Annotated in this window: 56 protein-coding genes and 2 tRNA genes (2 of these 58 only partly in view); 37 read left to right on the top strand and 21 right to left on the bottom strand. The window is 47.6% G+C overall.

What is annotated here, in order from left to right; genetic code table 11:
* Both ACFQ45_RS08775 and ACFQ45_RS08770 read right to left on the bottom strand, forming a co-directional pair.
* Positions 1-222, bottom strand: the beginning of a protein-coding gene (locus tag ACFQ45_RS08775; protein WP_377366745.1) for an SPOR domain-containing protein. It extends 408 nt beyond the left edge of the window; only the first 222 of its 630 coding nucleotides appear in the window; the start codon lies at positions 220-222; the stop codon falls past the left edge of the window.
* A gap of 44 nt (positions 223-266) precedes the next feature.
* Entirely contained in the window at positions 267-2,507 is a 2,241-nt protein-coding gene (locus tag ACFQ45_RS08770; RefSeq protein ID WP_377366743.1) for a primosomal protein N', read from the bottom strand.
* A 265-nt stretch (positions 2,508-2,772) separates the two neighbouring features.
* On the opposite strand from ACFQ45_RS08770, the gene rpmE reads away from it, so the two are divergent.
* The 3 genes from rpmE (at position 2,773) to ACFQ45_RS08755 (ending at position 5,178) form a co-directional block, all read left to right on the top strand.
* Positions 2,773-2,988, top strand: coding sequence for a 50S ribosomal protein L31 (gene rpmE, locus ACFQ45_RS08765; protein WP_377366741.1), 216 nt, complete (start codon positions 2,773-2,775; stop codon positions 2,986-2,988).
* Between the two features lie 16 nt (positions 2,989-3,004).
* Entirely contained in the window at positions 3,005-3,787 is a 783-nt protein-coding gene (locus ACFQ45_RS08760; RefSeq protein ID WP_377366739.1) for a thermonuclease family protein, read from the top strand.
* Positions 3,788-3,909: 122 nt separating this feature from the next.
* Positions 3,910-5,178, top strand: coding sequence for a malic enzyme-like NAD(P)-binding protein (locus tag ACFQ45_RS08755; RefSeq protein ID WP_377366737.1), 1,269 nt, complete (start codon positions 3,910-3,912; stop codon positions 5,176-5,178).
* Between the two features lie 69 nt (positions 5,179-5,247).
* Here the strand turns inward: ACFQ45_RS08755 and ACFQ45_RS08750 are convergent, their stop codons facing one another.
* The 3 genes from ACFQ45_RS08750 to ACFQ45_RS08740 all read right to left on the bottom strand — a co-directional run bounded on the left by ACFQ45_RS08750 (position 5,248) and on the right by ACFQ45_RS08740 (position 8,247).
* Positions 5,248-5,481: a hypothetical protein gene (locus ACFQ45_RS08750; RefSeq protein WP_377366735.1), complete on the bottom strand. Its 234-nt coding sequence runs from the start codon at positions 5,479-5,481 to the stop codon at positions 5,248-5,250.
* 202 nt (positions 5,482-5,683) lie between these two features.
* On the bottom strand, positions 5,684-6,739 hold the full coding sequence (locus tag ACFQ45_RS08745) for an OmpA family protein (protein ID WP_377366734.1): 1,056 nt from the start codon (positions 6,737-6,739) through the stop codon (positions 5,684-5,686).
* Between the two features lie 431 nt (positions 6,740-7,170).
* Complete coding sequence (locus ACFQ45_RS08740; RefSeq protein WP_377366732.1) at positions 7,171-8,247, bottom strand: hypothetical protein; 1,077 nt, start codon at positions 8,245-8,247, stop codon at positions 7,171-7,173.
* A gap of 269 nt (positions 8,248-8,516) precedes the next feature.
* Here ACFQ45_RS08740 and ACFQ45_RS08735 point away from each other — a divergent pair, with 269 nt between their 5' ends.
* Both ACFQ45_RS08735 and ACFQ45_RS08730 read left to right on the top strand, forming a co-directional pair.
* Positions 8,517-9,887 (top strand): DUF4856 domain-containing protein, encoded by a 1,371-nt coding sequence (locus tag ACFQ45_RS08735; RefSeq protein ID WP_377366730.1) that lies wholly within the window; start codon positions 8,517-8,519, stop codon positions 9,885-9,887.
* An 8-nt stretch (positions 9,888-9,895) separates the two neighbouring features.
* On the top strand, positions 9,896-10,894 hold the full coding sequence (locus tag ACFQ45_RS08730; RefSeq protein WP_377366728.1) for a sterol desaturase family protein: 999 nt from the start codon (positions 9,896-9,898) through the stop codon (positions 10,892-10,894).
* A gap of 46 nt (positions 10,895-10,940) precedes the next feature.
* Here the strand turns inward: ACFQ45_RS08730 and eat are convergent, their stop codons facing one another.
* The 3 genes from eat to ACFQ45_RS08715 are packed head-to-tail and all read right to left on the bottom strand — an operon-like array spanning position 10,941 to position 14,616.
* Complete coding sequence (gene eat / locus ACFQ45_RS08725) at positions 10,941-12,335, bottom strand: ethanolamine permease (protein ID WP_377366726.1); 1,395 nt, start codon at positions 12,333-12,335, stop codon at positions 10,941-10,943.
* 30 nt (positions 12,336-12,365) lie between these two features.
* Positions 12,366-13,205 carry an ethanolamine ammonia-lyase subunit EutC gene (gene eutC, locus ACFQ45_RS08720; RefSeq protein ID WP_377366724.1) on the bottom strand — a complete coding sequence of 280 codons (840 nt, stop codon included), beginning with the start codon at positions 13,203-13,205 and terminating at the stop codon, positions 12,366-12,368.
* A 1-nt stretch (position 13,206) separates the two neighbouring features.
* A complete protein-coding gene (locus tag ACFQ45_RS08715) occupies positions 13,207-14,616 on the bottom strand; it encodes an ethanolamine ammonia-lyase subunit EutB (protein WP_377366722.1) in 1,410 nt (469 codons plus the stop codon).
* A gap of 218 nt (positions 14,617-14,834) precedes the next feature.
* Between ACFQ45_RS08715 and ACFQ45_RS08710 the strand changes: the two genes are divergently transcribed.
* Both ACFQ45_RS08710 and ACFQ45_RS08705 read left to right on the top strand, forming a co-directional pair.
* Positions 14,835-15,824 carry a helix-turn-helix domain-containing protein gene (locus ACFQ45_RS08710; protein ID WP_377366720.1) on the top strand — a complete coding sequence of 330 codons (990 nt, stop codon included), beginning with the start codon at positions 14,835-14,837 and terminating at the stop codon, positions 15,822-15,824.
* 127 nt (positions 15,825-15,951) lie between these two features.
* A complete protein-coding gene (locus ACFQ45_RS08705; protein ID WP_377366719.1) occupies positions 15,952-16,518 on the top strand; it encodes an MSMEG_1061 family FMN-dependent PPOX-type flavoprotein in 567 nt (188 codons plus the stop codon).
* A gap of 85 nt (positions 16,519-16,603) precedes the next feature.
* On the opposite strand, the gene ACFQ45_RS08700 is transcribed toward ACFQ45_RS08705, so the two are convergent.
* Complete coding sequence (locus ACFQ45_RS08700; RefSeq protein WP_377366717.1) at positions 16,604-18,106, bottom strand: alanine/glycine:cation symporter family protein; 1,503 nt, start codon at positions 18,104-18,106, stop codon at positions 16,604-16,606.
* Positions 18,107-18,547: 441 nt separating this feature from the next.
* Here ACFQ45_RS08700 and ACFQ45_RS08695 point away from each other — a divergent pair, with 441 nt between their 5' ends.
* Together ACFQ45_RS08695 and ACFQ45_RS08690 are read left to right on the top strand one after the other, a co-directional pair.
* On the top strand, positions 18,548-19,336 hold the full coding sequence (locus tag ACFQ45_RS08695; RefSeq protein ID WP_377366715.1) for a DODA-type extradiol aromatic ring-opening family dioxygenase: 789 nt from the start codon (positions 18,548-18,550) through the stop codon (positions 19,334-19,336).
* Between the two features lie 118 nt (positions 19,337-19,454).
* Positions 19,455-19,874 (top strand): GNAT family N-acetyltransferase, encoded by a 420-nt coding sequence (locus tag ACFQ45_RS08690; RefSeq protein WP_377366713.1) that lies wholly within the window; start codon positions 19,455-19,457, stop codon positions 19,872-19,874.
* 23 nt (positions 19,875-19,897) lie between these two features.
* Here the strand turns inward: ACFQ45_RS08690 and ACFQ45_RS08685 are convergent, their stop codons facing one another.
* From ACFQ45_RS08685 to ACFQ45_RS08675, 3 genes are all read right to left on the bottom strand, one after another.
* The gene (locus ACFQ45_RS08685) at positions 19,898-21,937 is read right to left on the bottom strand and encodes a putative bifunctional diguanylate cyclase/phosphodiesterase (protein WP_377366711.1); all 2,040 of its coding nucleotides are present in this window, start codon (positions 21,935-21,937) and stop codon (positions 19,898-19,900) included.
* Between the two features lie 30 nt (positions 21,938-21,967).
* Entirely contained in the window at positions 21,968-22,723 is a 756-nt protein-coding gene (locus ACFQ45_RS08680; protein ID WP_377366709.1) for a substrate-binding periplasmic protein, read from the bottom strand.
* A gap of 179 nt (positions 22,724-22,902) precedes the next feature.
* A complete protein-coding gene (locus tag ACFQ45_RS08675; RefSeq protein ID WP_377366707.1) occupies positions 22,903-23,550 on the bottom strand; it encodes a DsbA family oxidoreductase in 648 nt (215 codons plus the stop codon).
* Between the two features lie 116 nt (positions 23,551-23,666).
* On the opposite strand from ACFQ45_RS08675, the gene ACFQ45_RS08670 reads away from it, so the two are divergent.
* Positions 23,667-24,425: a TSUP family transporter gene (locus ACFQ45_RS08670; protein ID WP_377366705.1), complete on the top strand. Its 759-nt coding sequence runs from the start codon at positions 23,667-23,669 to the stop codon at positions 24,423-24,425.
* A 52-nt stretch (positions 24,426-24,477) separates the two neighbouring features.
* On the opposite strand, the gene ACFQ45_RS08665 is transcribed toward ACFQ45_RS08670, so the two are convergent.
* Positions 24,478-25,317: a 2OG-Fe(II) oxygenase family protein gene (locus ACFQ45_RS08665; RefSeq protein ID WP_377366703.1), complete on the bottom strand. Its 840-nt coding sequence runs from the start codon at positions 25,315-25,317 to the stop codon at positions 24,478-24,480.
* A 461-nt stretch (positions 25,318-25,778) separates the two neighbouring features.
* Here ACFQ45_RS08665 and ACFQ45_RS08660 point away from each other — a divergent pair, with 461 nt between their 5' ends.
* The 11 genes from ACFQ45_RS08660 to ACFQ45_RS08610 all read left to right on the top strand — a co-directional run bounded on the left by ACFQ45_RS08660 (position 25,779) and on the right by ACFQ45_RS08610 (position 34,072).
* Positions 25,779-26,345: a YqgE/AlgH family protein gene (locus tag ACFQ45_RS08660; RefSeq protein WP_377366702.1), complete on the top strand. Its 567-nt coding sequence runs from the start codon at positions 25,779-25,781 to the stop codon at positions 26,343-26,345.
* Positions 26,346-26,347: 2 nt separating this feature from the next.
* Complete coding sequence (gene ruvX, locus ACFQ45_RS08655) at positions 26,348-26,812, top strand: Holliday junction resolvase RuvX (RefSeq protein WP_377366700.1); 465 nt, start codon at positions 26,348-26,350, stop codon at positions 26,810-26,812.
* A gap of 28 nt (positions 26,813-26,840) precedes the next feature.
* Positions 26,841-27,338, top strand: coding sequence for a bifunctional pyr operon transcriptional regulator/uracil phosphoribosyltransferase PyrR (gene pyrR / locus ACFQ45_RS08650; protein WP_377366698.1), 498 nt, complete (start codon positions 26,841-26,843; stop codon positions 27,336-27,338).
* Positions 27,339-27,532: 194 nt separating this feature from the next.
* A complete protein-coding gene (locus ACFQ45_RS08645; protein ID WP_452600453.1) occupies positions 27,533-28,528 on the top strand; it encodes an aspartate carbamoyltransferase catalytic subunit in 996 nt (331 codons plus the stop codon).
* 1 nt (position 28,529) lies between these two features.
* On the top strand, positions 28,530-29,807 hold the full coding sequence (locus tag ACFQ45_RS08640) for a dihydroorotase (RefSeq protein WP_377366694.1): 1,278 nt from the start codon (positions 28,530-28,532) through the stop codon (positions 29,805-29,807).
* 121 nt (positions 29,808-29,928) lie between these two features.
* The gene (locus ACFQ45_RS08635; RefSeq protein WP_377366692.1) at positions 29,929-31,035 is read left to right on the top strand and encodes a diguanylate cyclase domain-containing protein; all 1,107 of its coding nucleotides are present in this window, start codon (positions 29,929-29,931) and stop codon (positions 31,033-31,035) included.
* A 15-nt stretch (positions 31,036-31,050) separates the two neighbouring features.
* Complete coding sequence (locus tag ACFQ45_RS08630) at positions 31,051-31,740, top strand: YggS family pyridoxal phosphate-dependent enzyme (protein ID WP_377366690.1); 690 nt, start codon at positions 31,051-31,053, stop codon at positions 31,738-31,740.
* 39 nt (positions 31,741-31,779) lie between these two features.
* Positions 31,780-32,598, top strand: a complete 819-nt coding sequence (proC, locus tag ACFQ45_RS08625) for a pyrroline-5-carboxylate reductase (RefSeq protein ID WP_377366688.1) — start codon at positions 31,780-31,782, stop codon at positions 32,596-32,598.
* A gap of 2 nt (positions 32,599-32,600) precedes the next feature.
* On the top strand, positions 32,601-33,140 hold the full coding sequence (locus ACFQ45_RS08620; protein ID WP_377366686.1) for a YggT family protein: 540 nt from the start codon (positions 32,601-32,603) through the stop codon (positions 33,138-33,140).
* A 131-nt stretch (positions 33,141-33,271) separates the two neighbouring features.
* The gene (gene coaD / locus ACFQ45_RS08615; protein ID WP_377366684.1) at positions 33,272-33,775 is read left to right on the top strand and encodes a pantetheine-phosphate adenylyltransferase; all 504 of its coding nucleotides are present in this window, start codon (positions 33,272-33,274) and stop codon (positions 33,773-33,775) included.
* Positions 33,776-33,820: 45 nt separating this feature from the next.
* Entirely contained in the window at positions 33,821-34,072 is a 252-nt protein-coding gene (locus tag ACFQ45_RS08610; protein ID WP_377366682.1) for a YfhL family 4Fe-4S dicluster ferredoxin, read from the top strand.
* A gap of 58 nt (positions 34,073-34,130) precedes the next feature.
* Here the strand turns inward: ACFQ45_RS08610 and ACFQ45_RS08605 are convergent, their stop codons facing one another.
* A complete protein-coding gene (locus tag ACFQ45_RS08605) occupies positions 34,131-35,231 on the bottom strand; it encodes an ion channel (RefSeq protein WP_377366680.1) in 1,101 nt (366 codons plus the stop codon).
* Between the two features lie 12 nt (positions 35,232-35,243).
* Complete coding sequence (gene trmL, locus ACFQ45_RS08600; protein ID WP_377366678.1) at positions 35,244-35,720, bottom strand: tRNA (uridine(34)/cytosine(34)/5-carboxymethylaminomethyluridine(34)-2'-O)-methyltransferase TrmL; 477 nt, start codon at positions 35,718-35,720, stop codon at positions 35,244-35,246.
* A 119-nt stretch (positions 35,721-35,839) separates the two neighbouring features.
* On the opposite strand from trmL, the gene ACFQ45_RS08595 reads away from it, so the two are divergent.
* From ACFQ45_RS08595 to ACFQ45_RS08565, 7 genes are all read left to right on the top strand, one after another.
* A tRNA-Phe gene (locus tag ACFQ45_RS08595) sits at positions 35,840-35,915 on the top strand.
* Positions 35,916-35,990: 75 nt separating this feature from the next.
* Positions 35,991-36,066: transfer RNA gene (locus ACFQ45_RS08590), tRNA-Phe, on the top strand.
* A gap of 156 nt (positions 36,067-36,222) precedes the next feature.
* Positions 36,223-39,372, top strand: coding sequence for an ATP-binding protein (locus ACFQ45_RS08585; protein WP_377366676.1), 3,150 nt, complete (start codon positions 36,223-36,225; stop codon positions 39,370-39,372).
* Between the two features lie 3 nt (positions 39,373-39,375).
* Positions 39,376-39,723 carry an Hpt domain-containing protein gene (locus tag ACFQ45_RS08580; protein WP_377366675.1) on the top strand — a complete coding sequence of 116 codons (348 nt, stop codon included), beginning with the start codon at positions 39,376-39,378 and terminating at the stop codon, positions 39,721-39,723.
* Positions 39,724-39,760: 37 nt separating this feature from the next.
* Positions 39,761-40,939 (top strand): GAK system CofD-like protein, encoded by a 1,179-nt coding sequence (locus tag ACFQ45_RS08575; RefSeq protein WP_377366673.1) that lies wholly within the window; start codon positions 39,761-39,763, stop codon positions 40,937-40,939.
* A 103-nt stretch (positions 40,940-41,042) separates the two neighbouring features.
* Entirely contained in the window at positions 41,043-42,053 is a 1,011-nt protein-coding gene (locus tag ACFQ45_RS08570) for a response regulator (RefSeq protein WP_377366671.1), read from the top strand.
* A gap of 1 nt (position 42,054) precedes the next feature.
* Positions 42,055-43,014 (top strand): sensor domain-containing diguanylate cyclase, encoded by a 960-nt coding sequence (locus ACFQ45_RS08565; protein WP_377366670.1) that lies wholly within the window; start codon positions 42,055-42,057, stop codon positions 43,012-43,014.
* A gap of 59 nt (positions 43,015-43,073) precedes the next feature.
* Here ACFQ45_RS08565 and rimK read toward each other — a convergent pair whose 3' ends face one another.
* Complete coding sequence (gene rimK / locus ACFQ45_RS08560) at positions 43,074-44,459, bottom strand: 30S ribosomal protein S6--L-glutamate ligase (RefSeq protein WP_452600451.1); 1,386 nt, start codon at positions 44,457-44,459, stop codon at positions 43,074-43,076.
* Between the two features lie 249 nt (positions 44,460-44,708).
* On the opposite strand from rimK, the gene ACFQ45_RS08550 reads away from it, so the two are divergent.
* Positions 44,709-45,623, top strand: coding sequence for a D-hexose-6-phosphate mutarotase (locus tag ACFQ45_RS08550; protein ID WP_377366668.1), 915 nt, complete (start codon positions 44,709-44,711; stop codon positions 45,621-45,623).
* 59 nt (positions 45,624-45,682) lie between these two features.
* Here ACFQ45_RS08550 and ACFQ45_RS08545 read toward each other — a convergent pair whose 3' ends face one another.
* A complete protein-coding gene (locus tag ACFQ45_RS08545) occupies positions 45,683-46,459 on the bottom strand; it encodes an exodeoxyribonuclease III (RefSeq protein ID WP_377366666.1) in 777 nt (258 codons plus the stop codon).
* A 117-nt stretch (positions 46,460-46,576) separates the two neighbouring features.
* On the opposite strand from ACFQ45_RS08545, the gene pyrE reads away from it, so the two are divergent.
* Entirely contained in the window at positions 46,577-47,224 is a 648-nt protein-coding gene (gene pyrE / locus ACFQ45_RS08540; protein WP_377366664.1) for an orotate phosphoribosyltransferase, read from the top strand.
* 21 nt (positions 47,225-47,245) lie between these two features.
* On the opposite strand, the gene slmA is transcribed toward pyrE, so the two are convergent.
* The 4 genes from slmA to coaBC all read right to left on the bottom strand — a co-directional run bounded on the left by slmA (position 47,246) and on the right by coaBC (position 50,796).
* On the bottom strand, positions 47,246-47,842 hold the full coding sequence (gene slmA, locus ACFQ45_RS08535) for a nucleoid occlusion factor SlmA (protein WP_377366662.1): 597 nt from the start codon (positions 47,840-47,842) through the stop codon (positions 47,246-47,248).
* 43 nt (positions 47,843-47,885) lie between these two features.
* Positions 47,886-48,794, bottom strand: coding sequence for an acetylglutamate kinase (gene argB / locus ACFQ45_RS08530; protein WP_377366660.1), 909 nt, complete (start codon positions 48,792-48,794; stop codon positions 47,886-47,888).
* 320 nt (positions 48,795-49,114) lie between these two features.
* Positions 49,115-49,573 carry a dUTP diphosphatase gene (gene dut, locus ACFQ45_RS08525; RefSeq protein ID WP_377366658.1) on the bottom strand — a complete coding sequence of 153 codons (459 nt, stop codon included), beginning with the start codon at positions 49,571-49,573 and terminating at the stop codon, positions 49,115-49,117.
* Positions 49,570-50,796: a bifunctional phosphopantothenoylcysteine decarboxylase/phosphopantothenate--cysteine ligase CoaBC gene (gene coaBC / locus ACFQ45_RS08520; RefSeq protein ID WP_377366656.1), complete on the bottom strand. Its 1,227-nt coding sequence runs from the start codon at positions 50,794-50,796 to the stop codon at positions 49,570-49,572. The genes dut and coaBC overlap by 4 nt, the downstream gene beginning before the upstream one ends.
* A gap of 110 nt (positions 50,797-50,906) precedes the next feature.
* Between coaBC and radC the strand changes: the two genes are divergently transcribed.
* From radC to ACFQ45_RS08485, 7 genes are all read left to right on the top strand, one after another.
* Positions 50,907-51,581 carry a RadC family protein gene (gene radC, locus ACFQ45_RS08515; protein ID WP_377366654.1) on the top strand — a complete coding sequence of 225 codons (675 nt, stop codon included), beginning with the start codon at positions 50,907-50,909 and terminating at the stop codon, positions 51,579-51,581.
* 213 nt (positions 51,582-51,794) lie between these two features.
* On the top strand, positions 51,795-52,031 hold the full coding sequence (rpmB, locus tag ACFQ45_RS08510; protein WP_055463997.1) for a 50S ribosomal protein L28: 237 nt from the start codon (positions 51,795-51,797) through the stop codon (positions 52,029-52,031).
* Between the two features lie 12 nt (positions 52,032-52,043).
* Positions 52,044-52,214: a 50S ribosomal protein L33 gene (gene rpmG, locus ACFQ45_RS08505; RefSeq protein ID WP_111637483.1), complete on the top strand. Its 171-nt coding sequence runs from the start codon at positions 52,044-52,046 to the stop codon at positions 52,212-52,214.
* A 166-nt stretch (positions 52,215-52,380) separates the two neighbouring features.
* Positions 52,381-54,030: a leucine-rich repeat domain-containing protein gene (locus ACFQ45_RS08500; protein WP_377366652.1), complete on the top strand. Its 1,650-nt coding sequence runs from the start codon at positions 52,381-52,383 to the stop codon at positions 54,028-54,030.
* Between the two features lie 78 nt (positions 54,031-54,108).
* Positions 54,109-54,927, top strand: a complete 819-nt coding sequence (gene mutM / locus ACFQ45_RS08495) for a bifunctional DNA-formamidopyrimidine glycosylase/DNA-(apurinic or apyrimidinic site) lyase (RefSeq protein ID WP_377366650.1) — start codon at positions 54,109-54,111, stop codon at positions 54,925-54,927.
* Between the two features lie 221 nt (positions 54,928-55,148).
* Positions 55,149-56,144: a BMP family lipoprotein gene (locus tag ACFQ45_RS08490; protein ID WP_377366648.1), complete on the top strand. Its 996-nt coding sequence runs from the start codon at positions 55,149-55,151 to the stop codon at positions 56,142-56,144.
* Positions 56,145-56,221: 77 nt separating this feature from the next.
* On the top strand, positions 56,222-56,776 hold the 5' portion of the coding sequence (locus ACFQ45_RS08485) for an ABC transporter ATP-binding protein (protein ID WP_377366647.1). The gene runs 999 nt beyond the window's last position; the window shows 555 of its 1,554 coding nt (coding positions 1-555); it begins with the start codon at positions 56,222-56,224; its stop codon lies off the right edge, out of view.

Genomic DNA, 56,776 nt, shown 5'->3' with positions numbered 1-56,776 from the left:
AACCGGTTTTGGTTTAGGGGCCACTACCGGAGCGGAGGTGGCTTTTGGCGTTGGCTGAACCGATGAGATTTTCACCAACACGAAGACAAATGCTGCAACCAGAGCAGGCACAACTAACCACATCCACCAAGGTACACGGCGTTTTGGTGGGGGTGGAGCTTTACGAGTAGCGCCTTTACGAGGGCGGCTGCCTTTGGCGGCCATTAACATTAAATTTAACATCTTAAAATCATTGTGTGTTGGGTGCGCCCATTATGCGCAGAGAGTTAAAAAGTTTCCAGCGGATCCACGTCGATAGCAAAGCGAATCCTCTGATTTTTCGTGTTTTGTTCAAGCCATTGGGCGGCCATAGCGATACATTGATGTAATTGGGCGCGCTGGGAGCCTTTTATACACAGTAAAGCTCTGTGTTGACCTGCCTTGCGCACAATGATGGCGGCATAGGGGCCAATCATTTGCATGTCGCCTGATACCCCTACGGATAATTCATTACGTAATTGCATCAATAAGCCCATGGCTTGCTGTTCTTGGGCCGATTCTGCGCGAATAATGACCTGGTGACAAAACGGTGGCATTGAAAGCTGCTGACGTTCCCGTAATCCGTCCATAGCAAAGGCTTCATAACCCTGATTACATAGGCACTCGATGGCAGGGTGTTCGGGGTGATAGGTTTGAAGCAGCACATGGCCGCGTTTAGCCGCACGACCGGCACGACCAGACACTTGGGTGATCAATTGGGCGGTGCGTTCCATGCCACGAAAATCCGATGAAAAGAGTCCCACATCCGCGTCCATTATGACCACTAGGGTGACGTTGGGGAAGTGATGCCCTTTGGCTAACATTTGGGTGCCGACCAAGATGGCCTGATCGTGTTCGTGGATTTTTTGGGTGATCTGGGTCAGGGCTGATTTGCGTTGGGTACTGTCTCTGTCAATGCGCAAAATGGGCGTATTCTTAAAGAACTGATTCAATACACCTTCGACCTGTTCAGTGCCTTCCCCCACGGTAAACAGCTCCTCGCTGTGGCATTCAGGACAGGTATGGATCAGGGCTTTCTGGCTGTCACAATGGTGACAGTGGAGCTTGTTGGCGCGTTTATGGACGGTTAAGTTGGCGTCACAGTTGTCGCAATCCGCAATCCAGCCACATTGATGGCACATGAGTGTGGGGGCATAACCACGACGATTGAGAAACACCAGTACTTGCTCTTTGCGTTCAAGGGTCTGCTTCATGCGCTCCAGTGTTAATTCGCTGAACCCCTGTTGTAAGGATTGACCGCGCAGGTCGATACGTTCCATGACTGGGAGTTCGGCCTCACCGGCTCGTTGGCGCAGCTTTAGCCATGAAAAGCGCTTTTGTAGAGCATTTGCCAAGCTTTCGTAAGAAGGGGTCGCCGAGGCAAGTAATACAGGAATATTTAAGCCTTGGGCGCGTTTGATAGCCAAGTCTCGAGCATGGTAACGGAAGCCTTCGTGTTGCTTGTAGGAGGCGTCGTGCTCTTCATCAATGATGATTAACCCCAAATCTAATGTTGGGATGAAAACCGCTGAGCGAGTGCCGATGATGATCTTGGCATCGCCTTTTTCAACCATTAACCAAGCATCTAGGCGTTCCCTATCCGTCATGTTGGAGTGCATCAGCACTATATCCGTGTTGAAGCGGCTTTCAAAGCGGCGCAATGTTTGTGGTGTCAGGCCAATCTCGGGGACCATCACCAACACTTGCTTATCGTCTTTGAGCATGGCTTCTATGACACGTAAAAACACCTCGGTCTTACCACTGCCAGTAATACCATCCAGAAGGGCAACGCCGAACTCATCGCGCATAGCCAGTAGGGCTTTTGTGGCGGCAGCTTGCTCATTGTTGAGCGTCGGAGGTACTTGCTTTTGGTGAGCATGGGTCTCACGAGCTTGTTTAAAGGCCCGTTGTTCACTTCGAGCCAAGCCCTTTTTTTCTAAGGCTTTTGCTACCGAAGCATTCAATTCCAATATGGAAATTAAATGGGGGCTTAGACCGTGACTAGCATGTTGTTGTAAGGCTTCTAAAAACGCTTTTTGTTGTGTGGCACGTTTCAAAGACTCTAGCTCGGTGGCCAGACCTTCTGCTGTGGCAAACCACCAAGTTTCGCTTCGAAAGTCAGCGCTTTCACCTTTACGCAAGCTAGTGGGTAATGCGTGAAAAAAAACTTCCCCAATAGGGTGGTGATAATACCGTGCCGCCCATGCGCACAGGTCAAATAAAGCTTTATCGATAATAGGACTGTCGTCTAGCAAAGCTGTTAGGGATTTGATCTGTTGATCTGGGAAATCGCTCTGGTCGGAGGTCTCAATCACTAGCCCGACTGTCTGTCGGTTGCCGGAACCAAACGGCACTTTCACCCGCATTCCCGGGTAGATTTCATGGCGGTAGGCCAAGGCTTTGGGGATTTTATAGTCAAACGTTGCTCGTAGCGGCACATTGAGTGCCACTTTTACGTACGGCTGTTTGGTCAGTAACGTATCTTGCATTGAAAGACTAATACCTTGATTTTTCAGCGAAAAAATTAATGTCCACAGTATATAACGTAAGTGTACGTTACTCACTCAAGAAAATGTGAACTTTTCGTGGCCTCCCAGTCAGTGAAAATATCGTAAAAGGGGTTGCCGAATGGTGCTTTGCCCCCTAAAATACGCGGCTCTTGGTACCACTGTACAATTGATGTACAACGAATCGTGCGGTGCTTGGCAAAAGCGTTGACCAAGTGGCGGCACACCAACCTTAAGGTAAAAAACGATGCAAAAAGATATCCACCCAAACTACTCTAAAGTGACTGCAACTTGTACTTGCGGTAACACTCTTTCTCTTAATTCGACTCTAGGCAACGACCTACACATCGACGTATGTAGCCAGTGCCACCCGTTCTACACAGGTCAGCAAAAAATGCTTGATACTGGTGGTCGTGTTGATCGCTTTAAGAAGCGTTTCGGAGCTCGTCGTTCTACTAAGTAATTGGTGGATTGAACGCATGAGTATTTTAAAAAAGCGTCAAGCCCTCAGCTTGGCGCTTTTTTTATGCCTGCCAGCCTTGGGACAAGCCATGTGCTTGGCACAAGGCGATATCTTCCCAGGCACGGTGAGTCGTGTTGTAGATGGTGATACGGTACACCTAAAAGACGGACGCAAGATTCGTTTGATTGGCGTGAACACACCAGAGCTAGATCATCAGCATGGTAAGCATGAAGCCTTTGCTGTCGCAGCCAAAGAGCGTTTGATGGCATTGATTCCTGATAACGTCGTGTATTGGCAAGCTGCGCAGGAAGATGAAGACCATTATGGTCGCAAGTTGTATTATTTATTTACGAAAGATCGAGCCTCGATATCAAGTCAGTTACTATCGGACGGACTGGGGTATCGGATCGCGATACCCCCTAACCTGAAATATCAGGACTGCTTTGATCAAGCAGAGCAAGAAGCGCGCGTCGCGCAGCGAGGGGTATGGCAACATCCACCGTCATGGCAGCCACAAGCTGGCTTTACGGTAGCACGACCTATCATTACCTCTGTCACTCACAATCGAGGAGGCTGGTGGCTAGAAACCGAATGGGATCTGGTGATCAATTTGCCCCCTTCAGCAGAACATCTTTGGACCGAAAAAGAGGTATTTTTTCTCCAAGGAGAAGCTGTGGAAGTGCGTGGTTGGCAGTATCAACGTAAGAATCGTAAGAGCGATCGCTTCAAATCGAACGTTTTAACGGTGAAACATCCGTTAGACTTACGTAGAATTGACCCGTCGCAACGACGACACTGATAACTACTATTATAAAGGCCCTTATCAACCAAAGAGCGTTTACCGATCTGATTGTTGAACTAGGTGCCATATGCTGCATAAGCAACGAACAACACTAAATACTAAATAGACGGAATATAAAAATGGCAGAAGATTTAATGAAAGCCGCCCTTGAGTACCATGAGAAACCGGTACCAGGCAAATTAAACATCACGATCAGCAAGCCAACAGCGACTTCTCGCGATTTGTCATTGGCCTACAGCCCAGGCGTTGCTGAGCCATGCCGTGAGATTGCAAAAGATCCTGAAACCGCTTACCGCTACACAGGTAAAGGTAACCTAGTGGCAGTTATTTCTGACGGTTCTGCAGTACTTGGCCTAGGCAACATTGGTCCATTGGCATCTAAGCCAGTAATGGAAGGTAAAGGCGTACTGTTCAAGCGTTTCGCTGGCGTAAACTCTGTAGACGTTGAAGTAGAAGCAGAAAGCCCAGAAGCCTTCATTGACACTGTGGCACGCATCGCCAACACATACGGCGGCATCAACTTGGAAGATATTAAAGCGCCTGAGTGTTTTGAAATCGAACGTCAGTTGATCGAGCGTTGTTCTATTCCAGTATTCCACGATGACCAGCACGGTACAGCGATCGTAACGGCGGCAGGTCTTCTGAACGCTCTAGAGCTTCAAGGCAAAGCCATTGAAGAAGCGAAAATCGTTTGTTTAGGTGCCGGTGCCGCTGCGACAGCGTGTATGAACCTAATCATTGCCTGTGGCGCGAAACGCGAAAACATCTTTGTTCTTGACCGTAAGGGTGTGATTCACTCTGGTCGTGATGACCTAAACGAATACAAAGCAACATTTGCTATCGACACAGACGCTCGTAACCTTGACGACGCAATCGATGGCGCAGACGTATTCATCGGTGTATCTGGTCCAGATCTATTGACGGTTGATCAGCTAAACAAGATGGCGGCTAACCCTGTTGTCTTCGCTTGTTCAAACCCTGATCCTGAGATCAACCCAGAAGCGGCACTGGCTGCCCGCTCTGACTTGATCATGGCTACTGGTCGTTCTGACTACCCGAACCAAGTAAACAACGTACTGGGCTTCCCATTCATCTTCCGTGGCGCGTTAGATGTTCGAGCAACTAAGATCAACGAAGAGATGAAAGTGGCTGCGGTTCACGCGTTGAAAGATCTAGCGAAAGAGCCTGCTCCGCAGGACGTTATCAACGCATACGGCGGCGCTGCACTAGAGTTTGGCAAAGAGTACATTCTACCTAAGCCAATGGATGCACGTTTGCTTACAGAAGTCTCAGCAGCGGTAGCAAAAGCGGCTGTGGATTCTGGTGTGGCGTCTCTTCCATACCCAGACTTCTACCCACTTCAAGACCTAAGTCGTTTCGAAGCCTAATCAGCTCTTAATAAACAGGTATAAAAAAGGCGATGTGTTAAGCACATCGCCTTTTTTTATTTGTAGCAATTAGCAGCTGCCTTTTTTGCGGTGGCCTGGTGGGCAGAAGCCACCATTACCTGAAGAGCTGTGTGCATGATGGTCATTGTCTTTATCACCACGGCTGGCTTCAACGTCCACACCGGCGATCTCCCCAGCGACTTTATGAACTGAACATCCTGATAATAGTAATACGGAAACCATCATCGCACTCATGAGTGGCGTGCGTACCGTAAACAATCTAGGGGTGATAATTGATTTCATAGATCTCTCCTTTGTTGTAGAGCTAATCTAATGAAAAATATGACCTCAGGCTTCTGGTTTTACGCATTGTAGGCAGACTTTGCAAAAGCTAAACCTGAGCTAACGCTTTCATCACATACTAGGAACGTTACTGGTGAGCTACGAACAAAAAAAGCCAGAGCAGGAGCTCTGGCTTAAAGGAACCAACTGAGTGTGTATTGGTTTATCGAGCTGTCAACATTTCAAAGTCGTCTCGAGTGCCGAACACTACTGTCGTTACACGACGGTTTAGGGCACGGTTTTCTTGAGTTGTGTTAGCTACTAATGGGTTTTGCTCACCGTAACCGATTGTCTCAATGCGATCAGAGCTGATGCCAAAGTCTTCTACTAGAACGTCTGCAACAGACTTGGCGCGTTTTTCTGACAACTCAAGATTGTATTCAGGCTTACCTGTGCCATCTGAGTAACCTTGAATTTGAGCGATTTGATCAGGGTGAGCGTTCAAGTGAGCAGCGATCTCTTGGATCTCTGGGTAGCTTGATTGGCTAACGGCTGCTGAATCAAAAGCGAACTCAACATTGTATGGCAAGACCGTACGAGTTGGTTGTACTGGCTCTGGCTCAGGCTCAGGTTCGATTTGAGTTATGACTGGCTCAGGAGTGGGCTCTACCACTTCTTGAACTGGTTCTTCTTCAACTTGAGTGATCTCTGTGTCATTGGTGGCTACGACTTGTGTTGCGCTCTTGTCACTTCCACCAAAGGTCATTTGTAAGCCAAGTGTCGCCACTTGATCGGTGTAATCATCTTCTAGGTCTTCCAAAACACGGTAATCTGCACGAAGTGCTAGGTTGTTTGTCATGGCGTATTTAATACCACCACCCGCATTAAACTGGGTGTTGCCATCGCCATCTACGTTGTCACTGTAGTTTGTAGCGCCCAAACCTGCTGCCACATAAGGTGTGAAGTTAGATTCGTTGACGAAATGGTATAGACCGTCTAAGCGGTATTGATCAGCATCTACGTCTTGACCATTACTCAGCTCACTGTCTGCATTCAGGTAGTTAAACTCGATGGCCCATGGACTGTCGAATTGGTAACCCAATCCAATGCCGTAGGTGCTGTCATCGTTGATATTTCGATCACCATCAGTGTTGGTGTAGCCAATATTAGGCGTTACTGTGAAACCTGCTTGTGGCTGTGCTGCATGAGCAGCTGTAGCAACAGCTGTAGCGGCTAAGATGCTGCTGAACACGGCGTTTTTATTGAATAGCTTAGACATGTTTTCTCTCCTTAGTTGGAACGTGTCATTCAAGTTGAGATCAGCTTACCGCACTTTTTTTCAGCGTGTGTTGACACAAAAAATGTAGGAATTGTGGGGCTTGAGAGGTGTTTGGCGTTTGTTGACATGGCCTTTACAGAGGAGTGGTTTCTTACACAAAGCTCCTAGGGAAAAGGGCTGTTTAGGTAGGTAAAGCAGGGGTGGTGATTACACCACTTTTGCACAAGAAATTTTTACAGAGACAATTGTGAGCTAACTTTGCAGAGAAATACCCATCCTAGGCAGCGTCGCTGCGTCTTTTCCTTAAGATTGGCTATGCGTCTTTACAATTGTGTCATGAGATAAGAAGGTGGATTGACGGTCCAAACCTGTTGGGATGGAGAAAATTGAGAAAAAAGGCATCGAAGTAACCGATGCCTTGCCTAAATAATCTAGTAATGTATCTCTGGCTCCGCTTCTGGTAGATGTGCCACGGCTTTGAGGACGGTTAAAAAGGCTTCTACCGACTCGATAGACGCTGACTCATGCATGGTGTGATACCCAGTGGTCGGAATTTGAATCGTGGTGCCATCCACTAAGCCATTGGAGGCGGCGATGATGCGACCAAGCTCCGTACTGCCCAGAGAATGGGGTGTTTGCCCTTTGGCAATCAGCTTCTCATTTTGTGCTTCTACATAGTGATCTTTATAAAGGAATGATAAGCCACGTTCTAGGCATAAATTTTGTAGAAGCGCCGTGCTGTCAGCATTGAAACTGGCGTTGGCGTCCTTTTCACGCAGTACCAGTAATTGTTCGTTGGCCGCTTCTTCGTCAGGGAAGGGGCTGGTATCCACCACAAATAGACGGTTTGTGGTGCCACCAAAGCGGCGGAACCATTCCAACAGGTAGCGCCAGCTTTTACCGGACTCTTCTTGAGCGGTGAAAAATGCGGTGCCTTTAAAACCTAGGCTAAATAGGTGTACCAGGGCTGCGGCGGTGATGACGTTATCCAACTGTCCTTCAAGACGGCCATTGCGTGTCGTGAGACTGTCCTCAAAAGCCACTGGAGTTCCAGCATCGACCGCTTCTAGTCCACTCACTTCAAAAATAAGGTTGTTACGGAATTCACAAATATAGCCGTTTTCGATTACCCCTTTACAACGATACACCCCAGACCAAGGCTCATAAGCATAGACACGCTCTTGGTTGAAGCGCTCGGTGACCTTATTCATAAGCTGTTCGGACACTGAGTTATTGAGTAAGTCGGTGCGGTTTGCGGAGACAAACGCCGCATACTGAAATTCATTGGGGCCGGTACAGACTAAACCATGGCGATCAATGTGAGCAGAAAACATGGCGCTGAAAGGGTTCGTCCCTTGGGCAACGAGTACGCCTTCGTACCATGTTACCTTTGCTCCGCGCTCTTCTAACTCACGTTGTAATACGCGAAAGAAAGAGTGTTCCGCACCCACTACGGATGGCGCGCGAATGAGGCGTTTAAGTAGATCTGTAAATTCTGGATTTAGCATGTTGCAAGTTCCCGCTCAGAGGGCGTCAAAGAGAGTTTGATATTAGTTTTTTTTAGCGTTAAGGAAAGCTTTTTATGGGCTAGTCGGCCTATAAAATGAATGTTTTTTCACGATGTATGTGTGATTCAAAAGGTTATAAGGAGTTAGGTAATAACCTAATACTAAAATCAATATTGATAATGGTTATTAAGATTGATAACTTTCATATTAGCAAAACCTAATGTAGTTGATTTGGTCAACCGTTTTTAAAACCTACTAAGGACAATAATATGAAAAAAACGATTGTGAGTATGTTAGTAGCCTGTTCTGCCAGTGCGATGGCAGCGCAACCTTATGAATTTGGTATCACTCTTAAGGGGTATGACGGCTCCGAGACGAGTTCGGTCTCTTATGGGGGGCAGATTGCACGTCATGCGCTACATAATAGTCTTAAAAAGGCTGTCTCCAGTGGCGATACTGAGCAAATGCAGCATTACCTAAAAGGTGGCGTAAGTGACTTGGCAATTCTCGACCCAGCGTCTAAAGAAGGTTTTGCCATCAAACAATCCACAATCGATGAGTTGTCCTCTGGTAAAGATTTACTCTCTAGTGCTTATGATGGCGTAATCACGGGTTGGCCGGGCAATCCAACGGGTCAAGAGCTGTTGGAGCAGCTTGTGGCTGCTGCGAGTCAAAGCAAAAACGGATATGACCCTGTTAATGGCTACGACTACACACAATTGGTGTCTAAGTTTGCCATGGGGGCTGTGTTTTACAACAAAGCTGTGAACCATTATCTAGAAGAGAAGCTAGAAGCAGACCAACACCCTAACAATGCGCCTTACAAAGATGGCACTGCCTACACAGGTAAAGAACATGTTTGGGACGAAGCGTTTGGTTACTTTGGAGCCCCTGCTAATGGTCTATCTTTGACAGCGAAAGAAGTGGTGCAAATCACTAAGCGAGATCCAAGTGTGTTTGCTAAAGCGGATGCAAATGGTGATGGCGTTGTGGATTTGAAATCTGAGATGGCATACGCCCATGCTTACTATGCTGCAGGGACCGATGCGAGTGCTGGCACAAATTACTTCCATACCATTATGCAAGCCTTTGTGGATGGTCGTCAGTTAATCAGTGATGCCAAAGGCGAAGCCCTGACGGATGCGCAACGTGCAGAATTAAAAGCCTATGCCGCGACAATTGCTACCGCTTGGCAGCAGGTGATTGCTGAAGCAGCCTTCAAATATGCTGGTAGCGTCTATGAGGACCTAGAGAAAATTGCCATCATTGAAGAAGCCCATGGGGACGTCACTAAAGCCTACCGTAACTATGTGAAGCATTGGGGTGAGTTAAAAGGCTTCGCCTTAGCGCTAGAAGCAGCAGGCCGTGACCTAGGTAAAACACAATCGGACTTAGACCGTTTGATTGGCTTTAGCCCAGTGGTATTCGGTGGTGCTCAAGTGGTTGCATTGGATGGTAAAGGCGGCTTTATTCAAAGCAATGTCGGCACCATGCAAGAATACAAACTGAACATGCTTAAGGTTCAAAACTTACTGGCACAAAGCTTTGCTTTGGAAGGTAAGCAGAAAGATAAAACTGGCGGCATGAGTAACGTGCTTAAACAGTTGAACTCTGCGTCTCACAGCGCTGAAAACGACTAAATCACTCCATGCTAGACACTTATTGGGTATGGTTAACGGGGGAGCTTGCTATGGCAGGCTCGTCCCTATTGGATATGCAAAAACGTGTGTCCTGGCTATATCTGGTGTCAGCATTGATGGTTGCCTGTGGGTTGTTCACTTGGCGCTATGGCCGCAATGGCTTGCGCCGGCTTGGACCGCTTTTATCACCGAGGATTTGGCTGCACCCTTCATCACGAACGGATTTTGGTTTGTGGTTGATCAATCGCTTAGTGCTTGCACTGGTGATTCCAAAAGCCCTGACTCACATGGCGTGGGTCAGCTGGCTGTATTTTTTCTGGCAATCCATAGGTTTGGGGGACTTAGCGTTGGGTTGGCCTACCCCAGTGGTGATTGGGCTCTTTTCTTTGAGCTATTTTCTATTGGATGACTTCTCTCGTTTCTTTACTCATTGGTTATTACACAAGGTACCTACCTTGTGGCTATTTCACCAAGTGCATCATAGCGCCACTGTGCTGACTCCGTTTACGGTATTTCGAACGCACCCAGTAGAAGGAGGGATCTTTTTTTTACGCTCTCTTGGAACACAAAGTGTGGTTGTCAGCTTGTTTGTGGTGCTGTTTCCAAATCAAGTGAGTCTGTGGCAGATCTTTGGGGTGTTGGGGACGACCTTCATTTTTAACCTGCTCGGAGCGAATCTACGGCACTCACAAGTGGTTTTGAGTTTTGGAGCAGTCGTTGAGCGTTGGTTTATTTCCCCTGCACAGCATCAGATTCATCACTCTAAGGCGCGGATTCATTATGATCGTAACTTTGGTGTGACCTTAGCCATCTGGGACCGTTTGTTTGGCAGTTGGGTGCCAGGAGACGATGACCAAGCGTTGCAGTACGGGACGGGGCAAATCATTGATCAAAAGAGTGTGTGGGGGCAATGGTGGTATCCCATTGAGACTTTGTTGAAACGTGCCCGTCGTAGCATCTTGAGCCATTTACCGCCTCGAAAACCTAAAAATGCCCCACGCATTTAGGGTGCGTAGGGCATTTATAAGTTCCGTTAGTTCACAGGACTTGAGCTTATAACTCTGCTTCTGCTGCGGCTAACATGTTGAACTCTTCTTCCGGTGTTTTGGCAACCAAGCGGCTACGGCTGTACAAGAAGAAGTAAGCAGCGCCAATCACGAACAGTGCCAGTGTGTACATGAAAGCACGTGGGTCGTAGGCATAAACACCCGTGAGCGCCACCAATGACAGTACCAATGCAATACTAGACGTCACTACACCACCAGGGGTTTTGTAAGGACGTTCCATATCTGGCTGCTTCACGCGCAATAGGATGTGGCTCAAGGCCATCAATGCGTAAGATACGGTAGCACCTACTACGGCCATACCAAGCATAAGGTCGCCTTCACCTGTTAGAGACGCTAGGAAACCAAAGACACCAGGTACGATCAGCGCGCGGGCAGGTACTTTACGTTCGTTCGTAACAGACAGGCCTTTTGGCAAGTAACCTGCGCGGGACAAGGCAAAGACCAAACGGCTGTAGCCATAGATGATGGAGAAGAAAGACGCCACCAAACCCGCTAGGGCAAGTACGTTGACTGTGGTTGCAAGCACTGGCTTACCGGCCACGTTCAAGGCATCAACTAGCGGCACAGCACTGCTACCAATGGCTTCAGCACCGGTCACACCTGCCAGCAAGAAGACCACAAGCACGGCTGTAAACAGTAGGAAGATCATGGCGCCGATAATGCCTTTTGGCACATCTTTCGCTGGGTTTTTCGCTTCTTCTGCCGCCAGAGGGACACCTTCAACCGCTAGGAACAACCACATGGCGAATGGCAAAGCCGCCCATACACCGTACCAACCAAATGGCATGAATTCGGATGCGCCCGCAGCATCAGTTGGCGCAATGTCGAATAGACGCGAAGCATCGAAATCACCAATCAAAGCAACCGCGGTACCTAGAATAGCAACCACTGCTAGGCCTGAAATCACCATCATGACTTTGAGGGCTTCACCGACACCTGCTAAGTGGATACCGATAAACACCAGATAGAATAGGGCGTAAACCACTGGGCCATTGAACCCAAGCAGTTCTTCCACGGCTGAGCCAATGAAGATTACTATGGCTGCTGGTGCGAGAGCATATTCAATTAATACCGCCAAGCCCGTCATGTAACCACCCACAGGTCCCATTGCTTGTCGAGCAAAGCTGTAACCGCCCCCCGCTGCTGGGATAGACGCTGACATTTCGGCGAGGGACAGTACTAACGTAAGGTACATAAGGCCCATGAGTACGGCAGCGATTGCAAAACCGCCCCAGCCCGCTTCACCGATACCGAAGTTCCAGCCAGCGAAGTCGCCTGAGATAACATATGAGACACCGAGCCCAGCTAACAAAAGCCAGCCTGCGGTACCGCGTTTTAATTGGCGTTTCGCCAAATATTCCTGATCGAGTTGATCTGCCATTGGAGTTCCCCTTGAGTTGATATTTTTTAGTTAGTTATGTGATATCAAAAAGTTTTCGTTATGGTTGTCGTGCTCTAGCACGGAGTCGTCTGTGCGGTCTTTTAACTGCACCCCTGACAATTTTTTAGTCCTCGCTTCGCTCAGTAAGTAGAAAGCTTTGCGGCTAGCGTCTTGGTGGTTCAGACCCGCAAATCGAATGTTAGAAATACAATTACGGTAGGCGTCGGTGAGGCCTTTTTTCGGCCCCCAAGTAAGGTATAACCCCATACTGTCTGGGGAGCTCAGGCCCGGACGTTCCCCAACCAACACAATGACGCAACGGGCGTTGAGTAACTCACCTACGTGGTCGCCAATGGCGACACGACCTTGCTCCACCACACACAATGGAGCGATAGACCAAGGTTCTGGCGCGTCAGTTAGCGCCGGAATCAACTTGGATAAAAAGGGTAAAGTATTCTCTTCAATGGCCAGTGCAGATAAACCATCGACGATGACAATGGCCAAGTCATAGGCTGGGCCATTGTGATCTTTTAGGGTTTGCTGGGAGGCTTCATTTAATACACGACCATAGTCAGGACGCTGCAAATACATGTCTCTATGCTCGGCTTGGCTATGCAAACGTAGTGGTTGTCCCGCTGGACACCAATCTTGTGCGGTCAGCGTCTCGAGTAACCCCTCGACATTGAGTGGAGAGTGCACTGCATCGATTGCTTGGGCATGGGCCAATTGAAACGCTAGTAAGTGGCGCGTTGGTACGCTGACCCCCGCACGTCCTAACCCGATGCGGGCATCAGTAAAGGAGCGTAATCGATCCCAAGCGTTATCAATAACGGGTTCATCGGTTGGATGGGTTGGAAAAATACGCTTCATATCAGTTGTCCCCCAGCAATCGGTTTAGGGAATGCTCAAAAGCACGGGGGATTTTATGATTCAGCGTAAACTGGTCATCGCTTAGGATCTGGGCTTGTTTCAGCCAACGGTCAAATTCTGGTGAAGGGGCCAGTCCTAAAGCTTGTCGTACGTACATGGCATCATGGAACGAGGTGGTTTGGTAGTTGAGCATGATGTCGTCGGAGCCCGGTATGCCCATGATGAAGGTGCATCCCGCCACAGCCAGCAAGGTCATCAGGTTATCCATGTCGTTTTGATCGGCTTGGGCGTGGTTGGTGTAACACACGTCACAGCCCATGGGCAGTCCCAATAATTTTGCGCAGAAATGGTCTTCAAGGCCTGCACGGGTAATCTCTTTACCATTGAATAAATACTCAGGGCCGATAAAGCCGACCACTGTGTTAACGAGCAGTGGGTCAAATTTACGAGCCACTGCATAGGCTCTTGCTTCACAGGTTTGTTGGTCGACATTGTGGTGAGCATTGGCAGATAAGGAGCTGCCTTGGCCGGTTTCGAAATACATCACGTTGTTGCCAACGGTGCCACGGTTAAGGGACAAGGCCGCCGCTTGGGCTTCCGCTAGCGTCGCTAAGTTGAAGCCAAAACTGTCGTTGGTCGCTTGGGTGCCTCCAATGGATTGAAACACGAGATCCACGGGGGCGCCTTGTTCGATGCATTCGATTGTGTTGGTCACGTGGGTCAAAACGCAAGATTGGGTCGGAATCTCATAGTGCTGAATGACTTCGTCCATCATCTTCATCAAGCGGCAGGCTTGGGCAACGTTATCTGTCGCTGGATTGATGCCGATAACTGCGTCGCCATTGGCATACATGAGACCGTCTAAAATACTGGCGGCAATACCAGTTAAATCATCAGTTGGATGGTTTGGTTGCAAGCGAGTAGAAAGGTGGCCCGGTAGGCCTATGGTGTTACGAAACGCTGTTTTAACATGGCACTTTTTCGCCACAAGGATCAGGTCTTGATTTCGCATGATTTTGCTAACCGCTGCCGCCATTTCCGGTGTAACACCTGGACGGATACTTTGCAGTACGCTCGGGGTGGCTAAATCACTGAGCAACCAATCGCGAAAGCCACCTACCGTCAGGTGAGAAATGGGAGCAAAGGCAATTTTGTCATGATCGTCTATGATCATACGAGTGATTTCATCATCCTCGTAGGGGATCAGTAGGTCTTCGAGGAATTGTTTTAACGGGACATCCGCCAGTGTCATCTGGGCAACGGCACGCTCTTCCGCCGTGTCTGCGGCGACCCCAGCAAGGCGGTCACCAGAGCGAGCAGGCGTGGCTTTAGCCATCAGGTCAGCAAGGTTTTTAAAACCAAATGTACGTTCGCCCATAGTGTGGTGAAACTGGTATTGCGTTTTTGTCATAGGAGCGGTTCCGACGGTTGTTTCAGGCCTTTTTGGTGACATTGTGGGTCACGGCACAAGATTTGCTGGGGTTTATTCCCATTAACCGTTACATTGTTATAAATGTTCGATACACAGTGTTATCGAAATTTGGCAATAATAATTAATGCATATAAATCAATCGCTTAGTGTGAGGTGTGCGATTTGATTTGCGCGAATTTGATATTCGGAGTCTTTAAATGTCCGTTCAACAAACTGCTAATGCACCAATTCAGGGCGTTTCCCTCACGTACAAAGAAGCGTCTGATGCGGATTTGCATGCGGCAAATTTGACCAATTGGCGTCAAGAATACGATCAGACCAGTCGTGGCGAGTTCCGTGGCAGTATCATTGAGCTGCCGTTTGAGGACCTGCAGGTTTTCAAAGAAAGTACCAGCCAGGCATTGCAACAAAAATGCATTGTTTGGCCGGAATCTGTCTGGCTTGGGATTCCCCTTGATAAGCAAGAACCCTGTCGCATTAATGGCTTGTCCGTACGAACGAATAACATCATGTGTCGCCCGGGGGATTGTGAGTTTCAGCTTACTACTCCGGAATCCTACGACCTATTTGGCATGGTGGTGCAACAGGAAACCTTGTTGCGCATGGCGAACATTCATGGGATGACCTTAAATTGGTCCGAGCTAACGGAGCACGGGCGCTTGGCATTGCCTGAGCAAACCCTGAAGGACGTGCGTTTTCTGTTAGAGCGCCTATTGGGCAACCCCAGTGGCCATGTCACCACTAATCGCATGTCCCATGATTTGGTTATGATGGCCTTACTAGAAGTATTGCAAGCGGAAACGCCTGAGCCTGCGCAAACTCAAAGTTATCATCACCGCAAAGCGGTGGTGGATAGAGCCCGTAGTTTTATTCTAGAGAATCCCGATACCCCCATGACGGTGACGGATTTGTGTGAAGTGGCGAACGTCAGTCGTCGCACTCTGCAATATGCCTTTGAAAGTATTATTGGCATTAGCCCCATCCAATATCTACGAACATCTCGTCTTAATGGTGTCAGAAGGGCTTTGATCAGTGCCTCGCAAAGCGCCAGTATCTCTGATATTGCCGCCCAATGGGGATTCTGGCATATGAGTCAATTTGCAAAAGACTATCGCCAGCTATTTGGTGAGCGTCCATCTGAAACCTTGGAGTTGAACGGCGCCTTTGCTGCCAACCTTGCTCGTTAATGGGCTGTGAAACTTCTCAGTCTCTTAGTTGTGTATTCGCCTCTTGCCCAATAGAATAGCCTTCAGTTATCTATTAATAATGCGTCTCAAATACAAATATGAGCTGCTATCACTAAGAGCCCTTTCTATGAGTCAAATCACCACGCTGGACCAGCTTCAGCAGTTCTATAAAACACCTCACCCCATTGTGTTGAAAAAAGACATCCCTGCCTTGGAGCAACACACGACGAAGTTTATTGAGCACTGCCGCTTCGCCTTGGTGACGAGTCGGGGTGAATCGGGGCATTTGGATGTGTCTCCACGGGGTGGTCAGGCGGGCTTCATCAAAATTTTGGATGATAAGCACATAGTGTTTGGTGATTTGCCGGGTAATAACCGTATCGATACCTTGCGAAATATTCTGTTTACTCCCGAAATCGGTATGTTGTTTATTGTGCCGGGGATCAATGAGATTGTGCGCCTGCGTGGCACCGCGAGTCTCCATGATGATGACGCCTTATTGGATCTATGCATGGAGGGCAATAAGCGCCCTAAAATCGTCGTAAAAGTGGCCATTGATGCGCTGTTTTTCCATTGCCCTAAGGCCATGTTGGTGGCGGATTTATGGTCGGCAGAGACCTTTACTGACCGTGATTTTCTGCCGAACCTGGGGCAAATCATTAAAGATCAGTTAGGTTTAGACACCTTAGAATAAGGTTAAAACGATAATGAAAAAAGCCGCTTGGGTTTCCCCAAGCGGCTTTTTTATATGTCTGACCCATTAAGGTCTGGGTTAGATCTTATTGACCGTTACGCTTTTTCTCTAGGCGTTTTTCCCAGAAATCAGCACCCTTGATACCCAATGCTTTTGGATCAAAGGTGTATTCTTCGACGCCAGCGGCTTTTTGATCTTCGTAATCTTTCAGGGCTTTCATCGTTGGACGAGCCATGAAGAAGATGGCGATGATGCCAACGATATTCAACCAAGCCATCAAGCCTACGCCTACGTCACCTAGGTTCCAGATGTAACCTGCGGTATTTACTGTACCGTAAGCCACCATGAACATGATTAATAGTTTAACCAACGTCAGAGAAACTTTAACGTTTAGCGCGCGACGAAGGTAAGCCACGTTGGTTTCAGCGATGTAGTAGTACGCCAAGATCGTGGTGAAGGCAAAGAAGAACAGTGCAATACCAACGAAGGCAGAACCAAAGCCACCAAAGATGCTCTGCAGTGCCATTTGAGTGAAGGCTGGAGAGGCAATAATGACGTCAGGTGCAATGTTTTGCACGATGAATTGACCGTCAGGCAGAGTGCCTTGAACATTGTACTGCTGCGTGATCAGGATCATCAGCGCTGTGGCAGTACATACAAAAAGCGTGTCTACGTAAACAGAGAAGGCTTGAACGAGACCTTGCTGGGCAGGGTGTTCTACTTCAGCAGCGGCAGCGGCGTGAGGGCCTGTACCTTGGCCTGCTTCGTTAGAGTAAACACCACGTTTCACACCCCAACCAATGGCCGCACCGAATCCAGCTTGTGCAGAGAAGGCGTCAGAAATAATCAAACCGAAAATGCCAGGAACTTGGTCGATGTTAAGGAACACAACGATCAAGGCCATGATGATGTAGCCCATCGCCATGAATGGCACTATGATTTGGGTGAAGTTAGCGATGCGCTTAATACCACCAAAAATGATGAACGCAAGGACGACTAGGATGACGGCTAGTGCCACTAACTTAGTCGTACCCACTGAGCCAAAAGTAGTGTTGATGATGTCGCCTTGGCCAAATACCTGCGCTACAGCATTACCCACAGAGTTAGCTTGGATACCAGGAAGGAAAATACCACAGGCTAGGATAGACGCTAGGGCAAACAATACCCCTAGCCACTTCATACGTAGGCCTTTTTCAAAATAGTAAGCAGGGCCACCGCGGTACTGGCCACCGTCGCTCTCTTTGTAGATTTGACCTAGAGTGGATTCAGCGTAAGCCGTGCTCGCACCTAGAAACGCTACAACCCACATCCAGAATACGGCACCTGGACCACCAAAACCGATGGCCGCTGCAACACCTGCGATGTTACCTGTACCAACACGGCCAGAAAGGGACACGGCCAGTGCTTGGAAAGAGGAAATGCCTTTTTCAGAAGGCGTGGAATTAAATAACAAAGACCACATTTCTTTAAAATGACGCACTTGAGCGAAGCGCGTTAGGATGGAGTAGAACAGGCCTGCTCCAAGGCATAGATAGATGAGCGCAGGGCTCCAGATGATTCCGTTTAAGAAATCAATGAATGATTGCATAGTTAGGGTTCTCCGTTGTGAGGCTCTTTGAGCTTTTGTAATTGTTGTCGTGCTTTACACGTTGCGGGCGAGCGTGTGCAGGGAAGGTCTCATTCATTATAGGAAATGAAATGTGCAAGAAATCCGACACACTGGTCATAACTTGTGTAAATTTAAGTATCCGAATTTAACACGATGCACCATAAAGGAACATTTTGTTAGCTGATTAATATTGGCGCTATCTGGTGCTACATTTGATTCATATAGCACTATTCGAAATGTTTTAAAAAAGTCACTGGCTGCGAGCTAACTAGGGGGTTCGGTTGAGTTAGTTTTATTGTTTCATTTGAGTGAATAATGAATTCTATTTGTGTGTATTTATTGCGATTTAGAAAGGTCTTACTATTTGCTCATCGGGTCACAGACCTAACCAGATTTCCCCGTATCGGGAAGGAGTAAAGTATGTCTTCTATCGCATTTGTATCCCATGGTGGTGGCCCTATGCCTATCTTAGGTGACCCAGGCCACAAAGAATTGGTGCAAACAATGCAGGCTTTGACCAATGATCTGCCTAAGCAGCCTTCTGTGATTGTGATGGTTAGCGCCCATTGGGAAACTTCTGGCTTTGAGTTAACTGCCGCCGCAAATCCTGATTTAATTTATGACTATTATGGCTTCCCTGAGGCGTCCTATCATTTGCAATACCCTGCTCCTGGGGCACCTGAGTTGGCGCGCGCCATAGCAGATAAAATGGAGGATTTGGGAACCCATATTCGTCTTAATGAGTCCCGTGGTTTTGATCATGGCATGTTCATTCCGCTGATGCTGATGTACCCGGATGCCAACATCCCTGTGTTGCAGTTGTCTTTAGACAGTTCTCTGAGTCCAGAGAAGCATTGGCAACTAGGGGAGCACCTTTCCCAAGTGTTGCCAGAAGACGCATTGTTGATAGGTTCGGGTTTTAGTTTCCACAACATGCGTGCTTTCTTTAATCCACAAGCCCCAGAAAAAAAGGTCTCTGCTGACGCCTTTCAGGTGTGGCTTGATGAGACTGTGACGGGTGTGGATATAAATATTAGCGAAGCGAAGCTGCGTTGGAGTCAATGGTCTTTGGCGGAAGGTGGTCGTTACTGTCACCCCCGAGAAGAGCACTTGGTGCCATTGATTGTCTGTCACGGGGCAGCGCAAGGGCCAGGTAAGTCGATTGCTTTCACTGCATTGAATGTTAAGGCTCGTCACTTTATTTGGTGATTACTTTTTTAAGTCTCCTTTCAGAATTGCCCCCGTGGTGCGACTACGGGGGCTTTTTTATTTGAACTATTTACCTGACACGAGTCGTATTACTAAGTGACTCATAATGAGGTGACCCATGATTCGATATGAAATAGTCAGTGTTTCTGCCGATGAAGTTTTGCCGGTTCGTCATCAGGTACTTTGGCCCGATCAGCCGATGTCCTTCTGTCAGGTTGAGGGGGATGACTACGCTAAGCACTTTGGTGTGAAGGTGGATGGACGCTTGGTCTGTGTTGTTTCTCTATACATTCATGACGGGGAGGCACGCCTACGGAAGTTTGCTACCTTGTCAGAATTTCAAGGGCGAGGAATTGGTAGTCAGATGCTTGAAGCATTGATAGAAAGAGTGCGCTCTGCAGACATTCATTATCTTTGGTTAGATGCTCGAGAGAGTGCTATGAGCTTCTATGGTCGATTTGGTTTTGTTGCAGAAGGGGAGCGTTTCTTTAAAGGGGATATTCCTTACTTTCGTATGTCGCAACATTTTAATGCTTAGTCATAGGATAGATGCGAAACGGATCAGCTAGAGCTGGGTGGCTCAATGTGACCATCTTGGCCGATCAATAGCTGATAAAACTGCTCATGGAATTGAGGCTTAGAAAAATAGAAGCCTTGATAGAGCTGACAATCCCGCTCCGCTAAAAGTTGCTCTTGGGCATGAGTTTCGACCCCTTCCGCGATAACGGCCAAGCCAAGTTTGTTGGCAGTAGTCATAATCACGTCAACGATGGCTGCATCACTTTCGCTATGCTCCATTTGCTGGATAAATGAGCGGTCAATTTTAAGTATGTCTAGGGGGAGCTGGGTCAAGTAGCGCAGGGAGGAATACCCAGTGCCGAAATCATCAATAGCAAATGAAATACCGTGTTCTTGCAGGGTATTCATTGTTTTGGAGGCATTGATGAAGTTGTGAATGAGCAGACTTTCAGTAATCTCAAATTCGATCTGCACTGCTCCAGGGTGGCGTTTCTTTAGTATCTGAAGCATACGTTCGACAAAGTCTGCTTGCATGAAGTGAGCAGGACTTATATTAATGGACAATCGTTTAAAGCTGCTGGGTAAACCTTGTTTTTGCCAAGTATTTAAAAGCTCTATCGTAGCAGTAAGTACCCACTCCTCAAGCGCATTGATCTGACCTGATTCCTCTGCAACAGAAATAAATTCCATGGGCGGAACTAGGCCTTTTTGTGGATGTTGCCAGCGCAGTAATACCTCTGCCCCAGTGATCTTGTGTTGGGAGTTTACTTGCGGTTGTAGCCAAATTTGCAGCTGATTGAGTGCCACCGCACGGTGCAGTCCGGCTTCAATCTCCCATCTTGCTTTGGCTTCTTTTTGCATACTTTCGTCATAAAACTGGTAGCCATTGCGCCCAGCATCTTTGACACGGTACAAGGCCGTATCGGCACGGCGCAGCACGTTGCTACTGTTATCCGCATGTTGAGGGAAGATGGTTAATCCAATGCTGGTGGAGCAATGGATAGTGTTGCGTCCAATCCGTGCTGGGGCACCTATGGTCTCTATGATGTTCTGTGCGAGTGCGATGGCGTTAGAAACCGCTTCCTCTTGACTGTCTAAACTGGGCAGTAGCAGGACAAATTCATCCCCGCCAAATCTTGCACACTGAGCTTGAGGTCCGACTAACGTCCCGAGACGTTTGGCGATTTCTATTAACAGACGGTCGCCAATGTGATGGCCCAGCGAATCATTGATCGTTTTGAAACGGTCAAGGTCAAGGTACATGACCACTCCCGTTTTCTGGGCCTGTTTGACTTCTTCAATGGCTCTGTCTAGCTGTTCCGTTAGCATGCGACGGTTAGCTAACTTGGTTAAGGGGTCGTAATAGGCTAAGGACTGTACTTGTTTAGCTGCGTCGTCTTTTTTGTGCCAGATATCTTGTACGTTGAAAACAAGGTCGCCAAGTTCGTCATGACGTACATAAGGCGGTGTGAGGTCTGCATCGGGGTGATCCAGTTGGGCAACCCATTGGGACGTCCTCTGAATGGGCTTAGAGAAAAAGTGGTAAAACACGATAAAGAGCACGCCACTGAGTAAGATGGTGGCAATGAACCCTGAAATACTAAGGGTAAGAGCACGATTGGCGAGCCCTTGAGCGACCCTATTAGTATCTAGGGTGACCACTAATAAGGCTTGGGTTGCGCTATTGTTTTCAATGTTGAGAGGCTGTTGGTATTTCTTAGGGATATCTAAGAGTCGAAAACTCATAGCATTTACCCAAGTCGTGGCGGGTGGTGTGGCGCTATCAAACCCTACTGCCATTAGATCACCAAAATCATCATAGATGGTCGCCGAATGAAATAAGGGGTCATCAGCCATTAATTTGGCCAGGCTTTTGGCTAAATCAGTGTCTAGGTTATACACGGCGCGCTGGATATTCGGTTGGTATAGGGTGATCGATTGTTGGATGCTAGCGATTTGCTGGCTGCGAACCGCTGTCATATCCACATAAAATTGCGCGATCGCTGAGAGACCGCCGATGATGAACGCTGAGAAAAGAATGATGCGCGCTTGTTGATATGCAATTCGATGTCTGAGCTTCAAGCTTTGGCCTCCCTACCTTGCAATCTACTGCTATAAATATTTTGCGCGTATGGCTTGGTAGGTTCCGTCTTGCTTAATTTGCCGCAAACCAGCATTAAAGCGATCCATTATTGCCCGTGAGTCTGGGTATGTCTTACTCATGCACAAGTAAAGCGGTGTGACTGGCTCTGTACGTATCGGCGTGATTTTGATGTCACGGTGAATGCCAAGCTTTCTTGCATAATAGAGTGATGGGTACTCAGCGGCATAAAGTATGTCTATGTTGCGATAGCGCATAGCCATCATAGCGCCTTCGTAAGTGGATGTCGTCTCATGGGGAATGTTTTCTGCGGTAAGTTGTTGCTCCATGCCCCAGCCTTCGATGGAAACCACGCTAAAGTTTTGTAAGTCATCAAGGGTTTGAATGGCGCTAGTATCGACTTCAGATCGGCTTACCGCTACTCGGTTGGTGGATGTCACCTCGTCACTAAACAACATGTATTCAAGGCGCTCAGGACGTCGCGAGCAGGACACTGTGCCGAGAATTGTGCCTCGTTCCATGGATTTGATAATGCGCTTCCATGGCGTTGAAGAGAAATGAACATCCAGATCTGCTGCAGCAAAAGCCGCCTGTACAATGTCGATATCCATACCAGTGATGCCGTCTTGAGTATCAGGCACGATAATGTAAGGGGGGAAATCGACAACATGCAGTTGCACTGTTTTTATATCAGCGAAGGTAGCGCCGCTGCCCAGCAGTAAAAGGGGCAGAGTTAAGAGCAGTTGGGCGGCACGTCTCAATAACACTAAGTGGTCTCCTTGGAAAAATGTTGAAATTAGCAAAAAATGTTCATTCGCATGCTAAATATACCATGAAATAAGGAGTATAGGGGGTGTTTTGAGTGTTTTATGTGCAGCTTTACAAAGACGTGATTGCCCATAATCTGAACCTTACTTGGATCAGTGTATGGGCAAAAGGGCGGGGCTTATTCCGGTTGATTGAGCACTTCTTCGAGGGCCTGTAAAAACACTTCCGGTGGTTGGCCACCCGAGATGGCATATTGGTTATTGATGATGACCGTTGGTACAGAGGTAATGCCACTGCGTTGCCAAAGTTGCTCTAATTGACGTACTTCTTCGGCAAACTCGTCGCTGGCGAGAATCCCCTTAGTGACCTCTTGGTCAAGGCCAATATCTCCGGCGATGTCGATCAGCACCTGATGATCCGAGACATTTCGGTTGTCGGTGAAATGGGCTTTGAATAGGGCTTTTTTGAGGGCTTCTTGGCAGCCTTCAATTTCTGCCCAATGCAGTAGACGATGGGCATCAAAAGAATTCCACATGCGTGAGTCTTCCTGAAAGTTGAAGTCAAAGTCCACGGCCTTGCCCCGGGCTTGAATCATCTCCCGGTTCTGTTTGGATTGGGCTGGGGTGACACCATATTTCTCAGCAAGGTGCTCTCCAAGATTTTGCCCTTCCTGAGGCATGTTGGGATTGAGCTCGAAGGGTCTAAAGGTGAGGTCAACTTTGACGTCGTTTAGAGAAGTGAGTGCTTTGTTAAGGTTGCCTAATCCGACCACACACCATGGACACATGACGTCGGACACAAATTGAATATCAATAGACTTTTGCATGGTTTTGCCTCAAATGGTTGATTAGCCTGTGATGGGATTAGGTTAAGATATTTCAAGTTTAGGATAGGCCGTAAGCGCCGTTATTCTTTTATATGCACATTTTCCTAAGGCGCAGTATGGAACTCATTTGGCTGGGATTGATCGTCATTGTGGCTCTAGGGGCCTATATTCAGACGGTCACGGGGTTTGGTTTTGGTTTGATTGTAATGGGGATTGGCGGTGCTCTTGAGCTGTTGTCGATCGCTGAATTAGCCTTTATCGCAAGTTTGTTAAGCTTGTTAAATGGCTTATCAGGCTTGTATGGAGGCGTCTGGCGACAAGCTCATTTTAAAGCCATGGGGGTGTTTCTGGTAACCGCACTGCCCATGGTCTGGTTTGGATTGTATTTACTTGATCATCTAGGAGCTAATGCGATCAATCTTCTTCAGGGGTTATTGGGCATTACCATGATTCTGGTGTGTCTCAGCAGTCTATTACGTCCGGAACCCAGAAACGAAGCTTCCCCCAAATGGCATTTTGCCTTGTGTGGCGGGTTTGCGGGGGTATTGAGTGGTTTATTTTCTACCGCGGGACCGCCAATTTCATATTTGATGTATCGCCAGCCTGTGCCTTTGGTTGTGATCCGTGCAACCTTGCTGTCCATTTTTATTGCTTTGGCAGGGTTTCGCACCACGACCATGGTTGTAAGTGGATCGGTCACCTCGTCCATGTTAATCGCAACCGTGATAGGGGCTCCGGTGGTATTGGGGGTCACAGTGCTGTCACGGAAGTACCTGATTAACTTGATCCAACCCGTGTTGGTGAAAAGAATGGCCATGGCCATGTTAATACTGTCCGGTATGGGGTTGTTGATTCGGGCGTTCACGTCTGCATAAAAAATGGGAGCTTATCGCTCCCATTTTTTATGCTCAGTTGAATGATTAAACCTTAAATCACACCCAGTTCAATGAGGCGCTCACGCAGATAGGAGCCAGCCGTATGGCGTTCCGACAGCACCACATCTGGACGTGGGTGCAGGAACAGGGGTAAGGAAATGCGTGATTTAGTCTTGTCGGTACCATCTGGGTTAATCACTCGGTGGGAAGTGGATGGGAAATAGCCCCCAGAGGCTTCTTGCAGCATATCGCCAATGTTAACAATCAAGTTACCGAAATCGCAGGGTACGTCCAGCCAGGTGCCATCTTTTGATTTCACCTGCAGTCCAGGTTCATTGGCTGCCGGTAAGATAGTGATTAAATTAATATCTTCATGAGCACCCGCACGGATAGCGCCAAGTTCCTCGTCGCCTTTAAGTGGTGGGTAATGGAGTACTCGCAGCAGGGTTTGATCACTGTTTTCAATCATACCGGAGAGCGGTTGAGAGTAATGCTGGGCAATATCTGCTGGAGTATGTGTTTCAATCCAACCCAGTAGCTGTTCCGCCAGTGTATTGGCTTCACTGTAGTATTGCGCCAGTTTGGCTTTGTGCTGCTCTGGACATTGTCCCCAAGGGTAGTAGTGAAAATACTCTTTAATGTCTTTCTTTGAGTGGCCTTTGGCAGTTTCAGACACATCCGCTGGGAAGAACCCGTCTTGGGTGCCCACGTTATAGCGGTAATCAAATTTGGTATCGCTATCGAAGAAGGTTTGCCATTCGGCGTAAATGTCAGACACCAGTTGCTGACGAATCGGGTGGTTTTTAAGAACCCCGAAGCCAGTTTCTCTTAAGGATTTAACGAAGTCTTGGGCGGCTGTTGGGCTTTGAAAATCAACGGCTTCTAAAATCATGATCAATATTCCTGTAGCAAATCTTAAAACGACTATGGCTCAAGCCTAGTCTGGTAATTAAAAAAGTTGAATGGCTACAGTCCTAAGAAGACCAACCGCTGTGAAAAAAATAACGCAGGTCTACCGCTTCGCCAGGGTGCAGCTGGCGCCAAGCTTCCGTATGGGAAGTAGTATGTTGGCTAAGGGCGGTAATCAAAATAATGTCCTAAAACGCGAATAGATAAATAGGTTTTCATTTTAACGAAAATTGACCGATTGGTACAAGATGTGCAATGTTTTGATAAATTCTTACAAAATGAACAGGAATTCAGAAAATTTGTTATTCGAGCTAGGCAAATCAGGCACTTAGCCTATACTGGCAGATAAGCTCCTCGATTTAAGGTTTATTTTTTTAGTTTAGTACAAATCGAGGAATTCGGGCGCGAGCTCCTGCGTCGATCTCAAATAGAGGGCGTTACGTTATGACTACATCATTTCAATCGTTGAAACATCACTTCTTGATCTCTATGCCACATTTGAACGATCCAAACTTCGAGCACACAGTTGTCTATCTTTGCGAACATACGGAAACTGGGGCGATGGGCGTCATCATTAATCGTCCTTCGAGTATTGATTTTGCTGAATTGGCTGACCACCTCGGGATGCCTGTGGAGGCTCCTAAACTGACCTCAGAGCCTATTTATGTGGGCGGGCCAGTAGAGTCTGAGCGGGGGTTTATTTTGCACTCTCATGATAAATACTGGGGCAACACCCTGAAAGTTACCGATGAGGTCTGCTTATCGGCCTCTTTGGAAACCCTAGAACACATTGCTGCGGGGGATGGTCCAGAGCAGTTTTTAATTACGCTAGGTTGCGCGGGTTGGGACGAAGGGCAGCTAGAAAAAGAAATTGCCAATAACGATTGGCTGGTATGCGAGGCGGATTTAGACGTATTATTTAATACTCCTAGTGACATGCAGTTTACCGCAGCAACAAAAGTCCTAGGGCTGGATATGAGTCTTTTATCGCCGGACATAGGACACGCTTAAATATGACCGATGCGTCATCAAATGAAATGAACGAGAACCCCAATACGGCCATCACCGTATTGGGGTTTGATTTTGGTACGACCCGAATTGGCGTCGCCGTAGGGCAAGGCGTCACCCGCCAAGGTCGACCGTTGAACCCTATCAAAGCGAATGAGGGGATTCCTAATTGGGATGTGATCGCCAAAATAGTAGAAGAATGGCAACCTGACGCCTTTGTGGTGGGGTTACCACTGAACATGGATGGCACGGAAAATGAGATGTGTCAGCGTGCACGCAAATTTGCCAAACGCCTCCATGGACGCTACAACCGCCCATACCATATGATGGATGAGCGGCTATCGTCCTATGAAGCCAAAGGACAAGTGATCGCCCAAGGTGGCCACCGTAATTTCAAAGAGAATTCCGTCGATGGTTTGGCCGCTCAAATGATTTTAGAGTCGTGGTTTGCTGAGCAATTCACGTCTTAAGCAATTGACTAGAAGGTAACAGTCGAACATGAAGTTGGATCTAGACAAAGCGCTGTCCGCCATGAAACAGCAAATAGCTGATTACTGTCAGCAAAAGAACATTGAAGACCCGATTGTGGTTGGAATCCATTCTGGAGGAGTTTGGGTGGCAAATGAGTTGATTGATGCTGTGCCAACCTCCGAGCCGTTAGCGACCTTAGACATTACCTTTTATCGAGATGACTTTACCCGCGCGGGATTGAATCCCAAAGTCGGCCAGACCCTCTTGCCCGCTTTGGAAGACCGTCATGTGATTCTGGTGGATGATGTGCTCATGTCTGGGCGCACGATTCGTGCCGCGATGAATGAGATCTTCGACTTTGGCCGTCCCGCCAGTATTACTCTGGCCATCTTGTTTGACTTGAATAATCGCGAGTTGCCAATTCGTGCTGACATCATTGGTGAGGCCTTAACCCTTAACGCCAATCAACGTATTAAACTATCAGGGCCTGCGCCCTTGGCGGTTTCTTTGGTGGAAACCGACTAAATTAGTTGTTTTGCTTTATTTTTGTGACAGCACATACGACAATTAGTACTTGGATACAGTGGTTCGCTGATACATAACAGTTGGCGATGTTGAATGCCAAGCTGGCCTGTCAGTGCCACCGATGCCCGGACGTGGATACCCTCTGCGCCGGGCATTTTCCTATCATACATAGTGATTGAGGAAAGCAAACTATGATGCGATCTGACCCCAGGGCGTTACAGCTAAACGAACAAGGTCAACTAAAGCATTTCCTGACGTTGGATGGCTTAAGTAAAGATATTCTGACAGAGATACTCGATAGAGCCGAGTCGTTCCTATCCATGGGCGAGCAGTCAGTTAAAAAAGTCCCTTTGTTACGGGGCAAGACTGTTGTAAATCTCTTCTTTGAAAACTCCACCCGAACCCGAACTACCTTTGAATTGGCCGCTAAGCGATTGTCTGCCGATGTGATTAACCTCAATATCGCTACGTCGGCGACCTCTAAAGGCGAGTCCTTACTGGATACCCTGCAAAACCTTGAAGCCATGCAAAGTGATATGTTTGTTGTGCGTCACCAAGACAGCGGGGCACCACATTTTATCGCTGAGCATTGCTCTCCAAATGTGGCCATTATTAATGCCGGTGACGGTCGTCACTCTCACCCAACTCAAGCCATGTTAGATATGTTGACCATTCGTCGACACAAGGGGCATTTTGAGGGGTTAAAAGTCGCTATTGTGGGAGATGTTTTGCATTCACGAGTCGCGCGCTCAGAGCTGCATGCATTGAAAACCCTTGGCGTTGAAGAAGTACGATTGGTGGGCCCTAAAACCCTAGTGCCAGAGTACTTTAAGGAACTTGGGGCGACCATTTGTCATGACTTAAAGGCCGGTCTTGATGATGTGGATGTGGTGGTCATGCTGCGTTTACAAAAAGAGCGTATGGCTGGTGCTCTATTGCCCAGTGAGAGCGAGTTTTATCGCTTATATGGTCTGACAGAAGAAACCCTATCTTGGGCCAAACCTGATGCGATTGTGATGCATCCTGGGCCGATTAACCGTGGGGTCGAAATTTCCTCTGAAGTGGCAGACGGTGAGCGTTCTGTCATTCTAAACCAGGTGACTAATGGCATTGCCGTGCGTATGGCCGTGATGTCCATGGCCATGAGTGGTCAAGTGCAAGAACAACAGGCACAAGAAGGTGAGGGCTAACATGAAACTTCGTATTAGTAATGGTCGTGTCATCGACCCAAGCCAAAACCTCGATGCCGTGGTTGATCTGTTTGTAGAGGATCATCGTATTGTAGCCATTGGGGAAGCGCCCCTTGGTTTTGATGATGCGGAAGTCATCGATGCCACTGGCCAGTGGGTATTACCTGGCTTAGTTGACGCGGCAGTCGCCTTGCGTGAGCCAGGTTACACCCAGAAAGGTTCCATTGCCTCAGAAGGTCGTGCAGCGGTGTCGGGTGGTGTTACCACATTGATTTGCCCACCCAATACCAAACCAATAGTAGATACACCAGCAGTCGCGGCCTTGATTCAAGACAAGGCGGATGATGCGGGGATGGCTAATGTGTTCCCAATCGGTGCCATTACTCAAGGTCTGGAAGGTGAGCAGTTAAGTAACATGGTGGCATTAACGGATGCTGGTTGTGTGGCTTTATCAAACCACCGTAATAGTTACGCCAGTAACCGGGTGCTGTCCCGTGCCCTAGAATATGCTGCAACCCATGACTTGTTGGTTGTCTTCCATCCTGATGACAAGAGCATGTCCGATGGGGGCTGTGCCCACGAAGGTGTGATGTCCACCATGCACGGCTTGGCGGGGATCCCAGAAACAGCGGAAACCATCGCCTTGATGCGTGATTTGCTGTTGGTGGAGAAGACCGGTGTACGTGCCCACTTTGCCCGTCTTTCTTGTGCTAAGTCCGTTGAGATGATTGCCGACGCTAAGGCATCAGGGTTAGATGTCACTTGTGACGTGGCACTGCATAATCTTTTGCTGACAGATGAAGTATTGAAAGAGTTTGATGGACTGTTTCACGTGTTGCCGCCTTTGCGTTCCGAGAACGACCGTCTGACGCTTATTGAAGGCATCAAGACAGGGGCGATCAATGCCATCTGTTCGGATCATCAACCCCATGAAAAAATGGCGAAGGTAGCCCCTTTTGCCGCGACAGAACCCGGTATGGCAAACGTGGAAATCCTGTTGCCATTGGCGTTGCGTTTAATGGATGAGGGCGACCTCGAGCTAGGTCAACTACTGACTGCGCTGACGACTGGCCCTGCCGCCTGCTTTGGTCTAGAGGCCGGGTCTTTGGCTGTGGGTAGTTTTGCGGACTTTATCCTGTTCGACAGTACTGCAACTTGGACCTGGGATCAGTCGAATCGGAAATCGAAGGGGCGCAATTCAGGCTTTGATGGGGAATCCCTCACTGGTCGTGTTTTGCAGACCTTTATTTCTGGTCAGCGTGTGTATGCCTTGAGTTAGCCTAGGCTCTTTACCGCATCTATTTGTGGTAAAGTGAGTAATATGTACATATTGACGCCTCACTGAGGCGTCTCTTAGTTGTAGAGAATTGTCTAACCTTTATCGATCGGTGTCGTATTAAATGGACAGTAGCAATCAACCTGTGTCAGGAATGGAATCCTCTATGAATGTGGTCAATGAACCGCTCAAGCAGAGAGATTTTCTCCTGCAAATGCGTAAAGCGGACAAACGACTACTTCAGAGTCTTGCCACCAGTGCCAAACCTCTTATTTTTTTGGAGTTATTGGTGCAGCAGGTACGGGATCTGTTGCCCAACATGGTGCGCCCTTGTTTAATCTGGTGTGATAAAGATCTTACCAACTGGCGTATTCTCAATCATGTGGATTGGCAAGGGGGCGTGTCCGATGTGGTTGGGCGAGTGTCCAGTGTTCCAACTCCACTTATAACCTTTGTTGCTAGCCCTTCGCGAAAGTTCGGCTACGAAAAAAGCGTATCCACCCGCTCTGACTGGGTGGGTTGGCATTCGATCATTCAGGAATGCTTTTTAGAAGATTGTCATTTAGTCAGTGTGCCAGACCAAGACGGTAATTGGCTGACCATGGCTTTGTTTTCTAATTACATTTCAGATGTCGCTGAAAAGCCTTTTTATCATTGGGCCATCGAGCAAGTACTGGAAAGTGCCCATGATTGGATCGAAGCCTCTTTGTTGCGCAAAATCACAGATAAAACGCTTCAAGAGATGACCGATGAAGGGACTGGCCTACTACAGCCCCACGCTTTCGATAACGCTATTGAAATGATGATTCGTGATGCGAGACGCTACTTTCAGCGTTTGGTGTTTGTCACTGTATTTGTCAAACGTGAGATTGATGGTGACGAATTGAAGCACCTCTCTGACACCTTAACCAGCACCTTACGGGATAACGATTTGTTGGCGCGATCGGGTAAGAGTGAGTTTGTCATGGCCATGCGTATTGGGCATTTAGACGACGCGCAGATCATCGCAGAAAAGCTTGAAGATGCGTTGCTTAAGGCAGACCCAGAGCATATCGGCGCTTTGAACGACGGTGTGTCGATCGGTGTGTCATTCTACCCTGAGCAAGCTAATTATAACCGCTTGTATCTGGCTTCCCGTGCCGCGGCAGAAGCCGTATCGGAGAAAACTGGCTACCGCTTAGAGTATTACGGCAAATTCGTTAAGAGCTTAGATGAAGCTTATGGTTTTTGAGGTTGAGGTGCAGACGTGTCGATAGCCGATAATCTATCCCAAGTTAAACGAGAAATCGCTGATAATTGCCACCGTTTTGATCGCCCTGAAAGCGCGGTGACTTTACTCGCGGTGAGCAAGACCAAACCACTTGCGGATCTTGAGACAGCATACCAAGCTGGCCAACGTCTATTTGGTGAGAACTATGTGCAAGAGGCCGTGGAAAAGCATCAACAACTGGCGCATTTGCCTCATATAGAATGGCACTTTATTGGTCCTATTCAGTCCAATAAGTCTCGTCAGATCGCAGAAACAATGGATTGGGTGCATACCATTGATCGAGACAAGATAGCCCGTCGTTTGAGTGAGCAACGTCCCGCAGAGATGGCGCCACTCAATGTACTGGTGCAGGTCAATATCAGTGGAGAGAGCTCGAAATCAGGGGTTTTGTTGGAACAATTGGACGATATGGTTGAATTGGTCCAGAGTTTACCCAATTTACGTTTGCGTGGTCTTATGGCAATCCCTGCACCGCAAGCGGATGAAGCCTCTCAGATAGCTGTGTATGAGCCCTTGCAGCAAGCATTTTTAGCCTTACAAACAGACCATCCGGAGATCGATACTTTATCCATTGGTATGTCTGGGGATTTAGCGGCGGCTATTGCTTCAGGCAGCACCATGGTACGAGTGGGCACGGCAATATTTGGTGCCAGAAATTACCCTTAACAAGCGACAACGTATTTAGCATAACGAAATAGGTGAACAATGAGTTTAAAAATAGCTTTTGTGGGTGTTGGGAATATGGCATCTGCGATCATTGGTGGTTTAAGGGCTAGCGGTTATGCGGGCGAATCCATCATTGGTACGTCACGCAACCCCGACAAGCATAAAAGCCTAGAGGCACAATATGGCATAGTCATGACCGCTGATAACGAGTGGGCAGTGGAGCAGGCGGATGTGGTGTTTCTTTGTGTGAAGCCTCATATGATGCGTGATGTCATCGACAGCATTGCCCATGTGGTGCGTGATGAGCAGCTGTTTATTTCAGTGGCTGCTGGACTAGAACTTGCCGCTTTGTCGGCCTGGCTGAAAAAGCCTGTGGCAATTGTACGTTCCATGCCTAATACGCCATCGTTAGTTGGAGTGGGGATGTCAGGGCTAATCGCCAATGAACAGACCACTGGAGAACAGAAACAATGGGTCTCCGATGCGTTTGACAGTTTTGGTGGCCATGCTTGGGTGGAACAAGAAGAGCACATGCATACGGTGACAGCCTTATCTGGCAGTGCACCAGCCTACTTTTTTCGAGTATTAGAAGTGATGATCGAGGCGGGGCAAGCCCAAGGCCTAGATGCTGCGACCAGTCGTAAATTAGCGACTCAAGCAATGAAAGGTGCGGCAGCTATGGTGACGGAGCTTGACGAAGACATTGCTCAGTTACGTCGTAATATCACCTCTCCCAATGGCACCACTCAGGCGGCCCTAGAGACGTTGGAAGAACAAGGCGTGGAATCCTTAATCACTGCGGCGGTTAACGCCTGTGCAAACCGCTCTAAAGAGCTGGGCAAACAATATAAGGTTTAGAAATGAACGATCCTTTGATTTTAGTGGTAAAAACACTGGGTAATGTATACCTATTTATTGTCTTGCTACGTTTAGTATTACAGCTAAGTCGTGCAGATTTTTATAATCCAATTAGTCAGGCCGTTGTGAAAGCAACATCTCCTCTAGTGCGCCCGTTGCGTAAGGTGATTCCTTCTATTGGCCGTGTGGATACGGCCTCTGTGGTGCTGGCTTTAGCGGTGCAATTTGTCACCTTGTTAGCGGTCGTGACCATTGCAGGGGCGCAACTGGCACCCGCAGGTTATGCCATCTATACCTTGGGAGGTGTGGTTTATCACTTCCTTGATTTGTACTTCTGGGCTATGTTGATATCTGTGATCCTAAGTTGGGTTGCGCCGGGTGCGAGCCATCCAGGTGCCATGTTGGTAGCCCAAGTTTGTGAGCCCTTGTACCGTACATGTCACCGTGTCATTCCCTCACTAGGTGGGTTGGATCTATCGCCAATTTTCATCTTCTTAGGAATCTCGGTATTGCAACAGTTTATTAAGCCATTTGTCATCTAGATGGTGGTGAATATTGCGGATGTGCGGTGCTTATTTGAGAAGAACTGAATATTCTTATATGATGCCCAGCCGAATGATAGGCCTAGAATCATCTGGTTCTTCAAATTAATACTAAAAATTGGACTAGAGCTATGAGTACAATCGCAGTTTACCCTGGCACCTTTGACCCGATCACCAATGGTCATGCGGATCTTGTGGAGCGTGCAGCGAAACTGTTTCCAAAGGTGATCGTTGCTGTGGCAGCCAGCCCAAAGAAGCGACCTGCGTTGGCTCACGATGTACGTATCCAGTTGGCGAAGGAGATCTTAGGGCACTTGGAGAATGTTGAGGTTGTCGGTTTTGATAACTTATTGACAGAGTTTACCCGTTCCGTGAATGGGCAAGTGGTCGTCCGTGGCCTGAGAGCGGTATCAGATTTCGAATACGAGTTTCAGCTTGCGAACATGAACCGCGTGATTGCGCCAGATGTTGAAAGTCTATTTTTAACACCATCCGAGAAGCATTCTTATATTTCTTCGACGCTGGTGCGTGAGATAGCCTCTTTAGGAGGGGACTTTGGAATGTTTGTCCATCCTAAGGTGAAAGATGTGCTAACAGAACACTATAAAGCCGCGGCAGCAGCAAAGCGTTCTTGATTTAATAAATGCCTGTTTGGCATTAGATTTTTTAGGAGAGCAACCATGTCTCTAATCATTACTGATGAGTGCATTAACTGCGATGTGTGTGAGCCTGAGTGTCCAAATGAGGCCATCAGCCAAGGCGAAGAGATCTATGTGATCGACCCGAGCAAATGCACAGAGTGTATTGGTCATTACGATGAACCACAGTGTCAGCAAGTATGTCCGGTAGACTGTATTCCTTTGGATCCAAACCATAAGGAATCTGAAGAGCAGCTGATGGAAAAATACTTGGTGCTAACCGGTCAGCTATAATCCTGATCCGTTCCCAAATGAAAAGCCAGAATCTTAATTCTGGCTTTTTTTATGGCTGCTAGCTAAATAGCTTTTGGATTTCTAGAGGAGTTGGGGTGGTTTGTTCTTCACCGATGAGCACGATTAAGGCTTGTATATTGACTCGTTCAAAAGAACTTGGGTGTGTCACTATCTTACCTTGAGTGTCCTCATAGCCAATGGCCGTGCCAATGTCTTTTTGGATCAGGGTTGTGACCACGTCTGCCCAGCGAATGCTGCTCAAAGAGACATTGATGCGTACCGTGTGATCCCCTTGGTAGCGGAACAGGTCTTCAAGCACCTGCTCTGTGCCGGGGGCGATCAAAGAGCGAACGAGCATTTCAGGGTAGACCCGTACCGGACGAATGACCGCTCGAGCGCCTGCCTGTCGAAAACGGTCTCGGTTTGCATCATCAATGGCCTCTGCCAATATGAAGGCGCTTGATCCGATTTCTTTAATACGGTGCAGCACGTCGAAAACCAAGCTATCACTGTGGGGGTCAAGATTGTCAGGGGATAGCACAACCACGTATTTGGCCTTATCTATGGCTGCAGAGTTGAGCATGCCTGGGGTTGTAGCGTCGCCAGTGTGATGGACTACTCCTTGTGACCTAAGGGTTTCAGGTAAGCCTTCTGGAAACTTGGGGGTGAGTATTTGGATTGGAACATCTTCCAACTCCGGTGTATTGCACACCTGCTGTACCAATAAATTTAGGTAGCGCTCAGTGTTAGTGGTTGGGGTATTGATGATTAGTAAATGGTCCTGCATATCACTCCACTCCATGCGCCCTTTAATTTTCATTTCTTTGTGTTGCAGACGGATTTCCACGTAGTCACTGGCAATCTGGGCGAGCAGGGTAATCCCCAAGCCATAGATCAGAACAATCGTGGCAAACTGGCCCCAGAAGGTAGCCGCAGACAAATCACCGTAGCCAGTGGTGCTGGCAGAAGTCATTGTAAGCCAAAAGGCTTGCCACCAATCCAAGTCTTCAAAATAGACCATGGCAATGCTGTGAGCGCCTACCACGGCCGCCAGCATCATGAAGCGACGATGTAGATCGCTCATGGCCCTTAGGTGAACTTGTTTGCGGAACTTCTGTCTAGAGCGTGCTCTTCGATTAAGAATGTGTCCTAGTACCATATGGGCGTCCTATTAGGTGTCCGCTGGCATAGCGTAGCCTAATTGACGCCATGATTCATAAACCATTACGGCAACCGTATTGGACAGGTTCAAACTGCGAGATCCTGGCTGCATTGGCAAACGTAATCGCTGTGCAGGGGGAAGGGCTTCGATAAACTCCGCCGGTAAACCGCGGGTTTCCGGACCAAACACTAAGACATCATTGGCCTTAAACTCGGATTCGCTGTGAGTGTGACTGCCTTTTGTGGTCAGAGCATAGACAGTGCCAAGTTGGCCTTCGTTTTGTTTCAAGAAGTGTTCCCAATCTTGATAACGATTTATGTGAGCAAACTCATGGTAATCCAATCCCGCTCGACGAAGCTTCTTATCTTCTAGCTCAAATCCAAGGGGCTCAATGAGGTGTAATGTATATCCGGTGTTGGCACACAGTCGAATGACGTTGCCTGTATTGGGTGGAATCTCGGGTTGATATAAAACGATGTGTAGCATGTCACTCACTCCTTATCTTGGCACCATCATACCAGAGCTGCCCGATTTACTAACTTATTGTTAAAAAAATTAAAAAACTGTTGACGAGCTTAGTCGGTCGTTTATAATACGCCGCACTTGCCCAGATAGCTCAGTCGGTAGAGCAGAGGATTGAAAATCCTCGTGTCGGTGGTTCGATTCCGCCTCTGGGCACCATTATTTAAAAAGCCAGCTTTTAGCTGGCTTTTTAGTGTCCCGCAGTGACCTAAACCTGCATCATTTTTTTGATATGCCCAGATAGCTCAGTCGGTAGAGCAGAGGATTGAAAATCCTCGTGTCGGTGGTTCGATTCCGCCTCTGGGCACCACTTCTAGAAATATTTTTTCCTTGCCTTATCTTTAGCCCTTACGCACTTAGTTACAGCGATTGTGCATGTTATTTGCTATATTCCGATCTATTATAAAAATCTTGCCGTAGCTCTCAGACGGCTTAGTTTAGAGATAGAAAGGTATCGCTCTCTTCTATGACGCATCTAATTAAAGTTTTGTCTTTCACGGCTATCAGTTATTTCTTAGCGGGATGGCTTGGTTTGTTGTTTGCGGTGCCGCCTGGTTATGCCACGGTGATCTGGCCTGCATCCGGTGTGGCCATAGCCGCTTGTTTGCTATTTGGTTATCGCGCTGCCTTTGGTGTGTTCTTTGGCTCCATGGCTGTCAATGTGTCCGTTGGGTTTTCAAATACGGGTGACATTGCTTTTCTGATTCCTGCATTGATTGCGGCAGGAAGTACCCTACAAACCTTCTTCAGTTATGGGCTTATTAGACGCTTCATCGGTGGGCGTCTTGAGTTTTTTAATGTGCGCCACGTGCTTTTGTTCATTTTACTAGGCGGTCCGATTGGCTGTTTGGTGAGTGCGAGTGTGGGCACTAGTGTTTTGTATTTCTTTGAGATTTTACCTAGTTCTCAGGTACCGCTTAATTGGCTCAGCTGGTGGTTAGGGGATTCCGTTGGCGTCATTGTGACGGTGCCCTGGTTAGCAGTGGTCTTCCGTAAACGGTTTGAAGTGTATTTTGATCGTCCTGGGCGAGTCTTGGTTTCCCTCTTTATTGTTGCTTTGACCACGGTTTTGATCTCTGTCTCTACGGCGTATTTTGAGTTAAATAAGCAACAGCAGGTGTTTCAAAGTAATGCTGAGCTGAATGCCAATGCCCTAAGCGAACGTATTAAAAACTCAGTGGACATTTTGTACGGGCTGGCTGGGTACGTCCGTGGTAGTAATGTGATTACCGTGGATGAGTTTTCTGATTATGCTAGCAACATCATGGCCCGAGACCGGGCTTTAAAAGCCTTGTCGATTAACAGTGTGATTTCTCGCTCTGAATTGCCGGGTTTTGAGCGGTATATGAGTGATATTTATGGGGAGCCGTTCAGGGTTGTTCAGCGCAATAGTGACGGTAAGCTGGCTCCGGTCGATGAACGAGATCGCTATGTGTCAGTGGGGCTGATTTATCCGCTAGAGCCGAACAAGCTAGCCCTTGGCTTTGACGTATATTCTGAGCGCTTGCGCCGCAACGCTATCAATGAGGCGATTCGTCTCAACGCCGCCCATCCGACTCCCGCTATTACTTTGGTACAGGATGCGAAAGCAGTGCTGATGTTTTTGCCTGTGTACCAAGGGCAAAAGCTTGTGGCCATGGCCACCGGATTGTTTGAAGTAGCAGATTTGACCAGCCGCATTTTGGGCCCCGATGAATTGGGCAATACACAAGTATATTTGGTGGATCGTATTGGTGCTAAGGGGAATAGCCAGCCTTACATTCTGTCTGCCAGTGGTAATGCGGAGTTCGATGGTGAGTCTTTAATGCAAGGGCTAGCTCAAGGGCATTTTCCTTCCGCTCATAGGGCTATGATTCCTGTGGGGGCGCATCGATGGGAATTGGTGCATGTCAGTCGTTATCGTTTTATTACTCAGCCTTGGGGAACGCACTTTGTTTTAGTGGGTGGCCTATTTGTCGCGGGTTTATTGGGGTGGATGTTTTGTCTAGTGTTCAGTCACGCGGCACAAGTGGAGCGACAGGTGGATGCCCGAACCAAGGAGCTTTCCCTTGCTAACGCGGCATTACGTGAGTCTGGGCAGAAGCTGAAACATGCCATTGCCGATGCTCAAGAAGCGAATCAGGCGAAAAGCCGATTTCTCGCCAATATGAGCCATGAAATTCGCACCCCTTTAAATGGTATGTTGGGGAGTTTGTCGTTGCTACAGGGCAAGTCACTCTCTCTTGATCAACAGAAGCTAGTTGAATTAGCCAGTCAAAGCGGCGATGCCTTGCTGGATTTAATCAATGATATTTTGGATCTATCTAAGATCGAAGCGGGTGAGCTTGAGCTAGATTATGCAGATTTTGATCTCCAAGATCTGCTGGAAGATGTGGCGAGTTTGATGCGTATCAAAGCCCTCGAAAAAGGTGTGACACTGGTCGCTCCAGAGACTTTGCTGCCAGCAATGTGGGCCTATGGTGATCGCTTGCGGGTGCGTCAGGTGGTGGTCAACCTGGTTGGAAATGCCATCAAGTTTACTCCGGCAGGAGGGACTGTGCGCCTGGTGGCGGAGGTGTTAAGTCAAACTAATGGAAATACCCAGATTCGCATATCAGTAATCGATACTGGGATTGGTATTTCTGATGAATTACAGTCCCGTCTGTTCCAGCGCTTTAAGCAAGCGGACAGCTCTACCACTCGTCGCTATGGCGGAACTGGACTCGGGTTAGCGATTTCCCGTGAGTTAGTAGAGGCCATGGATGGAGACGTTGGGGTCGCCAGTACTTTAGGGGAAGGTTCAACTTTCTGGTGTGTTTTACCATTTGAAACAAAAGCCATGACCGAGTTGGAGGCGCCTTCAGTCATGCTGGCCCAGAGTTATTACATAGCTTCAAGCCAAACGGATGTGTCTTACCTAAAGGCCTTGATGGACAATTATGCTAAACCATTGACTGTCATTGGTCATGAATCAGAATTGCCCGATGAATTAGCTTCAAAAGATATCATTTTTGTGGACGATGCTTATCTTCTAGGGGGCGCCACTGAGCGGTTACGTCAGTATACCTCTCAAGTTGTTTTGTTGGCCGAGCAGAATACGGACCTGCGTCAGGTGGAGCAATTTTGTGCCACGTCTATTTATAAGCCGATTCATCGTAAGGCCTTAATAGCCTCTATTGAGCAAGCCCTATCAACGCAACAAACCGTCACTCCAATTAACGCAAAGACACAGTCAGAATTTAGGGTAACTGCTAAAATATTATTAGTAGAAGATAATTTGACGAATCAGATTGTTGCTAAGGGCATGTTAGGTGTCTTAGGGGCAAGTGTTGATGTGGCTGCGGACGGTGCTCAAGCTTTAGAGTATGCCGAAAAAGAGCCCTATGATTTGATCTTTATGGATTGCCAAATGCCAGTTATGGATGGCTATGAGGCGACCAGAAGAATTCGTCAGTTGTCTGGAGGCAGTGCTACGTCTTGCCGAGTACCTATCGTCGCCTTAAGTGCTAATGCGATGAAAGGGGACGACAAACTATGTTTTGATGCTGGAATGGATGATCACATTCCCAAACCAGTGACCAAACAACATTTGCAAGACGCACTGAGTCGATGGATCCCTGATAATATTTTAGGATGATTTATGAGTGTGTTAGAGCATTTTGACTACAAAGATTACAACAGTCGAATGGGCGAAAATGCGGAATTGATGGCCTTGGTAGCGAGTGAATATTTGCGAGAAAGCGAAGAAATCATGGACCGACTTGAGTTGGCCGTGGCGGGTATGGATTTTGAAAAGGTTCGATCGATTGCCCATCGATTAAAGGGGGCTTCTTCGGAGGTCTCCGCGCAATCATTGTCTGACCTGTGTAAACGTCTAGAAGACGCGGCAAAGGCTAATGATGATGGGCAAGTTTTAGCCTTGATGAGAGTGTTAAAAGCAGCCTATAAAACGCTACTACTAGAGATCAAGGAAACATTAGCGTTATAGTAAGTCATTCTTCTATGGCTTCTTGTTAAGGCTTCCAATGCCCAGTGTATCGAGAAAGTTAATTGTTCCTGATATGGTTCGGGTTCACCGTTACCAAAGCTCACCTGAATTAGGGCCCGCACTGCTTTTTTTCAGCGGTGGGTCGGCCCTAAATAAAATCTCCCGTTGTTTAAAACGTTATACCCATCACTCTATTCATATGGTGACTCCATTTGACTCTGGAGGCAGCTCCGCAAAGTTACGTTTGGCGTTTAATATGCCTGCGGTGGGGGATTTGCGAAGCCGTATAATGGCCCTGGCTGATGAAACAGTGTTAGGTCAGCCAGATGTTTACCAGTTGTTTAGTTACCGATTGAGTCACGAAGTATCCTCAGCAAGCCTACTTCAAGAGCTTGAGAGCTTGGTTGATGGGGAACACCCTCTGATGGCAAATATTGTTGCTCCGATGAAGGTGCTGATCCAGACTCAGTTGTCCCGACTACAAAAGAAGCTTCCAGATGGTTTTGATCTAAGAGGAGCAAGCGTAGGTAACTTGATTATTGCTGGTGGTTATTTGAATAATCAAGAACTACTCGATCCCATCGTATTTTTGTTTTCTCGATTAGTGGAAACCCTAGGACAAGTAACAACCATTATTGATGAGGGGTATCACCTTGGGGTCACGCTTGCCAATGGAAAGCAGGTGATCGGTCAGCATCTGATTACTGGCAAAGAAGTTGAACCACTTGATTCACCGATACGTAATATCTGGCTAAATGATGGTGTAAGCACTTACACTCCGGTCTCGCCAACACTCCCTAAAGATCGAGCAGATCAGATTGCGGAAGCTGCGTTGATTTGCTATCCGCCGGGGAGCTTTTTTACCAGCATAGTGGCTAATTTATTGGTGGAAGGGGTGTCTGGGGCGATTGTTAAAAACCTCAATCCGAAAATATACCTGCCAAATTTGGGAGATGACCCAGAGCAGCAAGGCTGGGGGGTAATGGATCGGGTGCGCTATTTGATTTCCATGTTACTGGGGGATGAGCCTGAGTCTAACGCCCAGAGTAGAGTGTTAGACTGGTTGTTACTCGATGATACCTATGATTATGGCGACCTCGATGAGGGATTGCTGGAGAGCTGGGGAGTGCAGGTGGTCAAAACGCCATTGGTAACAAGTAAGCCTGATAGGTACGATGAGCAATTGGTGGTTCATGCCTTGCTATCGTTCGTGTAACTGAGTGTAGGTTCACTTTTTTGCTACAAATGATTGATTAAAAAAGATACTATCATCATATATTTATACATTTAACGCCCATTAGTAGGTACCCCAAAGCGTCATGAGTAAACGAATTCTTATCTGTGATGACTCAGGCATTGCTAGAAAGCAGCTGTCTCGCATTCTGCCCTCTGAATGGGATGCTCAAGTAGAGTTCGCTAATAATGGACAGGAAGCAGTTGATCATATTGGTCAGCACCCCGTTGACCTATTATTTTTAGATCTAAATATGCCTGTAATGGACGGTTATCAAACCCTTGAGGCGTTAAAGTCCATTGCGAATCCTCCAAAAGTGATTGTTGTATCGGGTGACATTCAGGCTCAAGCCCTAGAGCGAGTAAAAGCTTTAGGTGCCATCGACTTTTTGAAAAAACCTGTGGATTCAGCCGTTCTGGTTGCGGCTCTGGAAGCTCATCATCTAATGGGGATGGAACATGCGGAAGGAGGACTGATTTTAGGGGATGTGGTTGAAGACTTCTCCCTGAGCCAGTGTCTACAAGAGGTGTCGAATGTCTCTATGGGGCGTGCGGCGAGTGTTCTAGCGGATATGTTGAATGTCTTCGTAAAACTGCCTGTACCTAAGGTAAACATCCTAGAAGTCAGTGAGTTGCAAATGGCCCTCAGCTATGGCGCCATGAACAACGGTCGCTGTTCAGCGGTGACTCAGGGCTTCGTCGGAGCAGGTATTGCTATGGAAGCCCTGCTGATCTTCTCTGACTCCAGCTTCCCAGATATGGCTAAGCTGTTAAATGTAACGGAAAAGATTGACCGTGACATGGAAATTGAGCTGTTAATGGATGTGTCATCTGTATTGATTGGGCCCTTTATCAAAGCCCTCGGTGATCAGCTGAATATCGATTTTAGCCACAGTCATCCAGTGGTGATGGGGCAGCATATCAAGGTAGCGGATCTCATCAATGTGAAGCGTGCTCAGTGGAAACGAACCCTCGCCGTAGAAATCGTGTATGAAGTTGAAAACTATAAAATTAGCTGTGATTTGATGATGTTGTTTACAGAAGACTCTTTGCCCGTGCTTGAGCATCTTTTGTCCTATTTGGTAGAGGAAGACTAAGATGAACCAGCAAGCGGACATGACTGAGCTGCATTGGCTGTTTGATATGCTTCAGCATATCGATGTGGGGCTAGTGGTACTTAATAATCGCTATGAAGTGGAGCTTTGGAATGGCTTTATGGAAAACCATTCTGGCGTCAGTTCCAGCAATGCTCGTACCAAATCCTTGTTCTCGATTTTTCCAACCATTAATCAAGATTGGCTAAAGCAGAAGCTTGATAATGTGTTGGCGCTACGTACGCCCATATATGTTTCCTGGGAGCAGCGACCGTATTTGTTTCCGTTTAAATCCTATCGCTCCATCACCAGCCTTTCAGAAAAGATGTTCCAAAACGTGGTGATCAGACCAATCAACAATGCCAATGGCACAGTGACCCATTTGTGCTTGGTGGTCTACGATGTGACGGATGTGGCGACTAATAAGGCAGCCTTATCCTCTGCCAATCGTAAGTTGGATCAGTTAAGCAAAATTGATGGATTAACCGAGCTAAACAATCGTTCTAGTCTAGATCGTGCGATCAAGGTCACATTTGATTCCTTTGCTAAGGGGAATGCAGGGCCGCATTCTTTAGTGATGGCGGACATCGACTTTTTTAAGAAGGTAAATGACACCTATGGTCATCCTATTGGGGATCAGGTGCTTCAAGAAGTGGCGAAGATACTGTCATCGGGTTCCCGTAAGGGAGACTTTGTGGGACGTTTTGGCGGAGAAGAGTTTTGCGTTTTGTTGCCCAACACTGGGATCAATGGCGCCTACCAATATTGTGAAAAAATGCGCTCTGAAATTGAGCAGGCCGTGATTAAAACAGGCAAAGGTGAGATTAAGATCACCATCAGTATGGGGGTTTGTGAGATTGATGAATCCCATAAGACGACAGCCCAATGGCTGGAAGCCGCTGACAGTGCTTTGTATAAAGCCAAAGAAGGTGGTCGTAACCAAACTGTGAAAGCCAACGGTTAGTACCGTGTGTTTAATATAAGAAAGGCCACCCTAGGGTGGCCTTTTTTTATCTGAAGGGACTAGCTAAGTTTGCTCGCCAGGCGCTTTTCAATCGCCGTGATCATGCGCGTGGCGATGTCTTCGTTGGTGGCGGTTTCAATGCCTTGTAGGCCTGGGGAGGAGTTCACTTCCAATAGCAATGGGCCATTGTTAGAGCGGATAAGATCCACCCCAGCCACTTTAAGGTTCATGGCTTTGGCAGCTTTTATGGCGATGCGTTTTTCTTCTGCGGTCACTTTCACAAGCTCGGCTCGGCCACCTTGGTGAATGTTGGCGCGGAACTCGCCAGGAGCCGCCACCCGTTGAATGGAAGCCACAACCTTGCCGTCGATGACGAAGCAACGTAGGTCTTTACCACTGGCTTCTTTAATGAACTCTTGCACCAAAATATTGGCATTTAAGCTCTTGAACGCATTAATAACCGATTCGGCTGCTTTTTTGGTTTCTGCCAATACCACGCCTTTACCTTGAGTGCCCTCTAGCAACTTCACAATCAATGGGGCGCCACCCACCATGTTAATCAAATCCGTTGTGTCGAGTGGTGAGTTGGCAAAACCTGTGGTGGGTATGGCCAATCCATGCTCTAGTAAGAGTTGCAGCGAGCGTAACTTGTCCCGGGATTGAGCGATCGAGACGGAGTCGTTTAAGCAAAAAATGCCCAGTGATTCAAACTGACGCAACAGTGTACAAGCATAAAAAGTCATACTTGGACGAATGCGTGGAATCACCGCATCGAGATCGTTCAAGATACGTCCGCCCCGATAATGGATCTCTGGGGTGGTAGCGTCCAGCTTCATATAGCAATGACGCACGTTCAAAAACTGCATCTCATGACCGCGGGCTTCACCTGCTTCGATGATGCGGCGATTACTGTACAGCTCAGGATTACTGGCTAATACGCCAATCTTAAGGCCGCCTTCTTTGATCTCAGGGGCTTGATAAAGATCGGCTAAGGATTCTTGCAAGCGATCACCGAAAATACAGCTGATTTGAGGGTCCACTAGCAGGCGGCCATTCATGGCTTCACGGCCTAGGAGCATGCGATAGCCCATGCTGTCACGATCCGTCAAGGTGACTTCCACTTCCCAAGTGCGATCTCCCAGCTGAAGCGGTACACGGATCACAAAACGGCGCTCACGGTCACCGCTAGAGCTTTTGATCACGCGCTGGTCAATGACTTCAGCTTCACAACTGATCACGACTTTGCGACTGTCTTGGATAGGGTGTACGTCAAATGCGGCCCAGAGTTGTCCTGAACGCTGGAAGGTTTGGATATTGACCGCATGCAGTGAGGATGTCTTTGCCCCTGAATCCACACGCGCTTTAATAGCTGGGATGTTCAGTGATGGAAAAGCGCACCATTCGGCGTTACCCACCACCATTTTTTGATCAAAAAAATCAGTCATAATGCAAAATTCTCAATGAGGTTGGCGTTTTAAATGTAGCCAAAGTGAGATGTGAAAGATAGGTTTTCAAGGTGCGTTTTAGACAGCCTTTTATGGATTGCGTTATAGCTTAATATCTCAGAATTGGTAAGTGTTATTTTGTATTCTGACATTATTTTGCCATTTGAATGTTAAGCATCACGTCAAACTATTGTAATACCCGATTGAAGGGCTAATATGGCTCTACTGCGTGAACGATTGGAGCGACGAATGAATGCTCAGCTAATTCAAGAGCTGGAAGCGCTAGGTGGAGAAATACTGCCTGCAAGTCTTAGAGATTGTGATGAGATCATTATTGATCAGCCAAGTTACACTGCCCGTATTGCACTTTGGGGCGGTCATTTAGTGAGTTTTATTCCAGCAGGTCAGCCTGACCTGTTGTTTCAATCCACCAATGAAGGGGCACAAACCCGCTTTGGTCGCCGCCATTTTGGTGTGCCTGTGTGTTGGCCTTGGTTTGGAGCCAATGCTGAGGACGAAGATTTTCCCGCCCATGGTTTGGCGCGCTACTTCCGCTGGGAGTTGGTGGAAGTCGGACGCTTCAAAAATGGCGATGCCAAGATTGTGATTCGTTTGGCCTCAGAAGATCATCCGCTGATTGAAGAAATGTGGCCCCATGCGTTTGAATTGCGACAAGTGTTCCGCTTCGGGGAAGGCTTCAGTGTTAACTTTTCTGCTGCAAACCTTTCAGAAGCTTCCATGCCGGTATCTGAGGCTTTGCATACCTATTTTAAAGTAGGCAGCCAAGAGCAGGCTCAAGTAGTTGGCTTGGACGGTGTGACTTACATCGATAAGTTTAACGAGGGCAAAGAGTTTCAGCAGAGTGGCTCTGTGAGTCCTTGTGATACCCTTGATCGGGTTTATGTGAATGCTCCAAACAGTATTGAACTGGTGGACCCTGTATTGTCCCGTAAGCTGATCATCGAAACAGAGGGCAGTGAATCTACGGTACTTTGGAACCCAGGGGAAGCCTTGGCAAAATTGCGTACCGATTTAGAAGATCACGAGTATCAAGAGTTTGTGTGTGTTGAAACGGCAAATGCTTTGGTAAACCGTTACACAATTAAGCCCGGTGACATGCATCAGTTGCGTGTTAGCGTTAAGGCTGAAGCTTTGGATGCCTAATGCTTTTAGGTATTAAGAAAAAGCCCAACTAAGTGCTGGGCTTTTTTGATGGTGCTTCATTAATCTAGATCGTATTCCATGATCAGTGGCGCATGGTCAGAGAAACGCTGACCTTTATAAACGCTGCCCCCTTGGATCACGTGCTTAAGGCCTGGTGTGGCGATCTGGTAGTCCAAGCGACCCCCTTCGTCCAGCTTCCAAGCCCGTTCGTAGTCTGGCCACCAAGTGTATTGCTTATCTTGCTTGTTTACCTGGCGGAACGCATCAATGTATTCGTGATCGTTGAAGATCTCGTTAATCCATTTGCGCTCTTCAGGCAAAAAGCCAGAGTTACGTTGATTGACGAACCAGCTGCTCACGTCAATAGGGGAACGAGCCACATTGGTCGTACCACAGAAGATAAATTCACGACGTTTACGACGTGTTTTGATCAAGTGGTTCTTAAAGCCTTCCATAAAGCGGTACTTATGCTCTTGTAAGGCTTCTTCATGGTTAGACCCATGAGGTGTCAAAAAGGAGCCGATGCTGACTTTATCGAAGTCCGCTTGAATAAAGCGTCCTTCAAAGTCGCACTCCGAAAACCCCATACCTGTCATAATCGCTTTAGGCATGGATTTCGAGTAGATCGCAACCCCAGCTTCTTCCGGATCATTGAGTGAATCAAAGAAGTACGCATTGTACTCAGGTGGGAAGAAAACACTGTCATTAAGGCTGCGTTCGTCCGCTTGAATGTCTTGCAGACACACAACATCTGGGTTCTGACGCAGCATCCAGTCGAAGAACCCACGTTCCGCTGCTTGTTTTATACCGTTTACATTAAGGCTGATGACCTTCATTTCTGGTCCCTACAATTCCTAGCCGTGTGTTATATTAGCGCCCATTGTTCGTCAGGAAAGCATATTCCTGTCACGAGAGGCAATTCATTTGTAGTTTTTAATCTTTCTGGAGTTGGCATGAAACCGTACCAAAGAGACTTTATAGAGTTCGCCATTGAGCAAAATGTACTACGTTTTGGCGAATTTACACTTAAATCGGGTCGTGTAAGCCCGTATTTCTTTAACGCTGGCCTGTTCAGTACTGGACAAGCTCTGGCGAAATTGGGTCGTTTCTACGCTGCTGCCTTGGTTGAAGCGGGCGTGCCATTTGATGTCCTATTTGGCCCAGCTTACAAGGGTATCCCTTTAGCAACAACCACAGCCGTTGCGCTTTACGATCATCACGACATTGATACGCCTTACGTATTCAATCGCAAAGAAGCGAAAGATCACGGTGAAGGTGGCACCCTTGTAGGGGCTCCGCTTCAAGGCAAGATCATGATCATTGACGATGTTATTACTGCTGGTACTGCCATCCGCGAAGTGATGGACATCATCAACAATGCGGGTGCGACGCCAGCAGGTGTGCTGATTGCGTTAAACCGTCAAGAGCGTGGCCGTGGCGAACTGTCTGCTATCCAAGAGGTTGAGAGAGATTTCTCTATGCCTGTGGTGAGCATTGTTTCCCTTAACGACATCATGACGTATCTGGCTGAACAGGACTCTCCTGAGTTTGCTCAACATCTTTCTGCAATCAAAGCATACCGTGATCAATACGGCGTGTAATGATGATGGCCGTTCTTATGATTAAGAGCGGCCAGCCATCAATGTTGGAGCAATGGCTTCCCATTGTTCCGACCAAGCTTGCAATGGCTTGGTTTTGTACTCAGTTCGCACATATTGGCGAATTTTGCCTTCCAATAGCGCGAGTAAATAGTTAGCGCAGGGCATTGTGCCCATGACTGGGCGCAAAGACTGCTTCAAGTCGGCTTCTCGAATCACTTGTCGTAATTGGGTTTCAATACGATCAAACAATTGCGCAATGCGCACGCGAAGGCGTTCTGTTTCCCCAGCTAAGGCATCACCTGTAAGCAGGCGACACATGCCCGGGTTTTGCTCTGCAAAGCCAAGGGTCAGGGTGAGGATCATTTCCAAACGAGCCGTCACGTCACTTTCATCCTGAATAATTCGATGAATGCGTGAAAACAGAGTTTCTTCAATGAACTCAATCAAGCCTTCAAACATCTTCGCTTTACTAGGAAAGTGGCGGTAAAGCGCGGCTTCAGACACGCCCACTTCTTTTGCTAAGGCCGCAGTGGTGATACGAGCACCTGGGCTGCTCTCTAACATGGCTGCCAGTGCTTGTAAGATTTCCGTGCGTCTGTCGCTTTTTTTAGTACTCATATCATCACTGCCTATCGCGTATCGTCATTAATAGTTTAGCGAGTTAAGCGTCTTTGTTTTGGTTGGTGATCAGGGTGCCGACGCCCGTATCGGTAAAGATTTCCAATAGAGTGGCGTGGGGAACTCGTCCATCAACAATCACTGCGCTGGTAACGCCTGCATTGACCGCAGACAAAGCACAGCTGATTTTAGGTAGCATGCCACCGTAAATGGTGCCATCTGCAATCAGTGCATCCACTTGAGCGGTGCTTAACCCCGTTAGTACATTGCCTTGCTTATCTTGAACACCTGAAATGTTTGTCAATAACATGAGCTTCTCGGCATTCACTGCTTCAGCGACTTTCCCTGCAACTAGGTCAGCATTAATGTTGTAAGAGTTGCCTTCGTCATCCACACCAATAGGGGCAATAACAGGAATGAAATCACTGTTTTCTAAGACGCTTAGAACACTGGTATCAATGCTAGACACTTCGCCAACGTGGCCAATGTCTACTTGTTCTGGGGCAGACATGCCTTCTGCTTGATGCTTCACAAACAACTTTTTCGCTTTGATGAAGTTGCTGTCTTTACCAGTCAGACCAATGGCTTTCCCGCCCGCACGGTTGATCAGATTAACAATGTCTTTGTTTACTTGGCCACCTAGGACCATTTCAACCACATCCATGGTGGCGCCGTCAGTGACACGCATTCCATTGATGAATTTTGATTCGATGTTGAGCTTTTGTAGCATTTCACCGATTTGTGGGCCGCCACCGTGTACGACAATCGGGTTAATGCCGATGGCTTTCATCAATACGATGTCTCGTGCAAATCCTGCTTGTAGAGCTTCATCAGTCATGGCGTTGCCGCCGTATTTGATGACCAGCGTTTTGCCAGCAAAACGTTGGATGTATGGAAGTGATTCACTCAGTACTTGAGCAACATCAAGGGCAGATTCGCGAGTGTAAGCCACGGCTTGGTAACTCCTGTTGTTATTCGTAGGCGATCCAGAATATGAGCGTTTGGATCAAGGCGTTAGGTCTAAATCTTACAGAAGAAATGTATCAGAACGATGACGTGCCGTTCTTTCAATGAGTGTAAGCGACCACTTATGGGTCAAAATAATAACGTGAACTTGCGTTTCACTCTAGCGATAAAATAAATAAATTGACGCAAATTTGACCGCTTACAGAGATATTTAATTACGTAAGTCCGGATAGGTGAGGTGGGTGAATTCATGGAGCAAAGAAGTTGAGAAAAACTCAACTCTCATGCTCCACTCATCCAAAAGGCTTAGTTCATGCCCGTGGAGCCGAAGCCCCCAGTACCGCGTTCTGTCGCTTCGAATTCTTCGACAATGTTGAACTCTGCTTGCACCACCGGCAGCAGCACAAGCTGGGCGACGCGCTCGCCAGGTTCAATGGTAAAAGCGGTTTGTCCGCGGTTCCAGCAAGAGACCATCAGCTCCCCTTGGTAATCCGAGTCGATCAAACCGACTAGATTGCCCAGCACGATACCGTGTTTGTGACCCAGTCCTGAACGAGGCAGTATGGTGGCCGCAAGATTAGGATCTTCAATGTAGATGGACAAACCCGTTGGTAGCAGGGTGGTTTGCCCCGGCTCCAAAACGACGGCTTCATCTAAACAAGCACGAAGATCGAGACCTGCAGAGCCTTCTGTGGCGTAGGCAGGCAGAGGAATCTCTTTGCCGATTTTGGGACTCAGAATTTTAAGTTGAATAGGGTGCTTCATGTGTCACTCGTTTGTGTCTGTTGATATTGAAAAATAAGTTCAACCAGCTCATCCGCTAAAGCAGATTTAGTGGATTTTTCTGGCGACCATTGCTGATCTTTTGACAGTACCGTCACTTCGTTTTGGTCTTGATTGAAGCCGATGTCACTGCGTGAGACGTCGTTTGCAATGATAAGATCAAGGCCTTTGCTCTCGAGCTTCTTGCGGGCGTACTCTAAAACATTTTGGGTTTCTGCCGCGAACCCCACCATGCATTGGGCGGCTTGCTCTGACGATAGGGTGGCAATGATGTCAGGGTTTTTCACCAACGTAAGTGTTAGGTCATTGCTGTCGCTGGTTTTTTTCATTTTTTGCTCCGCCACGTCCTTCATACGAAAGTCCGCAACGGCCGCAGCCCCGATAAATACATCCGCACCTTTTGCCGTCGCGGCACGGCAGGCATAGAGCATTTCTTGGGCGCTTTTAATGGCCACAAGTTTTACGTTGGCCGGAGGCGCTATTTGCGTGGGGCCACTGACTAACGTCACTGTGGCACCACGGGCTTGAGCCGCCTTAGCTAAGGCGTAACCCATCTTTCCAGAGCTGTGATTGCTGATATAGCGCACGGGATCGATGGCTTCCATGGTGGGCCCTGCGGTGATGACCCAGTGCTGTCCTGCTAAGTTTTGTTGTACCGGTGTGACAAGCTGCTCAATTGCGGCGAATAGGTCCGCCGGTTCTTCCATGCGTCCCGCACCCACATCCCCACAGGCTTGTGCTCCGGATGCTGGACCCATGATGGCAACACCACGTGATTGAAGAGTCACGAGGTTTGCTTGGGTGGCTGGGTGCTTCCACATGGCTTGGTTCATGGCGGGCGCCAAGGCTACAGGGGCTTCCGTCGCCAAACATAGGGTCGTGAGCAGATCATTTGCCATGCCCTGTGCGTAGCGTGCCATAAAGTCAGCTGACGCTGGGGCGATCATGATGAGATCCGCCCATTTGGCCAATTCTATGTGCCCCATGCCTTGTTCGGCCTCTGGATCGAGTAGTGAACTGCGCACTGGGTGGCCAGACACGGCTTGCAGTGTCATCTCTGTGACGAAGGCTTTGCCTCCTTCGGTTAACACCACCTGAATATCCGCACCGGCTTTACTCAGTAAGCGAATCAGTTCAATGGTTTTATAGGCGGCAATGCCACCAGTGATACCTACTAGAATCCGTTTGTTGACGAGACTAGACATACTTAGCTTCTTGTAACAAAGTGATGAAAAATTAACCTTGTTTGGCATTTCAGGACGAAGCGCTAAAAGGTCGGATTTAATGAGTCAAAGAGTATCACATGGAGGTGCGTATGAGTATTAAACAGTGGCCAGCCAGCGAACGCCCAAGGGAGAAGCTCATAGAGCAAGGAGCTCATGCATTGAGCGATGCAGAGTTGCTGGCGATCTTCCTGCGAACGGGGACTCAAGGTCTGAGTGCCGTAGAGCTGGCGCGGCGGGTGTTGCAAGAGTTTGGTGGGCTGAGGCCTATGTTGTCTGCTTCAAGGGAAGAGTTCTGCAAGGGCTTTGGTTTAGGGGATGCGAAGTACACCCAGCTGCAAGCGGTGCTGGAAATGTCGAAACGACATCTGCAAGAGCAGCTGACACGAGACACGGTATTTAACAGCGCCGAAGCAGTACGTACCTATTTATCCACTCAGTTGCGCCATGCCCAGCGTGAAATATTTGCGGTTTTATTTCTCGACTCCCAACATCGGCTTATTCGATATCAAGAGCTGTTTATGGGCACAGTGGACAGTGCGGCAGTGTACCCAAGAGAAGTGGTCAAAGCGGCGCTGACCCATAATGCCGCAGCGGTAATCTTGGCTCACAACCATCCATCCGGTGTGGCAGAGCCTAGCCAAGCGGACATCAATATTACCGAGCGTATTCGCAAAGCATTAGATCTTATTGATGTGAGATTGCTGGACCACTTTATTGTTGGGGATGAGCGGCCTCTGTCTTTGGCCGAACGAGGTTTGGTCTAACTAAGATGAAGGCGATTGATCATTTTTTAACAAATGATTTGCTGTTTAGGGGGCGCTGTGAGAGAATTCGCGCCGCTATATCCTCGGTACGGGATTTTGTGGCCCCCGCGTCCTCTTTGATGTTGTAATTTTAAAGAGTTCCAGAGTGACCCACGCTCCGCCTGAGGAAGTGCAAACTTCCAATAATCTTCGGATAGCATAAGGTATTTAATTATGTCTCGCGTATGTCAAGTTACTGGGAAGCGTCCTATTACAGGTAATAACGTTTCTCACTCAAAGCGTCACACTAAGCGTCGCTTTCTTCCTAACCTTCACTGGCACCGTTTTTGGGTAGAAAGTGAAAGCCGTTACGTTCGTCTTCGTGTATCTTCTAAAGGTATGCGTATCATCGATAAAAAAGGCATCGATTCAGTTTTGACTGAAATGCGTGCCCGTGGCGAAAAAGTATAAGGAATCTGAATTATGGCTTCTAAAGGCGCTCGCGATCTAATCCGCATGGTATCTTCTGCAGGTACTGGTCACTTCTACACGACTGACAAGAACAAGCGTAACACTCCAGACAAATTGGAGATGAAAAAGTACGATCCTGTTGTTCGTAAGCATGTGATGTACAAAGAAGCGAAAATTAAATAATTTCGCCTGATTTGTAATGAGAAAGCCGGCCTTAGCGCCGGCTTTTTTGTGTTTATAAATTGTCAATTTATAAGTCTTGTGTAAATTTTTTGTTCGAAAAGTAACCAAATGTTCAAAAAATAGGTTAAGTTATAATCTCTTCAAAACGAAATGCAGGGATTTAGCAATGCCATTTTCTCATCAGTTTTTAAAAATTCTAGGCTTATCATCAGTCGTTTTTTTGACGGCTTGTGGTGGGGACAGTGATTCCGATAGCGATAGCTCGACTGATTCGGGTAGCTCAAGTGGTTCAAATAATTCAAGTTTGGCTGGAACGACAAGTTTTAGTGAGTCGTTGGTTTTAGGTAAGCGATTTTTTATAACATCACCACAATCAAATGGTGTCACGGATATTTCTACGGCGGTGTTTGCCAGCTCAGGTAATACGGTTAACTGGGGAGAAGGTTACATTGATTCTGCAGATGGCTCCGATTATTTCCTTGAGGAATACTCTTGGTCTGTTGATTCGGGAAAAATGAGCGTTGATGGTACAGGTAGTATCAAATCTTCTAGTGATGACTACTTAGTTGTTTGTTTTTACGAGGACGATAACAGCTCAGACTGTGATGGTGATGATAACAATGAACGTTGGTATGTCGATAAAGACAAAGCGAATGCTTATGTAACCAGTAGTTCAACTGGTGGTACAAGCGTAAATTTAAACTTGATCACCGATTCTGTTCTAAAGGCTCAATTTACTGCTCTAGAGTTCGATTACATAGAGCAGGTTGAAGAGATTAACCGGCAGGATGCTGGTATTACTAGTGTTGCAGGGTTGCAACAATTTACGGAGCTAGAAAAGCTTACACTGTATGAAAACCAAATCAGTGATATTTCAGACCTTTCAGCTTTAATCAATCTAAGATGGTTGTTGATTAGTGATCAAGTTGATAGCAATGGCGATGATTTGAATTTAGAAAGCTATGATGCTATCGATTCAATGACGAAGTTAATTAAGCTAGAGCTTTCTGAGTATGACTCTGATAATCGGCCCGAAAAATTTGATTTGGCGGCGTTTATCAATGATACAAGTGCAGATAAGACCAATCTAGAGTTCCTTTTCTTCTGGGGGCTACCATTAACTAATACCGATGTCGCGGCAATTGATGGACTGACTAGTTTGAGAAAACTGTCTATATCGGAAGGGGTTGTGACGGATTTTGATCAATGGAATACAACTTGGAATAACGTTACTGAGTTAAGAGTGAGTGGTAACACGGCGAAGGCTACTTTAAGTCTTGCTGAATTGGTAAGTGGTGGAATTGTTTGGTCCAATATAGAAAAGTTGGAACTTTCTAATACCGATATCGACGGAACTGATCTAGTGACTATTTTGGATGGTGTCAGTGGTTCTGATGGTAGTTTGAGGTTTCTTGATATCCAGAACACCAATATTACTTCTTATGATGCATTCGACAATTACTCATTACCAAAACTTGAGCGAATAAAACTAAAATATGGAGCCGGTTCTTCCAATAGAGCGACATACGATCTAGGAGGGGATTTACCTTTCACTAAATCTAAGATGACGCGTTTAGAGATAGAAAATGGTGATATCTCGAATTTCGATGTGGCTTCCTATACGTCGTTGGAAAGACTGGATATTCGTGATTCCAATATTACGGATACGACGGTGGCGGACTTTAAAGCAGCGTTGGCAGGACTTTCTAGCCTTAGCCGGGTGGACATTGGTAATGCTCAGATCGCGGGTGCCTCATTTACGTGTAATGACATCGGTGTGGGGACTTCTACAACCGCTACAAGCTGTAGGCAGTAAAGCTTAAGTTACGCTAAAGCGTGTCTACAGTGAGAAACCTCCTTATACTTGAACGCTTCAATATAAGGAGGTTTTCTTTTGCCTGAATTACCCGAAGTCGAAACCACCAAAAACGGCATTGCGCCGCATATTCTAAATAAAACCATTTCTGCCATTGAGATTCGCCAGCCTCAATTGCGTTGGCCGATCCCTGCCGAAGTATCTGAAAAGCTGCCTAATCAAACGGTGCGGGATGTGACTCGCCGTGGTAAATACATTGGTGTGCATACGGATGCTGGGACCTTGATCATTCATTTGGGGATGTCCGGTAGCTTGTACTTTGTGGAACCCAATACGCCGCCGCTGTTCCATGACCATGTTGATATCCATTTTGGTGCGCAGTCACCGGTTTTGCGTTATACCGATCCACGCCGCTTTGGTGCCATGATGTGGCAAGAAGGGAATTGGACAGACCATGAATTGCTGAATCACCTAGGTCCTGAGCCGTTAACACAAGCCTTTAATGTGGACTATTTGTACGCTAAGACTCGGGGTCGAAAACAGGCGATCAAGCAGTTCATTATGGACAGTAAAGTGGTCGTTGGTGTGGGGAATATCTATGCCAATGAGGCCCTGTTTATGGCGGGGATTCGTCCAACCCGAGCTGCTGGCAACATCAGCAAAGCCCGCTTAGCCGTGTTTGTAGAGAAGATTAAACTCGTGTTGGCCGCCGCGATTGAGCAGGGCGGTACGACCCTGCGTGATTTCATTGGTGGTGATGGTAAGCCCGGGTACTTTAAACAGGAGCTTAAGGTCTATGGTCGGGCCGAGCAGCCTTGCCGAGTGTGCCAAACCCCATTGAAAGAAATTCGTCAGGGGCAACGCAGCACTGTTTACTGCGTGCAATGTCAAAAATAGCGTCTGGGCATGTTTATTGCTGATTTTTAATTTCACAGCGAAAAATGCGTTCAACGTCTACCTTTTACAGGGAATCGCCGCATTGTTTAGGGTTTCCCTGAAATAATAGTGCAATTGTGCAAGCGAGGATTGCGCTCAAACGGTAATCAGTTTATTTTTGACCGATTAGCCAGCTTTATCTTAAAAGCGGGCTACCCAGACCAATATAAAGAGGAATGAGAATGAAAGGTGTCTTTCTTGTATCTGCTACAGCGCTAGCAATCGCAGCGGCTTCTGCCCAAGCTGCTGATATCAAACCAGCAGTGGTTTATGACCAAGCGGGTAAATTTGATAAATCCTTCAACGAAGGTGTTTACAACGGTATTACGAAGTACACAGAAGACACAGGTATTCAAGTTCGTGAATCTGAGCCTAAAAACGAAGCTCAGGTAGAGCAAAACCTACGCCGCTTGGCTAAACGTGGCTACACGCCAATCGTTGCTGTGGGTTTCAACATGGCGTCTGCTGTGTCGAAAGTGGCGCAAGACTTCCCTGAGATCCAGTTCAGCATCATTGATGGTGTGATTGATCAGCCAAACGTGCAGTCTATTGTCTTCAAAGAGCACGAAGGTTCCTTCCTAGTGGGTGCTTTGGCGGCTATGGCTTCTAAAACAGACACAGTGGGCTTCGTGGGTGGCATGGACATCCCTCTGATCCGCAAATTTGGTTGTGGTTACGAGCAAGGTGCCAAGTACATCACGTCTGATGCAACTGTCATTCAAAACATGACTGGCTCTACTGGTGCAGCGTTCAACGATCCGACTAAAGGTTCTGAGCTTGCGAAAAGCCAATTCTCTCAAGGTGCTGACGTAGTCTTCGCTGCTGCTGGGGGTACCGGTATCGGTGTTTACCAAGCCGCTAAAGACGAAGGCAAATTGGCCATCGGTGTTGACTCTAACCAAAACCACATTCAACCAGGCACTATGCTGACCTCAATGGTTAAGCGTGTGGATCTGGCTGCCTACAAGGTGTTTGCAGATGCGAACGCGGGTGAGTGGACATCTGGTCTAACGGTACTTGGCCTAGCAGAAGGCGGTGTTGATTGGGCGCTTGATGACAACAACGCAAGTCTAATCACTGAAGAGATGAAGACTAAAATTGCAGATGTGAAGCAGCACATCATCAGTGGCGATATCCAAGTACATGACTACATGTCAGACAATACTTGTAACTACTAATACGTAGTCAAGCAGCTGCTCGCTAACAGGGCGAGTAGCTGCTTTTTTTTGTTTAGAATTCTTAAATAGAACGGTTTATGAGCAATCAAACACCTCCATACGCAATCGAGTTAGAAGGGATCTCTAAGCGCTTTGGCGCCGTGCAGGCAAACAAAGACATCAGTCTGCAAGTACCCACTGGCACCATTCACGGCATCATTGGTGAAAACGGTGCAGGGAAATCCACTCTAATGAGCATCATCTACGGTTTTTACGAAGCCGATACGGGGTCGATCTCCATTGATGGTGAAAAAGTCGATATTCGTAATTCCCAAGATGCGATCAAAGTAGGCATCGGCATGGTTCACCAGCATTTCATGTTGGTCGAGAACTTCTCGGTACTAGAAAACATCGTATTGGGGGCGGAAGGCGGTGCCGTGCTCAAGCATGGTCTTGATGCCGCTCGAGAAGAGCTCAAACGCCTTGAGTCTGAATACCACCTAGATGTGGACGTTGATGCCATTGTAGAAGACCTGCCAGTGGGTTTGCAGCAACGTGTAGAAATCCTCAAAGCCTTGTACCGTGGTGCCAAAATTCTGATTCTTGATGAGCCTACTGGGGTGTTAACACCACAGGAAGCGGATCACCTATTC

This window comes from Rhodanobacter aciditrophus (genome assembly GCF_042679525.1).
Classification (GTDB): domain Bacteria; phylum Pseudomonadota; class Gammaproteobacteria; order Pseudomonadales; family Marinomonadaceae; genus Marinomonas; species Marinomonas aciditrophus.
Note: the sequence above shows the minus strand (reverse complement) of the source record. Positions and strands in the feature narration are given on the sequence as shown.

Bases quoted from the DNA above. Each gene is read 5' to 3' on its own strand.
- ACFQ45_RS08740 (WP_377366732.1), bottom strand. From the start codon at position 8,247: ATGCTAAATCCAGAATTTACAGATCTACTTAAACGCCTCATTCGCGCG.
- ACFQ45_RS08770 (WP_377366743.1), bottom strand. From the start codon at position 2,507: ATGCAAGATACGTTACTGACCAAACAGCCGTACGTAAAAGTGGCACTC.
- rimK (WP_452600451.1), bottom strand. From the start codon at position 44,459: ATGACTGATTTTTTTGATCAAAAAATGGTGGTGGGTAACGCCGAATGG.
- ACFQ45_RS08570 (WP_377366671.1), top strand. From the start codon at position 41,043: ATGAGTAAACGAATTCTTATCTGTGATGACTCAGGCATTGCTAGAAAG.
- ACFQ45_RS08710 (WP_377366720.1), top strand. From the start codon at position 14,835: ATGTCCGTTCAACAAACTGCTAATGCACCAATTCAGGGCGTTTCCCTC.
- ACFQ45_RS08750 (WP_377366735.1), bottom strand. From the start codon at position 5,481: ATGAAATCAATTATCACCCCTAGATTGTTTACGGTACGCACGCCACTC.
- ACFQ45_RS08635 (WP_377366692.1), top strand. From the start codon at position 29,929: ATGGACAGTAGCAATCAACCTGTGTCAGGAATGGAATCCTCTATGAAT.
- ACFQ45_RS08700 (WP_377366717.1), bottom strand. From the start codon at position 18,106: ATGCAATCATTCATTGATTTCTTAAACGGAATCATCTGGAGCCCTGCG.
- rpmB (WP_055463997.1), top strand. From the start codon at position 51,795: ATGTCTCGCGTATGTCAAGTTACTGGGAAGCGTCCTATTACAGGTAAT.
- ACFQ45_RS08730 (WP_377366728.1), top strand. From the start codon at position 9,896: ATGCTAGACACTTATTGGGTATGGTTAACGGGGGAGCTTGCTATGGCA.
- ACFQ45_RS08575 (WP_377366673.1), top strand. From the start codon at position 39,761: ATGCCCAGTGTATCGAGAAAGTTAATTGTTCCTGATATGGTTCGGGTT.
- ACFQ45_RS08610 (WP_377366682.1), top strand. From the start codon at position 33,821: ATGTCTCTAATCATTACTGATGAGTGCATTAACTGCGATGTGTGTGAG.
- ACFQ45_RS08620 (WP_377366686.1), top strand. From the start codon at position 32,601: ATGAACGATCCTTTGATTTTAGTGGTAAAAACACTGGGTAATGTATAC.
- ACFQ45_RS08665 (WP_377366703.1), bottom strand. From the start codon at position 25,317: ATGATTTTAGAAGCCGTTGATTTTCAAAGCCCAACAGCCGCCCAAGAC.
- ACFQ45_RS08550 (WP_377366668.1), top strand. From the start codon at position 44,709: ATGAATGCTCAGCTAATTCAAGAGCTGGAAGCGCTAGGTGGAGAAATA.
- eat (WP_377366726.1), bottom strand. From the start codon at position 12,335: ATGGCAGATCAACTCGATCAGGAATATTTGGCGAAACGCCAATTAAAA.
- proC (WP_377366688.1), top strand. From the start codon at position 31,780: ATGAGTTTAAAAATAGCTTTTGTGGGTGTTGGGAATATGGCATCTGCG.
- ACFQ45_RS08645 (WP_452600453.1), top strand. From the start codon at position 27,533: ATGCGATCTGACCCCAGGGCGTTACAGCTAAACGAACAAGGTCAACTA.
- ACFQ45_RS08735 (WP_377366730.1), top strand. From the start codon at position 8,517: ATGAAAAAAACGATTGTGAGTATGTTAGTAGCCTGTTCTGCCAGTGCG.
- ACFQ45_RS08660 (WP_377366702.1), top strand. From the start codon at position 25,779: ATGACTACATCATTTCAATCGTTGAAACATCACTTCTTGATCTCTATG.
- ACFQ45_RS08545 (WP_377366666.1), bottom strand. From the start codon at position 46,459: ATGAAGGTCATCAGCCTTAATGTAAACGGTATAAAACAAGCAGCGGAA.
- ACFQ45_RS08585 (WP_377366676.1), top strand. From the start codon at position 36,223: ATGACGCATCTAATTAAAGTTTTGTCTTTCACGGCTATCAGTTATTTC.
- ACFQ45_RS08565 (WP_377366670.1), top strand. From the start codon at position 42,055: ATGAACCAGCAAGCGGACATGACTGAGCTGCATTGGCTGTTTGATATG.
- rpmE (WP_377366741.1), top strand. From the start codon at position 2,773: ATGCAAAAAGATATCCACCCAAACTACTCTAAAGTGACTGCAACTTGT.
- eutC (WP_377366724.1), bottom strand. From the start codon at position 13,205: ATGAAGCGTATTTTTCCAACCCATCCAACCGATGAACCCGTTATTGAT.
- coaD (WP_377366684.1), top strand. From the start codon at position 33,272: ATGAGTACAATCGCAGTTTACCCTGGCACCTTTGACCCGATCACCAAT.
- ACFQ45_RS08695 (WP_377366715.1), top strand. From the start codon at position 18,548: ATGTCTTCTATCGCATTTGTATCCCATGGTGGTGGCCCTATGCCTATC.
- ACFQ45_RS08500 (WP_377366652.1), top strand. From the start codon at position 52,381: ATGCCATTTTCTCATCAGTTTTTAAAAATTCTAGGCTTATCATCAGTC.
- radC (WP_377366654.1), top strand. From the start codon at position 50,907: ATGAGTATTAAACAGTGGCCAGCCAGCGAACGCCCAAGGGAGAAGCTC.
- ACFQ45_RS08705 (WP_377366719.1), top strand. From the start codon at position 15,952: ATGAGTCAAATCACCACGCTGGACCAGCTTCAGCAGTTCTATAAAACA.
- ACFQ45_RS08675 (WP_377366707.1), bottom strand. From the start codon at position 23,550: ATGCAAAAGTCTATTGATATTCAATTTGTGTCCGACGTCATGTGTCCA.
- pyrE (WP_377366664.1), top strand. From the start codon at position 46,577: ATGAAACCGTACCAAAGAGACTTTATAGAGTTCGCCATTGAGCAAAAT.
- coaBC (WP_377366656.1), bottom strand. From the start codon at position 50,796: ATGTCTAGTCTCGTCAACAAACGGATTCTAGTAGGTATCACTGGTGGC.
- ruvX (WP_377366700.1), top strand. From the start codon at position 26,348: ATGACCGATGCGTCATCAAATGAAATGAACGAGAACCCCAATACGGCC.
- ACFQ45_RS08715 (WP_377366722.1), bottom strand. From the start codon at position 14,616: ATGACAAAAACGCAATACCAGTTTCACCACACTATGGGCGAACGTACA.
- ACFQ45_RS08490 (WP_377366648.1), top strand. From the start codon at position 55,149: ATGAAAGGTGTCTTTCTTGTATCTGCTACAGCGCTAGCAATCGCAGCG.
- ACFQ45_RS08755 (WP_377366737.1), top strand. From the start codon at position 3,910: ATGGCAGAAGATTTAATGAAAGCCGCCCTTGAGTACCATGAGAAACCG.
- rpmG (WP_111637483.1), top strand. From the start codon at position 52,044: ATGGCTTCTAAAGGCGCTCGCGATCTAATCCGCATGGTATCTTCTGCA.
- ACFQ45_RS08670 (WP_377366705.1), top strand. From the start codon at position 23,667: ATGGAACTCATTTGGCTGGGATTGATCGTCATTGTGGCTCTAGGGGCC.
- ACFQ45_RS08745 (WP_377366734.1), bottom strand. From the start codon at position 6,739: ATGTCTAAGCTATTCAATAAAAACGCCGTGTTCAGCAGCATCTTAGCC.
- ACFQ45_RS08580 (WP_377366675.1), top strand. From the start codon at position 39,376: ATGAGTGTGTTAGAGCATTTTGACTACAAAGATTACAACAGTCGAATG.
- pyrR (WP_377366698.1), top strand. From the start codon at position 26,841: ATGAAGTTGGATCTAGACAAAGCGCTGTCCGCCATGAAACAGCAAATA.
- ACFQ45_RS08690 (WP_377366713.1), top strand. From the start codon at position 19,455: ATGATTCGATATGAAATAGTCAGTGTTTCTGCCGATGAAGTTTTGCCG.
- dut (WP_377366658.1), bottom strand. From the start codon at position 49,573: ATGAAGCACCCTATTCAACTTAAAATTCTGAGTCCCAAAATCGGCAAA.
- ACFQ45_RS08605 (WP_377366680.1), bottom strand. From the start codon at position 35,231: ATGGTACTAGGACACATTCTTAATCGAAGAGCACGCTCTAGACAGAAG.
- trmL (WP_377366678.1), bottom strand. From the start codon at position 35,720: ATGCTACACATCGTTTTATATCAACCCGAGATTCCACCCAATACAGGC.
- ACFQ45_RS08760 (WP_377366739.1), top strand. From the start codon at position 3,005: ATGAGTATTTTAAAAAAGCGTCAAGCCCTCAGCTTGGCGCTTTTTTTA.
- slmA (WP_377366662.1), bottom strand. From the start codon at position 47,842: ATGAGTACTAAAAAAAGCGACAGACGCACGGAAATCTTACAAGCACTG.
- ACFQ45_RS08640 (WP_377366694.1), top strand. From the start codon at position 28,530: ATGAAACTTCGTATTAGTAATGGTCGTGTCATCGACCCAAGCCAAAAC.